This window comes from Lancefieldella sp., from assembly GCF_057237245.1.
In genome coordinates this window covers 1-57,671 of sequence record NZ_DBHHJM010000008.1, presented here as the reverse complement: position 1 = coordinate 57,671, position 57,671 = coordinate 1, and the positions used below count along the sequence as shown (strand labels likewise).

Genomic DNA, 57,671 nt, shown 5'->3' with positions numbered 1-57,671 from the left:
CAAGGGATAGAAATGACGTTTCCTCCTAAATTGACGGTAGTGGTGAGGATGCCCAGGTTGATATCAAGACCACCGGGGAACGCAATAATGGGCGTAATGCCCCAAATGTTAACTGCTGCCAGGCAAAATGCAACAGAAATGGTAATAAGTCCGGCCATCTTCTGAGATGCGGTGAGACCAAGGCTTCTTCCATGAGCAACAGACTCGACATCGTCCAGAAGACCAAGCGAGCCCGTAAGCAGCATAGCTGCCATAGCAAGAATGAGGTCGGTGTTCCACTGAGCAAGTGCAATACAGGTCAGCACAATGCTTACCAGCATAACAACGCCACCCATAGTAGGAGTACCCTGCTTGACCAGGTGCTGCTGAGGGCCGTCAGCACGAACCTGCTGACCTACTCCCTCTTTCTTCATCAGTTTGATAAAGAGTGGCATTAAGATCAACGTGATGATGCAGGAGACACCAAGCGCAACAAACACCTGGTATGTTGGGTAAATAGTCTGGAAAAACATTACTCAGTAACTCCTTTTACAAAAATATCAAGCTGGGCAGACCTCGATGCCTTGGCGAGAAGAACGTCTCCTTGCGCAAGTACTGGTCCGAGCACGGTAAGTGCTTCGTTGACATCGCTGAACTGTTCAATTTTATCTTCCGAAAATCCCATGACGCGTGCGGCTTCAACCATTTCACGCGCGGCTCCTGTGCCTACAAAGGCAACAAGGTCTGGGTTCTTAGCGGCAATATAGGAGCCCACATAACCGTGGAGGCGCTTCTCCTCTGGTCCAAGCTCGCCAATCTCTCCGATAAGAGCAATGCGGCGGCCTTCCGCTGGCATCTGCATCAAAACGTCAAGGGCTGCAGCTGTTGAGTTAGGACTTGCGTTGTAAGAATCGTCAATAATCTTGGCACCACAGGTTGCGTCAAGTACCGAAAGACGCATACGAGTGGCAGGCATCTGCTCAATAGCCTCTGCAGCAGTGTCAAGGTCAAGACCAAGCGTCTCTATAGCCTCAAGTGCCAAAAGAAGGTCGTCGACAACAACGCGCCCAGGTACCTCGAGGGTTACCGTGCGTGACCAGCCGGATGCAGCAACAATAGTGGCAGTTGGAAGGCCCTTCTCGTCAAGAGTGACCTGCTGAGCGCTCATGGCGTCAGCCTCAGTTGCGCCCACTGTCTTGCAAACAACATGAGCAGGGCGAGCAAACTCATCTGCAATGAACTTGGTGTAGTCCCCTGCCGAAGCCTGAATAAGCGTAGGTTCAATTGAGTCAAATGCACGCATGCCCGAGACAATCTCAGCCTTGGCGCGCGCAATGTTTTCTCTGCTGCCGAGAAGACCAATGTGGCTGGTACCAACGTTGGTAATGACCGCCACCGTTGGACGGGCAACCGAGGTGAGTCTGGTAATCTCGCCGGCATGATTCATGCCCAGCTCAAGCACAAGTACCTCGGTATCCTCTGGAGTAGAAAGTACCGTAAGTGGCAGGCCAATGAGGTTATTGTGGTTGCCAGCAGTAGCATGCACACGGCGGGTAGCGCCAATGCCACGACGAAGCATTTCTTTGGTAGTAGTTTTACCAACCGATCCAGTTACGCCCACAACCAGCCAGTTTGGATGGGCTTCTCGCCAAGCAGCGGCAAGAGCCAGCAAAAACGCCTCACAGTCATCATCAGCGGCTTCAAGAACGCTGACTCCTGTGGTGGCCAGGTTGTCGAGCAGATCGTCTGCAACAGGCTCAGATGCCACTACAACAGCAGCGCCCGCCTGGACAGCAGATAAGAGATAGGAGTTTCCATTGACCTTCTCGCCAGCGAAGGCCACAAAGAGCGAGCCTTCCTGGACCTCACGAGAGTCGATGACGGCTGAGCCCGCAACCTCGCGGGTTCCGCGGTGGAGCAGTCGTGCATTTGTAGCTGCGACTATCTGTTCAACCGAAAGCTTAACCATGAGCTCTCCTAGTTATTGATTGGTTGAATATTAAGGCGTGTAGCTGCGTCTTTTGCAAATTGCGAGAAGACCACAGCGGCAGATTGCGATGCAAGCTGGTGGGTATCGTTAAGTCCAACGTAAACCATCAGATCAGATTCTGAAGGGTTCACGATACCGCAGAAGGAGTCAACAAAACCGGAATTCTCGCCGTACGAGCCGGTTTCTTCCACAACCTGCTGGCCGGTACCTGTTTTACCAGCAACGGTATAGCCATAGATACCTGCGCGAACACCGGTGCCTTCTTTGACAACAGTAGTCATCATGTCAAGCTCGGCTGATGCTGTGGAAGCAGAAATAACGTCTTTAGTAGGCCAGGTAACCTCTTGGCCGCCCTTTGAAACCATAAAGTGTGGAGTCACCATAGTTCCCTTATTGGCAACAGCGGTGTACGCGCGAATAACCTGGATAAATGGAATTGCAAGGCCCTGACCAAACGCCATGTTTCCGCCAGTTGGGCCTTCGTATTCGTCCAGAGAGCGAACAATTCCTGTAGCCTCACCTGGGAAGTCAATGCCTGTGGCGTGTCCAATGCCAAACTTGTCAATTCCTGCCGCAAAGCGCTCATCACCTATGAGCTGCGTCTCAAGGAAGGCCATACCAACGTTAGAGGAACGCCTAAGCATCTCTCTTACGCTCATGTCCATGGCGCTGGTACGCCAATCGTCGTCGGTAACCTTGTTATCGCCAACTTTGAGCTCGGTTGGGATATTGAAGGTTGAATTTGGACCAAAGAGGTTGTCATCTATACCAATTGAGGTAGTAATTACCTTAAATACGGAGCCTGGCTCATAGATACTTGAGACAAGCTTGAGGTTGAGAGATTCGTAGTCAACGCCGTTATCGCTCTTAAAATCTGGCAGAGGGTATGAAGCTGCGGCATAAATCTCTCCGGTACGAGGATTCATAGCCATGATTGAGCCACCCTGCTGGGCCTCAAAGTCTTTTACTGCAGCAGTCAGCTGCTCTTCTGCCTTCTTCTGCAGCTCAATATCAATGGAAAGAACAATATCCTGGCCGTTTTGTGCCTCAGTGATGTTTGAAGTACCGCCCGCAATTGGCGTACCACCAGCGCCGGTCTCTACAATCATGTGACCGTTAGTGCCCGCAAGGATATCGTTGTAGTAATACTCCAGGCCAGAAGCGCCCTCATTATCAGCGTTTACAAAGCCTAGAATCTGAACGCCAACGTTGCCATATGGATAGACACGCTTGGTGTTGTTAACAAAATAGACGCCCTTGAGGCTCTTCTCGTCAAGTGCTTTTTCAATCTTGGAAGCGGTATCCGTATCAACGCGGCGACGCACGTAAACAAAGGTGGTGTCTTGCTGCAGGTCTCCAAGGTAGTCTGAAGGGCTTCCGCCTAAGAGCGAGGCAAAAACCTGAGCTACGGAGTTTGCGTCTTTAATCTCTGAAGGATTGGCGTAAATGTCTTTGCAGTCAACGCTCATGGCTAAGACATTGCCGTTGCGGTCGTAAATGGTGCCGCGGCGAGCGTGCAAGACAATATCGTTTGTGCGGTTATTCTCGGCGCCCTTTGCAAGATCTGCTGCCGTAAAGATTTGCAGCCAAGCAAGCCTAAGAACAACAATTGCCACCATAATGGCCATAGCAGCTGCTACGCGACGGAGCCTGCCTTCAGGGCCAACACCGTCCGAGCCACCGCTGCTACCACGATGACCACGAAAATGCACACGAGAGGCCTCGTCGTACGAGGCCTCAGGAGTTTTTCTGCGCGATGCGCGAGTATGTCGATTCTGCGTACTCACAACGTATATTTTACGCCTAAGCGTTGTCGCTTACATCTACAACAGGACGATTTGTCTCAAGAGTCATGCCGTAATTCTGAGTAGCAATACGCTCAATACGTGTAGTACTTGCAAGCAGGGAGCGAGAAACGCGCAGGGAATCGTTAGTTGCGGTTGTTGCGCGCATTTCATTTCTGATGACGTTGTTGGCCTGAAGAGTTGAAACCGTAGCGGTAGAGATACCAATACGGACAACACCAAGCGTCAAGAAGAGTGCTGCAGCAACAGCAATAAGCTTGACACGCTGGATGAACTGGCTGCTTACGCCACGGCGAGCATCAGCATCAAGGCCGCCACCAGAGACAACCTCAAAAGATGAGCGAGTGCTCTGTTCAGGAGCGTACTCATGCTCAAACTGAGTTGTGCGTGCTACAGCTTCTGATCCGTAACGTGCCATTAAACTTCAATCCCTTCAAAAACTTCTTCACAACAAGCAACAAGTGCTATGGGGTACTTCATTTCTCTGGGTCGCGTTTAACCGCTACCCTCATCAGGGCACTTCTCGCCCTTGGGTTGCGCTCAATCTCTTCTGGAGTAGCCACAAGAGGTTTGCGCGTAATCACGTCAACTATCGGCACTTGACCGCACATACAAACCGGAAGGTCTGGCGGGCAGATACAACCTTGACTCAGCTCGGAGAACACGTGCTTGACAATGCGATCTTCAAGCGAGTGGTACGAGATAACGCAAATCCTGCCTCCTGGATTAGCCCAGGCAATTGCACAGCGTAGTCCGCGCTCCAAAACCTCAAGCTCGTGGTTTACTTCAATACGAAGTGCTTGGAACGTCTTTCTGGCGGGATGTCCACCGTGACGACGCGCTGCTGCGGGAATTGCCGCCTTGATTACCTCAACAAGCTCAAGCGTCGTTTGGATGGGACGCTTTTCTCGCGTTTGTACAATGCGTCGTGCAATGCGTGAGGCAAATTTCTCGTCTCCGTAAATTCGAAGGATTCGGGCGAGGTCGGCTTCGTTGTAGGTGTTGATGACCTCTTGTGCAGTTGGAGTTTGTTTGCCCGGGTCCATTCGCATATCCAACGGGGCATCTTCGTGGTACGAAAAGCCTCGCTCTGGGATATCAAGCTGAGGAGAAGAAACACCAATGTCAAAGAGGAAACAGTCAACTCCGGGGACTTCTGCAGATACGAGAAGTTCATCGAGGTCGCCAAAGTTTCCCTTAAGCGGTAAAAACTCCGCGTTTGGTACTTCTTGCTTCAGGCGAGCAGCTGCTGCTTGATGAGCCATTGCGTCCTGGTCAATTCCAATGGAAAGACCATCTGGAGCAATCAGCTTTGCCATCTCTACGGTGTGACCCGCTCCTCCCAAGGTGCAGTCGCAAACAACTTCACCTGGCTTGGGATCCAGCTCGCGCAGCACTTCTGCAAGCATTACTGGTTGGTGCCGATATTCGACTTTCAAGTTACCGTCTTCTACCTTCACGATCTTCTCGCCTCACTAGGCGCCAAAGATGAGGTCCTCGAGCGTTGCAACGCGGTCATCTGCCGAGAAGAGGCTGTTCCACTTGTTGGTGTTCCAAATCTCAAAGTGGTCGCCGTTACCGACAATAGTGACGTCGCGGTCAAGCTGGAGCTTCTCCCTAGCCTGTGGATCGGACTCGTCAATCTTTCCCAGAGCAACGCGGCCGGCCGAGTCAATGTCGACGGTTGTTGCTGCTGCGTTCAGCATGCGAAGTGCTGTGACGTCGTCGCGGTTCCTTGGGTTGAGGTTCAGACTTGCAATCCAAGCCTCATACGCCTCAGGTGAGTAGCCGTAAAGCGCGTCCTGTCGACGGAGCAAGATGACAACATCGCCAAGCTGCTTGCGCTGAGCTGCAGGAAGAGTCACGCGAATCTTGGAGTCCAGCGAGCGCTGATACTGACCAGTAAGCATGTCTCCCCCTTTCACGTTGGCGCCCCTTGCCGCGCGGGCTGTGTTTGTGTTGTGTGTGCGCGGCAATGCTTGGGCATAGTCCGTCGATTGAACGTGAAATAAATATAACTCATTCCGACACTTACACACACTAGAAAACACTTTCCAACACCAAGTATTTTTCTTATGGTCTAGCTGGGGTTTAACAAAGATGAGAATTGATAGAGCAAGACCACAATATGTAGTGTTTAAAAAAATCCGAACTACAAAAGAACGGATTTTCTTAGCCTTAAGCTCGATTTATTAAATTTTTTATGTCGTAATAATTTTTGAGGAAATTGTGGTGAACTCGTGGCGAAAATCACACGTTGCTCTGACAAAGCCTTTGCTCTGCTTTTACGCAGTCACCACTTTGCCCCACACCTATCCCACGCTTGCTCCGCGATTGCGTCAAGCGCAAGTCAAGCGCAATTGAAGCGCGGGTCAAACGCGAGCCAAGCTAGCATCAAGCTCGTCTATTTGTCCGTACGAGCATGAGCTCTTGGGTGAGCCTCAAGATATACATCTCTAATGTGAGACCTATCTACGTGCGTATAGAGCTGTGTAGTTGAAATATCAACATGTCCCAAAAGCTCCTGCACCGAGCGAAGATCAGCGCCGCCTTCTAGCAGATGCGTGGCAAAACTGTGGCGCAGTGTGTGAGGGTGCAATCCCTCAATTCCCACTACCCTGCCGTAATTTGCCACCAATTTATGTACCGACTGGCGAGAAATGCGTCCGCCCCGAGCATTTACAAACACCTCAGATACTTGGCCGTGCTTTAGCAAGAGTGGACGAGCTTCATAAAGGTATGTTTTAAGTGCACGATGCGCAGAGCCTAATACAGGAACTACGCGCTCTTTAGAGCCCTTACCAAACACACGCAAGAGTTCATCTTCTAGAAAAACTCCACGTACCTCAAGATCGCAGAGCTCAGATACACGAAGCCCGCAGCCATACAATAACTCAAGTATCGCTCTATCACGAATACCTAAAGGCGAATTAGGAAACGGCTGATCAAGAAGCTCTTCTGCCTTCTCTTGAGAGATAACTTCGGGAAGCCTTTGAATTCTTGCTGCAGTAGGTAAATCTTCAGCTGGCGATGACTCACAAATTTGCTCGACAGTCATAAACTTGTGGAAGTTTCTAATAGCCGCAGTATGGCGTTCAACCGAAGCTGGAGCCATACCTAAATCTCTGAGAGAACCAATGTATTCTTCCACATCAGAGCGGGTTACCTGGTTGGGCAAAGTAATCTTTTTGCCACTCAACCAGAGTAGATAACCCTCTAAATCTCTGGTATAGGCATCAAGCGTATTTACAGAAAGACCTCGCTCAACAGCAACGTACGCTAAAAATTCTGTACGCGCCTGAGCGAGGTCCATAAGTGTTCTTCCCTATTAAAAATTCTGCTTAGAGAGACTGGTTTACATCATGACGGTCAACACCCTCATGATGAGCAATTGCTGCACGTGCAAACTCACGGAACAAAGGTGCAGGATGAGTTGGACGGCTCTTGAACTCTGGATGTGCCTGGCTTGCAACAAACCATGGGTGAACAGACTCTGGAAGCTCAATCATCTCTACAAGGCGATCGTCTGGAGAAACACCAGAAACTACCAGACCAGCCTCAACAAGTTGATTACGGAATACGTTGCTTACCTCATAGCGGTGACGATGACGCTCGTAAACCAAGTTGTTGCCATATGCCTCGTGTGCAAGAGTTCCCTCAACAACCTTGCAAGGATAAGAACCAAGGCGCATGGTACCGCCCTTGTCAGTAATATCCTCCTGATCAGGCATAAGATCGATGACAGGGTATGGAGTATCTGGACCAAACTCTGCTGAATTTGCACCCTCCATACCGCAGACGTCACGAGCAAACTCAGTAACAGCCATCTGCATACCAAGGCAAACACCAAGGTAAGGAATCTTGAGCTCACGAGCGCGACGAATAGCAACCATCTTGCCCTCTACGCCGCGAAGACCAAAGCCGCCAGGAACCAAAATGCCGTCCGCACCAGCAAGCTCCTGCTCTACGTCTTCTTCTGTCAGCTCTTCACCATTTACCAGGCGGATATCAACGTGCCTGCCATAGAAAATACCAGAGTGGTGAAGTGCCTCAATAACAGAAAGGTAAGCATCAGGCAGCTGCGTATACTTGCCGACAACATAAATTCTTGTTGTGTCTTCAAGCGCATTTGCCTTATGCATAGCGGTAGTAAATGCTTCCCAGCCGCCAAGATCACTTGGACGGACTTCAAGACCAAGGCGCTCAAGTACCTTCTTGTCAAATCCCTGTGCTGCCAGATGTGCTGGAACATCGTAAATTGAAGGCAGATCATTGTTCTCAAAAACGCAATCTGCATCAACGTCGCAGAAATTAGCGATTTTCTCGCGAATAGATTCATCCACAGAATGGCTAGAACGGCACACGATAAAGTCTGGCTGAATACCAAGGGAACGAAGCTCTTTTACGGAGTGCTGCGTAGGCTTAGTCTTGACCTCATGAGCAGCAGCAATATAAGGAACAAGGCTCACGTGAATAATAGCAACGTTGCTTGCGCCACGCTCTTTTCTAAACTGGCGAATTGCCTCAACAAAAGGCTGAGACTCAATATCACCAATAGTGCCACCAAGCTCTGTGATGACTACATCAGCATTAGTAACCTCTTCAATGCGAGCAAAACGAGCCTTAATTGCATCGGTTACATGAGGAATTACCTGAACTGTACCGCCAAGGAAGTCTCCAGCGCGCTCACGCTGAATCAAAGACTGATAAATGAGGCCAGTGGTGAAGTTAGACTCCCTGGTAAGATTCTCGTCAATAAAGCGCTCATAATGACCAAGGTCAAGGTCAGTCTCTTTACCGTCCTCAGTGACAAAAACCTCACCATGCTGGAAAGGACTCATAGTGCCTGGGTCAACATTGAGATATGGGTCAGCTTTTTGCATCATGACCTTATAGCCACGAGCCTTAAGAAGTCGGCCGAGAGATGCAGCAGTGATTCCTTTTCCAAGAGAAGAAACAACGCCACCTGTTACAAATATGTGCTTGGTCATGGATTACTCCCGTAGGTAAGATTAGCCAATTACATTTCTACGGGTCTTTATATTATTCCGCTTTAAGGCCCATAGTGTCGAGAAATTTAATCTCCAAACAAATACATTGTTATGTCCATGTAGTTCTGAAAAATCTAGCGGACTTCTGACAGCAGCTCATGTGCGTGAGCCAAAGAAGCCTCAGTTATAGAGCCTGAAAGCATGCGTGCAATCTCTTCTTCTCTCTGAGTACCAGAAACCTCTGTAAGAGAAGTTATAGGGAGCGCGTTATGTTCTTCTGTCTTTGAGACTACATACTGTTTAGAGGCCATAACAGCAACCTGTGGCAAGTGAGTTACCACAATCACCTGATGTGTTTTAGCAAGCTGCGCTAAAACCTCTGCAAGAGCAACGGCAGTAGCTCCACCAACGCCAGCGTCAACCTCATCAAATACAAGCGTATCGCAGACGTCAGACTCTCCTAGAACCACTTTACATGCGAGCATGACGCGAGAAACCTCACCACCAGAGGCAATTTTTCTAAGCGGACGAGCAGTCATCTGAGCTGAAGGCTTGTACATAAGCTCAATCTTTGTAGAACCAACTTTATTCCACTGCTCAAAAGGAAGATCTTCAAAGTTCAATTCAATCTGAGCTGAACCCATCTGCAGATGACTCATTTGCTTAGTAACAGCATCACAAAGTTTTGGAGCTGCAGCAACACGAACCTTTTTAAGTGCCTGAGCCTTTACGGTAAGAGTTTCTTTTGCTTTATCTACTTCTGCCTGTGCCTCACGGACAAGCTTTTCTGTGTCTCTTGTAACCTCAAGAAGGTTTTGAGCTACCTGGTATTTCTTAAATACATCTTTCATACCAGGGCCATACGTTCTCATAAGACCCTGAAGACGAGCCATACGACTTTGCATCTCTTCAAGTGCTTCTTCATCAAAATCGAGAGATCCAACATAGCTTCTGAGCTCTGAAGAAACATCCTCAATCTCTATAAGTGCGCTTGAAAGAGACTCTGCATAATTACCTAGCGTAGCATCAAACGTTGCAGCACTTTGAAGCATCTGAACTGCATCAGAGAGAGAATCAATAACGCCCTCATCTCCTGAGAGCAACTCATGTGTTCCTCCTGCAGCTTGAAGGAGAGCCTCTGCGTGTTCAAACCGAGGAAGTTGCTCTTCTAGGTCTTCTAACTCCCCTTCTTTAGGAGAGACCTCATCAATTCTTTGAACAAGAAATGCCGCTTCATCAATCTTTGCATTGCTAGACTGGCTTACTTCAATAACTCGTTGAAGTTCAGCGACTGCAGCATGGTAAGCATGAAGAGCTTCTACATACTCTGTCTGACAAGATTGAATATCTGATCCAATCCATGCATCCAACATGCTGACATGATTTTTTACATCAAGTAGTCTTTGATGTTCATGTTGACCACACAGATCAATTGATGTTCCAATACCTCCGGCCAGTTCTTTAACTGATGCCATGTGGCCATCAATCTCTACCCTGCCTCTACCATCAGCAGAGACTTTTCTAGAGACAACAATGCCCTCTTGATCTTCTGGTGAGGTAAAAAAGCGTGCCTCAACCCTAAGGGCGTCTGTTCCTTCTCTTACTGCAGAAGCATCCGCACGCTCTCCTACTAAGAGCTTAATGGAAGATAAAAGAGCGGTTTTACCAGCACCTGTCTCTCCTGTTAAAACAGTTAAACCTGAGGCGGGTGCAAGAGAAGCGTCTTCAATAAGTGCAACATTTTGCACACGAAGTTCATCAAGCATATATGACCTGCTTACTGACCAGTTTTACCGTAAAATACACGAGAAACTGAACGATAGAAACTATCAGCGCTTCTATCAAGCAGAATGATATCTCCTGGTCCACGGCTAATACGAGCTTTTGTAGCTACACCCTCCTCTGGATGTTTAATGTTTTGCCCGTCAGAGAAGAAGTGACATGTTGCTGGTCTATCTTTTGACATGGTAATTTCAACCACGTCAGAAGGAGAAGTAAGGAATGCACGAGCCAAAATAGTATGTGGTGCAATTGGCACGCAAACCATTCCCGAGAACTCTGGGGTAACAATGGGACCACCAGCGGCTAGTGCGTAGCCGGTGGATCCAGTTGCCGTACTAACAACAAAACCATCACCGCGAAGCTTATCAATATGGTTGCCTGATACAGAAACTGTAAACTCAACCATATCACCTGCTCCACCTCTGGAAACTGCAAAATCATTGAGCGAGAAGGTCTTCTCGACGTAAGTTTCTCCAGATGGAAGCTCATATTCTGTTTCTATTGCAAGTGTTGCTCTTCTAGATACGTGGAGCTCTCCAGCAAGAGCATCAGCTACCATCTCAATCATTTGATGAGGAGTTGCACTAGTTAAAAAGCCAAGGTGACCATAAGAGATGCCCAAAATTGGAATTTCAGAATACTCAACAATTTTGGCGGCCCTCAGAAGCGTTCCATCTCCACCAAGAGAAATAACAAGCTGGCAATCAGAACAATCTACAACTTTATCCGGGAACAGCTTTTTATCGTGTGCCCATTGAACATCACAGCCCTGCTCAAAGAGCCATTCTTCAAGTTCACGTGCACCAGAAACAGCAACTTCTCTTGAATAATTTGGAACAAGAAGCACCTTCACGCAAACCACTCTCCCGATTTTGCTTGATTGCACAACTGAAACAGTTAAAGCGTCTGATTCGATGTACTTAGTATACCTAAAAAACTACAAACAATACTACAAAATAGAACATTAGTTCTATTTCACTATTTCTACAGAATGACTCGATACCACTGAAGCAAGATCCAAATCATGCGAACCTGCCTCAAGCTGTCCAAACAGTAAATATTCCACGTTGCCCTTAGCACCGTGAATAGGACTTTCACACGCGCCCAAAGGACCCATATGAGCTTCCTTAAACGCATCGGAAACCTTTTGCAGCGTTTGCAGACGCACGGAGGCATCAGTCACAATACCGCCCTCACCTACTTCTTCCCTCTTAGCTTCAAACTGCGGTTTGACCAGCGTAACAAAGGCTCCTTCAGGAGCTAGAACATCTAAAACAGAAGGAAGAATTGACAAGATTGACGTAAACGATACGTCACACACAGCAACATCAAAAACGTGCGAGTAGCCCATTTCTGGCAGGGACGTAATATTTGTACGTTCGAGCAGTTCAACCCTGCTGTCGTTTCTGAGCGACCAATCAAACTGCGCATAGCCAACATCAACCGAGGTAACCGAAGCAGCTCCATTTTGAAGCAGGCAATCGGTAAAACCACCAGTTGAACAGCCAATATCTAAACATTTTTTCTGTTGAACCGTAAAATCAAAAACTTCAAAGGCACGCTCGAGCTTAAGTCCGCCTCGGCTCACATATGGAATAGCACCTTTTACGTGCAGAAACAATCCCTCAGGAACAAGCTCTCCTGCTGAAGTTAATCTTCTGTCGCTCGTAGAAACATCACCTGCAAGAATTGCGCGTAATGCAGCTTGAGTGTCCTTGAAAAATCCTTGCCTAACCAGCTCTTTATCGAGCCTTTGGCGAGAAATGCGTTGAGCCACTAGTGCTCATCGCTTTCTGAAACCGCGTCATCAGACGACGTTTCATCTGCAGCTGAAGCCTCAACCTGCTCAGAAGAAGCCTGCTCACCAGTGGTAGCTGCTGCGCCAGTTGCGTCAGCTGCATCCCCTGCTGCCTGAGCCTGAACCAGACGCTCTTCCTCTTCTGGCGTAAACTCTGAGGTGTCAACCATGTTGACAGCCTTGGAACCTAGAGCAATTGCCTCATCAAAGAGGTCAAGAGAATGCTCCAGTGAGACGTTCTTATCGCGAACTTGATCAACAATCGAGTCAAGCCTTGCGGTTATCTGGTCAAAGCTTTGATATTCAGACGTATCGATTTTTGCCATGGCTACTCTGCATCTTCCACAGAGCTTACTGGCTCTTCTTCAGAATTGTCCTGTTCAGCAGACTGCTTATGACACAGAGAATAAATGTCTTCTCCAGCCTCAATATCGTCAACAATACGGCCGAGAACACCGTTAATAAAACGAGGAGAATCGTCACCACAATAGGCGCGAGCAAGGTCAACTACCTCGTTAATAGCAACAGCAACGTCAACCTCTGGAACCTCCAGAATCTCGTAGAGAGAAATTCTTAGAAGATTGCGGTCAACAGAAGGCATGCGATCAATTGCCCAGTCTTTTGAGTAAGCAGCAATGATGTCATCAAGATCATCTCTGATGCCGTCTGCTCCAACTGCCAGTGACTGCGCATACTCGTCAAGAGGTCCCTCGGAGAGTGTATAGTCTCCGTCGAGGACCTCAAGAACGCTGCGATTAGTGGCTTCAGCCTGGAACAAAAGCTGTAGTGCTTGGCTACGGGCGCGGGTACGTCCAAAAAACTTAACGCTCAAGCCTACTCCTTAGGAAAAACAAGGCTGTCAATGTAAACATCAACGGAAGCAATACTGACGCCAATCTGCTCATTTACGGCAGTTGCAACAGCAAGTCTTACCTCAGAAGCAAGCTTTGTGAAAGGATAGCCGTAGAAAACGGTAAGGTGAACTCCAAGATGAAGCTGACCGTTCTCTACGCCTGCCTCTACAGCTTTCTCTGGTGCAAGACTTCTGCTGGTAAAGACATTAATAAGGTTGGATGCCAGGGTATCGTTTCCGCCAACGGAGGCAACACCTTCAACACTTCCAGCTGCGCCGGAGACAACCGTTGAAATTACATCTTTTGAGATGCCGATGCCTGCTATACGAAGCTCTGTTTCAGCCATGTCTACCCCCTAAAAAAGACAAACTGTCTTTGAAATAATTACTCAATACCTGTTGGGCGCTTATACACCCAAAGCATATGCATTAAACGCGAGAAACAAACTTGCCGTCGCGGGTGTCAACCTTAATGCGCTCACCCTGGTTCAGATACATTGGAACCTGAAGCGTTGCACCAGTCTCAATAGTTGCTGGCTTGGTGCCGCCCTGAACGGTGTCACCCTTGAAGCCTGGATCAGTCTCAGTGATCTCTGCCTCAATGAACATTGGAGGCTCAACACCAAGAAGCTCAGTGTCTGCATAGAGAAGCTGTGCGTTATCGTTCTCCTTGAACCAGACGCTCTTCTCGCCAATGAAATCAGCAGGAACAGCTACCTGATCGTAAGTCTCATTGTCCATGAAGTAGAAGGACTCACCGTCGTTGTAGAGATACTGCATCTCTTTGGTGAGCAGAAGAACGTTCTCAAACTTGGTGCCAGCGTTGCAGGTCTGATCAATAACGCGGCCAGAACGAAGGTCACGAATCTTATAGCGGACAAAAGCGCCGCCCTTACCTGGCTTTACGTGCTGGAACTCAACGATGGTGTAGTACTTATCGTTAATCTTAAGGCCAAGGCCGTTCTTAAAATCTGCGGTGCTGATAGTTGCCACGTCTAACTCTTTTCACTCGATAAAGTCGCGAGAAGAACGTGAATTTTCAAACTACCCGCGACACGTATATGCATGTTGGATTTTATCAGTTTCACGCCTTCCGTGCTGGCGGCTCTTGTGAAAATGCAAAATTTGCTTACTTCTTTTTAATAAAACTCTCTTTAATAAGGCGAGGAAGCTGTGGAATTGCCATAAGTCCGTGCTTAAAGACAAACCAGAAGTTTGGAGAACGCACGAGCTTCTCCTCCCCTATGTAGGTGCGAATTGCCCTTAGTGTTGCCTTGTTGTCCCGCGTAGAAAACGAGTAGTAACCATTGCTTTTAGTAAAGATAGCAAAGCGAGAAATGCTTTTGGTGCGTCCCATGACGGAAGCAGCCACATGATCAATCTGATCCCAAGGAATTTGAATGTAATCTTCGGGATTTTTCTGGTTGTAGAACTCAAAGGCCTTATTGCCAATAAGGATATCGCCATACGTAGCAAGCCCATGGAATGACGTTGCCTTTGCGGTGAAATCGACCGTACTGTTTTGAGACTGAGCCATACAATCCTTTCAAAAATGGGTCGCACCCATTATAGAGCGCGACCCATATTAGTGCGACTTTAAGTACTAGAACGTACTCTTACTCATTACATAAAGCCAAGGAGTCGACCAATAATACCAACGGCAAAGAGAGCCAGGATGATGGCAATTGGAGAAACCTTCTTCTTAAGCAGTGAGCAGCAAAGCAGTGTCAGACCAACAGCGGCAAGTCCAGGAATGAGCGAATCAAGGTTGGACTGAAGTGTAGTTACCTTGACTGGGTCAAGACCGTTTGGTCCAAGAGCAGCATAAAGCTTCAATGCTTGATAGATTCCATCTACTCCTGAAGGAAGAGTTGTCCAATCAATGTAGGCGCCTGCCTGCTGAGGAATAGTAGAGACAACTGGGGTAAATGAAATAGAAACCCAACGCTGTACCAGGGCACCAATGATAAACATACCAAGAATAGAAGCACCCTCAGTAATCTTGCCCAACATACCGCCAGAAAGATCGGAAGAAATTGAAGCGCCTGCCTTGTAGCCAAACTCCTGGGTGTACCACAGGAAGATAAGACGGATGACGTTCCACAGAACAAAGAAGAGAATGGGGCCAAGTGCAGAGCCACCAAGAGCAATAGATGCACCAAGTGCTCCAAGGATTGGTCGAACAGTAAACCAGAAGACTGGGTCACCAACACCGGCCAGAGGGCCCATCATACCAACCTTAACGCCCTGAATTGCAACGTCATCAATAGGCTCACCGTTAGCGCGGCCCTCCTCCAGTGCAAGGGTTACGCCCATGACTGGTGCAGAAACGTAAGGGTGAGTATTGTAGAACTCAAGGTGACGCTTAAGAGCGGCTACCTGATCTTCTTTGTTTGGATAAAGCTTCTTGATGGCTGGAATCATTGAGAACGCCCAACCACCGTTCTGCATACGCTCGTAGTTCCAAGAACCCTGAAGGAACTGGTGACGAAGAGCAACAGACATACGGTCTTTCTTAGAAAGCTGAATCTTATTCTCCATTGTTATCACACTCCTTCAGAATTAGTAGTTATCAATGATGTCGCCGAGTGGATCGCCCGATCCACCGCCTGAGCCGCCGCCCTGCTTAGCAAGGTCTTTAAGACCAATGTAGAGAATAGCAAGGCAAACGCCAATAACACCAAGAGCAATAAGGGTGAGCTGGTTAATAGCAGCAAAGACAAAGCCAAGTGCAAAGAATGGCCAAACCTCACGAGTAGCCATCATGTTGATAACCATTGCATAACCAACAGCAGCAACCATGCCGCCGCCAACCGCCATACCGCCAGTGAGCCACTTAGGCATTGCGTTCAGAGCGTCAGTAACAATAGCTGGGTCAATGAAGCAAAGAGCAGCTGCAGGAACAGCAATACGAGCACCCTGCATGAAGATAGCTACAATGTGCCAACGCTCGATTGCAGCAAAATCGCCCTTCTCGGCAGCTGCGTCCATAGCATGGACAATACCAGTTGCAATGGTACGAGCAATCATGGTGAGGAACAGACCTGCTACGGACAAAGGAATTGCAAGTGCAATAGAGGTGTTAATAGCAGCGGTGGTGTCAGTGTCTCCGCCGTTAAGTGCCAAAACCATAATGATTGCAGATGCGACAGATGCCAAAGCTGCATCTGGAGCAACTGCAGCTCCGATGTTTGCCCAACCAAGAGCAATCATCTGAAGAGAACCGCCGAGGATAATTCCCTCAGCAGGGTGACCAGTCACAAGGCCAATCAGTGAGCAAGCAACCAGGGGCTGGTGGAACTCCCACTGGTCAAGAATACCTTCCATGCCAGCGAGAAGAGCAACAATTACGACAAGCAGTATTGTGATAGGTGTCATTTCTACCTCCTTCTAGTTACTTACGGGCGCCAAGCTCGGACTTAGCTTTTTTAAGCATTGCCTCAAAGTTCTCTGCGCTGTCTGCAGGAACCTTACGAACATCAAACGTTGTACCGCACTCGCGGATGGCCTCAAGGGTCTTTACGTCGTCCTCATCCATAGCAACTGCGTTGGTAACAACAACTTTGCCAACAGAGTGAGCCATAGAACCAAGGTTTGCTTCCTTGATTTCTACGCCACCCTCAATTGCGCGAAGCATATCTTGAGGAGTCTCAAACAGAAGCATTGCCTTGGTATTGCCAAAACGAGTGTCGTGAGCAATCTCAATAATCTTCTTAATAGGAACAACGTGGACATGTACTCCTGGAGGAGCTGCCTGAACAATCATGGTCTTGCGGAGCTCATCTTGAGCAACACCATCAGAGCAGACAATAATGCGATCTGGCTTGGTCATCTTTGTCCACGTAGTTGCAACCTGACCATGCAGAAGACGGGTATCAATACGAGCAAGAACAATCTTAAGCTTGCCATCACCAATAACAGTACCCGCAGGAATTGCACCCTGAGGTGCTGCTGGAGCAGCAGGAACATCAGTAGGTGTTGCCTCTTGTGGCTCAAGCTCTTCTGGCTTAATCTTTACGCCCATACGAGCTTCAGAGTAAATCTCTTTTGCTACCTCAGCTGCGGTATCTACACCAAGACGAGAGCCATAAGCTGCAATAAGCATTGGGAGGTTAAGGCCAGTAACAGCAACCCAATCCTCTTTACCCTCTTCCTCAAGAACGCGAGAAATCTGGTTAAAGGGGGTGCCACCCCATAGGTCAACCAAGAACAAGACATGCTCTTGATCTTCAAGCGTGGCAATTGCGTCGAGAATCTTCTGATGCAGGTCATCTGGGCCCATATCAGGAGTAAGCGTTACAGCTACAACGCCTTCCTGTGGTCCAAAAATCATGCCGCCAGAATCTTTGATGCCCTCGGCAAATTTGCCATGGCTGGCTAGAACGATACTAACCACTTCTACCTCCTTCTTTTCTACCTAATAAAACAAATGAAACTGTAAACATAACAATGAAAATAACATTTACTTTTCTGATTTTATTACATATATCTGAAGCGTGTCTTCACTAACCTAACTCTTTTTAGATTTTTTAGGTTGTATAAGCCAATTTTAGGACGAGAAGATCTTCTCGCCCTAAAGGTAAACAAAAAAATGCGGCCAGAAACATAAAGCTTCTGACCGCAAAAATTCTGTATATCGCGTCTAGTTAGCAGCCAACAGACACAAGATCGTGTGTGGACTGAGTAAAGACGTCATAGCCGTCCTCGGTAACAACACCAAAGTCCTCAAGGCGGATACCAAACTTACCAGGCAGGTAAATGCCAGGCTCATCGGTAACAACAGAACCTGCTGCAATTACCTTGTTCCAACGAGGATTGAAGAATGGACGCTCGTGAATCTCAACACCAACGCCATGGCCAAGGCCGTGACCAAAGTACTCACCGTAGCCAGCCTCAGAGATAACCTTAACTGCAAGGTTATGAATATCAGAACCAGTTACACCTGCATGAATAGCTGCTGCGCAAGTTTCGTTTGCCTTGCGGACAACGTCAAAGACATGCTGCTGCTCCTCAGAAGGTGCGCCAACAACAACAGTACGGGTCATATCTGAGTGGTAATCCAGGTAACCTGCGCCATAGTCCATAACAATCATGTCACCTGTCTGAACTACGCGCTCACCTGGCTGTGCGTGAGGATTAGCACCATTAGGACCAGAAGCAATGATGGAATCAAAGGACAGGGCATCTGCGCCGTTGGAGAGCATGTAGTTCTCAAGCTCTGCGCGGATCTGCTGCTCAGTGAGGCCTGGCTTAATGTACTCGCAGATGTGGAGGAACGCCTTGTCAGTAATTGACTGAGCATGCTTCATAAGCTCAATCTCTGCTGGGTCTTTAACAATACGCAGCTCAGCAATATCACCATGCATGCGTGGAAGCAAAGCAGCAACAGAACGATCACGCAATGCCTGCTCAAGGCCATCAAAGAACGCAAGATCAACGGTGTCCTCAATAGCAACTACGCGAGCACGAGCGTCAGCAATATGTGCAGCAACCCACTCGGTAGGAGTAGTGACTTCCTGGTCAAACTTCCATGGAGAATCAGCACCAAGGCGCTCCAGGAATGTGTTGTAGTAACGAGAGTCAGTGTGCATGAAGAGCTCATCCTGCGTAATAAATGCAGTATGTGCCTGCTCAAAGTCAAAGACACGCTCAGCGTCAGTCAACCAACGAAGATCTGGGTTGTGACGTAGAACAACAGCGTCATAACCCCTCTGAGCCATTACCTCGCGAAAGCGCACAACGCGCTTTGCTGCTGCCTGTAAATCTGCCATTTCAAATCCCTTCTCGAGATGTTTACAACAAAGAGTTGCACCTTGTGGAGTCGCTTCAGCAAACAGGCTCCTTACTGCAAGATGCAGCGCTTTAATGCGAAGCGTGAGCCTCACACCAAGCGCGAGCATGTTCGGCGAGAAGTTCCTCGTCGACCGATGCTAATCTTACCCTTCCAATAGACATTGGAATCGGCAACATAAAACGATTAGTAGAACGGAAACATTCCTGTTTGAGAGCTTCGATAAGCTGCTCAGAAGTGATGTCACAGGTGACAAAGCCAATATTCAAGCGCTCAAGAATCTCGTCTTGGGCAAGCATATCGTCAAAAGAAAGCGCCTCTTTAGCCACCGCAATTCTTGCCGAAAAACGCAGTGCGTCTGCATAAAGTGCAGAAAGAGGCTGATCAGCTGGGATGAGCGGGCGAAGTGCCTCCACAAAAACCCAACCGTAAGGAACAGACTGCTGAATAGCAATAGCGGAAGAATCAGAGAGGCGGCCACGGGTCTTAGTAGACTCTGCCAGCTGTTCTGCAACTATATCGGCAACTCCAGAGGAGAGGTTATCTGCTCTATCCCAAATGCGGCCAAACTCCGCCTCGTTATCAGACATAGCCGTTGCAACCATACATACCTGGGCAACCTTAGCGTTGTCATCGCAAAGGTCCATAACCTCAAGATCTGCAAAGCAGAAACGAGCGCAAGGCTTTGTAGTAACAAGGCGCTGATACTCAGCATCTGTATCAAGTGCACGAGGAGTAATAGACGAGACAATAACTGCTGCTAAATCAAGTGGAACAGTAGCAAGGGAAACTCCCCCACACCACTTGTTTGCCACGTGGTTAGCAAGAGAAATGACGCCCTCGTGGCCCACGGCAACTACTAAATCATCAGCTGTCAGGTGCATTTCTGCCAGAGCAGACAATACCTGTGCCTCAGTTGCCACGGTAGTTGCTGCCTTGCCATCTTCTACATCTACACGTGTGACGAGAAAACCAATGGTAGTGAGGTCTCTACGCAGAAGCTCAGCAAGGTCTTCATCTGCCTGATTGCTGACAAGAAAAGCACAGCGATGAGGTCTTCCCACTGCGGTTCTGAGCTCAGTACCAAAGTTTGAAAGAACGCCTGCACCAGAACGAAGTGCAATAGAGCCACCAGGAATAGAAACCCACTGTTTAATCTGAACAGGTGGCAATTCCTCTTCAAGCTCAGCCTGGACATTGTCACTCATAGAAGACCTCTTTCCCAAAGCAGCTTGCCAGAATCAATGGCTACCTGCTCAAACGTTTTCTCACGAATATCAATAGTAATATCAGCAGCGGCCTCATAACGTGGACGCAGACGTCTATAGAGCTGAGTAGCGTTTTCAAAGCTTCCCAAATCAGGACGCCTATCCGTGCGCTGAATTTGACGAAGCGAGTCAGAAAGATCGCCGTCGAGAAACACAATGACTCCCATCTCACGCATAAGCGCAAGATTGACGTCCTTCTCGACAATTCCACCGCCACAGCTTACGAGCAGTGACTTCTTAGACTTAAGCGTGTGCAAAACCTCAGTTTCTGCCTGCCTAAAAAGCTCTTCACCGTCATCTTCGTAGATTTCTGCCAGTGATTTACCTGCTATACGCTCTGCTAGGCGATCGGTGTCAACATAACGGCGGTGAAACAGCTCGCCCAAATTACGCGCGAGTGTAGACTTTCCGGCACCCAGAAAGCCTACAAAAAAGATATGATCACAGCCCTCATGTACAACGTATCTTGAATCGCGAAGCTCCATACTCCTCCAGCCTTTCAAGATGATTCTATCATCGAGTTGGAGCAAGTAAACTAAAGCCGTCTTGTTATGACGTAAAAGTTACATTTTTTAAAATGCGGCGCTCGACGTGACGAATGATATTGGTGTACCAAAGATCCTCATTGGACTGCGGCTTTACCAAAATAGTTGAAACACCAGCCAAATTACCTGCAATAACATCAGTAAAAATCTGGTCTCCCACCATCACGGTTTGCTCTTTAGTTGCCGAGAAACGCTTCATAGCAGCAGTTAGCGCGCGAGGAAGCGGCTTGCATGCAAAGCCCTCTCCTTCAATTCCCAGCTCGTGAGCGCTACGCTGGACCTCATTGAGGTGAATGTTATTTGAGATGAGGCAGAGCGTTAATCCAGCCGCATGAGCCTTCTCAAACCAGGCAGAAACCTCTGGCGGCACCATCTTGGTGTCTCGGGGCACACAGGTATTATCGCGATCTAGGAGCACAAGTTTAATCCCCTGCTGAACCAAATCCTCTATTGAGATGTATTCAACAGCAGAAACGTATTGTGTTGCTTTGGTCAAACTCATGCCACACCAACTATTGCTTGCTTGCGGCTTCACGCTCGCGTGCATTTTCAATAGCCTGCTGATGCTGCTCATACGTCTCTGAGAAGACGTGCTCATCCGATGTAATCCAGAAGTAGTAATAATTGGTTGCTGCTGGATCCATAGCCGCCTTAATAGAGGCATAACCTGGGGAGCAAATAGGTGTAGGAGTCAAACCCTTAAACGCATAGGTGTTATATGGGTCGCTTGTCATCGAGCTGAGGTCTTCTGCAGTAGCTTCCCTACCCAGGGAATAAGCAAGGGTAGCGTCACTTTGCAGATACATATCATCGTACAGACGGTTGTAGAAGACAGATGCAACCTTAGGACGGTCATCATCAGTCAGGGCTTCTCGCTCAATAATCGATGCCATGATAATGATTTGCTCGTTAGTAAGATTCAAGTTGTAACGCTTATTAAGCGTAATGCGAGCAGCGTCCAGGTTAAGATCAGCTGTCTCTGTCTTAAACTGATCAAGCATGGCACGGATGACCGTATCGGCAGTTACATTGCTTTCTGTAAAGGTATAGGTCTTGGGGAACAAGTAGCCCTCAAGAGAATCATTAGCATCTACCGCACCTGCAAGGAACGGATAGTCAGCAACATAATTGGATGCTTTTGCCTGATTCAAGAAATCATCGCGAGAAATACCAAAGTAGTCCTGAACCAAATCCGCAACCTGAGAAACGGTATAACCTTCTGGTACGACAAAGCCACTGCCAGGAGCATTAGGGCCAGAAATAAGCAGATGAACGATGTCTGCTGGCTTGGTACCAGTGGTAATAACATAAATACCACTCTTGATTTTCTGCTCAGCATCCTGACGCTTTACCTGGTTTAAGAACTCGCTCTTAGTAGCAATAATTTTGTTCTCAAAAAGAATCTTTGCCACTTCCTGCGCACCAGCACCATCTGGAATAGTAATGGTAACTTGCTGACCTGCGGTAATTTCTTGCGTATCGGAATTAGCACGAGAAAGCTCTGGAAGCGCTACTTTCCATACAAAGATACCAAGGGCCGCAACCATGATAAAAGCGATAAGTGCCGCAAAAATGCGAGAGCGCTTTGAAGCCTTCTTATCTCTATGCTTTACCTGCTTGTTCTTTGCCATATGAGTGACTTGAGCGCTTCTTGAAGAAAGCTTGCCACCGGAAAGTGCAGGCAGCGATCCTGTAGCCTCAACAGATGCCTGCGTGATCTGTTCCTGCTGAGCCTGCTCTTCCTGAGCCTGTCCTTCTGGTACAGGAGAAGAAAAATGTGCGCCTTGACGACGCGGAGAAGAACCATTGGATAGGGTGGGCATTTAGTCTCCCTTATTCATCTGTGCATCAAGCCATGATTGCAAAAAGAGCGAAGCTGCAACCATGTCAACTTTTCCACGCATGGCTTTTTCAGATAAACCTTGCGCTCGAAGAATCTTCTTTGCTTCCGCAGAAGAAAGTCTTTCGTCAGTAAATTCTAATGGAAGTTGGCAGTTCTTCGCAATTTGCTCAGCTTGAGCGGTAATTTTTTGGGCCTGTGGTCCATCTTCGCCGGCGAGCGTCTTAGGACGACCGCATAAAAGCAGCTCCGGCTCCCAATCTTCAAGCACAGCTTTAAACGTACGTGCATGTGAGAGCACCTCTTGCGCAGGTAGCACGCAAACAGGTGACGCAATAGCACCATCGGGGTCACTTACAGCAACCCCGATGCGAACTTCACCAATATCTAAGGCTAAAACGCGCAAACGTTACGCACCAAGCTTTGTTTTTGCAGCCTCAAGCGCAGCGTCAATTCCTGCAGCATTTGAGCCACCTGCCTGCGCCATTGCTGGCTTTCCGCCACCACGGCCACCAACAAGCTCTGCAATCTCTTTGACAATGTCTCCTGCCGAGAAGCCCGCTGCAACTGCAGAATCAGTGGCACCTGCAAGCAGGGAAACCTTTCCGTCAGCGGTTGCGGATGCGATGACGCAAGCAACAGGCTGGCCGTCAGATGCATCGCGGATGCCATCCCATGCGGAACGGAGCTCTTTACCAGAAAGGCCCTCGAGCTTAGCAATTACGCAGCTATAGCCATTAAGCTGGACAGCAGACTTAAGTGCTTCTGCTACCTGGTTGCTGCCTGCTCCCGTAAGAGCAGCCTCAAGCTTATGGTTTGCAGTGCGAAGGTCCTGCTGCAGCTGCTCAACACGGTCTGCAACAGCGGAAGGACGGACCTTCAGAGCTGCAGCAACCTCATCAAGCTGAGCCAGGCGCTCATCAACGTACTCAATAGCGCCCATAGAGGTTACAGCCTCAATACGCCTTGAGTTAGAACCAACGGAGCTCTCAGAGATAATCTTGAAGAGGCCAAGATCTGCTGTGTTGCGTGCGTGAGTACCACCGCAGAGCTCACGAGAGAATGGAGTGTCTTCTGCACCAGCAGAGATAACGCGTACGACATCACCGTACTTCTCGCCAAAGAGTGCAACAGCACCAGCGGCCTTTGCATCCTCAATGCTCATAATCTGGGTAACAACAGGCTTAGCGGCAAAAATCTCTGCGTTTACCATGCCCTCAATGCGATCAAGCTCATCTTTGGTAAGAGCCTCAAAGTGTGTAAAGTCAAAGCGCATACGATCTGGAGCAACAAGAGAACCAGCCTGGTTCACGTGGTCGCCCAGAACCTTCTTGAGCGCTGCATCAAGCAGGTGAGTTGCGGTGTGGTTGCGACGAATGAGCTCACGACGACCAGCGTCAATGGTTGCGGTGACAGAGTCACCAACAGAGACGGTGCCCTCCTCTACCACGCCAACGTGGGACTCAAGTCCGCCGTCGCGGTGCTTGGTATCAGTGACGTGAACGTAGAGACCAGGAGCTGTCAGCTTGCCAGTGTCCCCTACCTGGCCGCCCATCTCTGCATAGAAAGGCGTACGGTCAAGTACAACCTCAACCTCAGAGCCAGCAGAAGCGGACTCAACCTCCTGTCCGTCCTGAACAAGAGCAACAACACGAACGCCGGAGAGCTCATTGTTGTCGTAGCCGTCAAAGACGGTCTCATCAAGGCGGTCAGAGAGTGCAACCCAAATGCTCTGAGCATTACCCCAGGCATCACGGTTGGCAGACTTACGAGCACGCTCACGCTGCTCAGTCATTGCAGCATCAAAGGCGTCCATGTCAACAACGTGACCTGCATTTGCAGCAATCTCACGAGTAAGATCAATAGGGAATCCGTAGGTATCGTGCAGAAGGAATGCAACCTCACCAGAAAGCTGTGCGCCATCCTCTAGCTGCTCAAGCTCTGCAGTGAGCTTGGACTCACCTGCGTCGAGTGTAGCGCCAAAGCGCTCCTCTTCTGCGGTCAGAATGCCGTCGATAAGAGCGCTCTTCTCGACAAGCTCTGGATATTCTGCGCCAAGCAGAACAGCAACCTCATGTGCGTACTCTGCCATGAAGGTGCCCTGGATGCCCAGTAAGCGGCCGTGGTAGACAGCGCGACGGAGCAGGCGGCGAAGAATGTAGCTTCTACCCTCGTTACCAGGGAGAATGCCGTCACCAATCATAAAGGTAACTGCACGAGAGTGGTCTGCAAGGATACGCAGGCTGCGGTCAATCTCATCAGTTGAGTGATACTTCTTACCAGAGAGTTTCTCGCCCAAAGAGATGAGGGTACGCATGATGTCACCCTCGTAATTGGTGCCCTCATGCTGCATGATAGCTGCGATACGCTCAAGGCCCATGCCGGTATCGATGTTGCGGTGAGGAAGCTCAGGTAGAGAACCATCTTCCTGGCGATCAAATTGAGTAAAGACGAGGTTCCAGAACTCAAGGTAACGGTCACCGTCGTCTCCAGGAGCCTCTCCCTCAAACTCAGGACCCTGGTCAAAGTAAATCTCAGAGCAAGGACCACAAGGACCAGTTGGACCAGCTGCCCAGAAGTTGTCTTCCTCGCCCAGACGGGTGATGTGATCTTCTGCTACACCAAGAGACTTCCAGATCTCAATTGCCTCATCGTCGTCAGTAAAAACAGTAAAGTACAGGCGATCAAGAGGCAGGCCAAGGTGCTCTGGAGAAGAAATAAACTCCATTGCCCAGGTGCATGCATCGCGCTTGGTGTAACCACCAAAGGAGAAGTTACCCAGCATCTCAAAGAATGAGAGATGGCGAGAGTCGCCAATGTTGTCAATATCGTTAGTGCGAAGGCACTTCTGGCAGGAAGTTGCGCCAATCTCCTTCATAGTCTTGATGCCCTGGTAATACTCCTTGAACTGGTTCATGCCAGCATTAGCAAGAAGCAGCGAAGGATCAGAAGGCACCAGAGATGAAGAAGGATAGCGCTTGCAACCCTTGCTCTCAAAGAAGCTTAGGAAGTCATCACGAATCTCTGCTGTTGTCATTGTTTTATAGTCAGCCATAAAGTACTTCTCCGTATTCAAATAACTACTCTTTTGTACTGTCTGAGTCTACCGCATCTGACGATGGTTTATCTGGTTCCTTAGTAACTTCTTGAGTATTCCTAAAAAGTAACTGAGAAAAATCATGTCCAAGAATCTTGGGCGCGGGAGCTGAAGACTTGCTGCGCACATGAGCTGTAGTGTCTTGATCAACAAGACGCGACTCCTCAAAGAACTTCGGATCGTCCAGAGCGTCATATTCTGGAAGGATGGCGCCTGTCTCATCCACATACTGGGTAGAGTTAAAAAGCGCGCCATTTGGCGAGACGATCTGTCTGCCCGAATACTTCTCAAAGAAGTACACAAAGATGCCCCTCAGTGCTGCTGTCAAAGGTATGGCAAGAATAGTTCCAACTACTCCGCCAAGAGCGCTGCCAATGACAATACCAACGAGCGAAAGACCCGGGTGAACTTTAACGCTCGTTGCCATAACCAAAGGTGAAAGCACGTTATCAACAACGTTTTGTGCAACCATCAAGATAACGATAGTCCATACGGTCATGACAGGGTCTACCAAGATGCTCAAAATAAGAGCAATACCTGCCGAGAAAACCGGTCCAACTACAGGAATAATATGGAAGATTCCTGTAACCATGCCAATAAGAGCGGCATAAGGGTTGCCTAAAATCAGACACCCAAAGTACACAAGAATGCCATTAATCGCAGAGGTAATGATAGTGCCTCGCATATATCCACTGGTAGATCTACTTAAGATTGCAAGAATAAGTCTGAACTCATTCTCTTTTTGAGGACCAGCAATAATAGCCAACTCACGGACAATAACTGGATAATCTTTAGCCAACCAATAGGCAAGCACTAGGCCTAAGAAGAAGACCATGAGTTGGTTTGCCATAGAAGAGATGTTGCCTAAAGCAGATGTGGAAAGCCAACTCAAAATACCAGAAGCAACTGATATTCCAATACTTGATGCCTGTTCAATTGCAAGTTCTACGGTCTGTCTAACAGCAGGGTTACTTTGAGTGTCAAAGTTCTGCCAAAACTCCCTTGCCATTGCTCCTATCTGACTTGCATACGAAGGAGCGTTTCTGAGTAGCGTAGTAAGCTCAAATACCAATGGCTGCGCAATCAAAATCAAAAATCCTACCAGCACAATGAGCGTAAGAACAAGCGCGATAAGAGCGGAAATGCCACGAGGCACTCCCCTGTCTTCAAGCCAATTGGTAACAGGGCTACAGACAAACGCAACAATTGCGCCAATGGCGAGCAGCTCAACAGCCTGTCCCAGGATGCCAAGAACATACAGTGCAAGTGCAAACAATGCAGCCAGACCAATAACTGTCCACACCATTAAGCCACGTTGTTTCCATTTTTGAGCTGAATCAAAGAAGTTTTGATGCTTTTGATCCATTAACGGTTCACGCTTTCTGGGTCAATCTTTTCTTGGATACGCTTTAAGGTGCGACGAAGCAGCCTTGAAACCTGTACCTGAGAGATATTAAGTTTCTCCGCAATCTCTACCTGAGTAAGACCTTCAACAAAACGCATACGAATAATCTCTTGCTCTCGTGGCGAGAAGTCTCTAATGGCCTCTTCAAGAACAATGCGGTCATCAGAACCAGCAAGATCCTCATCTTCGGTCACATACTGATCAATGATTGAAGGAGTCTCGTCGCCATCAGCGCCAGAGCCGCCTCCCTCAAGAGGAACAGAGCTATAAGCGCTAGAAGACTCCATAGCCTCAAGAACCTCTTCAACGTTAGTATCAAGACGCTGGGCGATCTCTTCAATTGAAGGGCTTCTTTGCAGCTCTTTAGTCAAATCATCAGTGACCTGATTAATCTTGGAAGAAAGCTCCTGCAAACGACGAGGAACACGTACTGACCAGCCTTTATCGCGGAAGTGACGCTTGATTTCTCCCATGATGGTTGGCGTTGCATATGTTGTAAATTCAAGACCACGATCAGGCTCAAACCTATCAATTGCCTTGATAAGTCCAATGGTTCCCACCTGAATCAAATCATCAAGGGGTTCTCCACGGTTTTTAAACTTGGAGGCCAAAAAGCGCACGAGGTTTAAGTGACTCACAATAAGCTGGTCTCTTACCTCAGGGTCTTTTGTTTCTTTATATTGGGCAAAGAGCTTGCGTGTTCTATCTTTATCCCAGGCTGGGGTACCTTTAGAAGCACGACGAGCAGCTCTTCTTGCGGCTTTCTGCTCTTCTGCAGATGCCTGTACTGCCTCGTTTGCTTCAGGTTTAGGCATGTGCACCGCCAGAAATCTTTACAAGATGAAGCGTGTAACCGTCATCGCTAAGCGCAAACTCATCACAAATAGCGGAAAGCAATAGTTCTACAAGCTCAAGTGGCTGAGAATTATCTGTCTCAGACTCAACTGGATCCTCATCACCCAAGTCAAAATCAATAGCCATAGTATTGTCTTCGAGGGTAAACGTAATATCTACAGAGTCTTTCTGAGTGCCGCAAGCAAAGACAAATCCTTCTTCTGCGGCCATTTTGACATCTTCAAGCTCATCAACGTTCATCTTGCACAAAACAGCAAGATTAGCAGCCATCATTCTGACGGAGCGAGCAAATGTTGGATCTGCAGGAGCGGAAAGCTCAACAATTTTTTGTGTCATTACAATCTACTCCTCAGTCTTCTGAGAAGACTCAGAACCGTACTCAATATAGAACTGCTCAGTGCGAGCTGGTTTAGAATGCTTTGTCTTGTCCTGAGAAAGTAAAGGAAGCTCCTCAAGATACTCCTGAGCGCGCTGCGCACTCTGCTGTGCGGAAGCAGTCGCACCGCTCAGGCGAGCCTGAGCTACCTCAGCAAGCTTAGAGGGATTCAAAGATCCGCCAAGACCAGTTCCTAGCTTTGAAACAGACTCAACAACGCCTGTTACCGCATCGCTTGCAGCCTTGCTGACAGTTGCAGTTACGGCTGATGCTGCACCAGAAACGGTTGCCACATCACCAAGAACTACGTTGAGGCTCTCAAGAGAGGTATTAGCGTTCTCTGCAGCCTCATCAACCTTCTGCATGAGTGCAGGTAGCTGCTTAATGGTTGGATCAAGCTCATCAACCATGCCATCAATCTTTGAAATAACAGGTTGAATCTGCTCAATAGTGTTGTTAGCTGAGAGTGTAATCTCAGTAATTGACCTTCTTGTTGTTCTTAGGGTCAGAGCAACCTCGACAATGGCCCAAACACCAACTACGGCTAAGACTACAAGAGCAATCTGTAGGTAATCCATCTATGCCATCCCTCAAAGCTAACGGTTACAGTTCTTTCTATTCTACCCGAGGAGCGTCCTCTTAATGCTCCCACTTAGGTAATTCAAAATCCTAGACTTCCTCGTGACGATCACGCTCTGTAGCTGCAATTCTCCACGCTTCCCAACCTCTTGGAGATGGCGAGAAGAACGCACCACGTTCAAGTCCTTCTGGAAGATAACGCTGTTCAATCCATCCCCCAGGATAATTGTGAGGATAGAGGTAATTGCCATACTCTTCAGAACCAGGGCGCGTGCGATCCCTTAAGTAACTTGGAACTTCTCGCCTTGGACCTGTTCTTACCTCATGGAGGGCGGCATCAATACCTGCTTCTGCAGCATTAGATTTTGGAGCAAGCGCCATATAAATAACTGCTTGCGCAAGGTTAATTCTGCACTCAGGATATCCAATGACCTCGGCTGACCTAAATGCTGCATGTGCAATGAGCAGCGCCTGTGGATCTGCGTTGCCAATATCTTCTGAGGCCAAAATCATAATGCGTCGAGCAATAAATTTAGGGTCCTCACCTGCATCGATCATGCGCGCAAGCCAATAGAGCGCGGCATCTGGGTCTGAGCCTCGCATAGACTTAATAAACGCAGAGATAATGTCATAGTGCATATCTCCTGCTTTATCGTAGGGAAGTCCGCGGCGAGGATTTGCCTCAAGAACGTTTTGCTTGGTAATAACAAGCGGCTCAGATGCCTTACTATCAGCAGATTCTGGAACGTCAACCATCTGAGAAGCGAGCTCAAGAGAAGTTAGGGCTGCGCGACCATCTCCGCCTGCAAGCGTCACAATCTCTTTACGAGCATCTTCATCCAGAACAAATGCGCCTGCTAGACCATCTTCTGACTCAAGTGCTCGCTGAATGAGCTCATCGATTGCCTCATCTGACAATGCATGCAGCTCCACTACACGTGAACGAGAAATCAGAGCGCTGTTAACCTCAAAGTAGGGGTTTTCTGTAGTAGCCCCAATAAGTACAACTATTCTGTCTTCTACTGCATGAAGCAAGGCATCTTGCTGAGAGCGCGTAAAACGATGAATCTCATCAATGAACAAAATAGTTCTTCTACCTGCAGTTAAAAGCCTTGATTCTGCGGCCTCAATCTCTCTACGAAGATCTTTAACAGTTCCCGTAATTGCAGATACTTCTACAAATTCTGCGTGTGTTGTATGTGCAATAATGCGTGCAAGTGTGGTCTTACCAGTGCCTGCTGGACCATACAGCAGGACGGACGAGAGCGTATCGTGCTCAATAGCCTTGCGGAGCCAAGAGCCTTGGCCAACCGCATCTTCCTGACCCACATATCCATCAAGCGTAGTAGGACGCATGCGGGCAGCAAGTGGTGCATTAGCTTTTTTAGCGGCACGTTCCATGCCAGAAAATAAAGTATCCATGCAGCTATTTTACCCCGTCTCAAACATAAAAGCTTGGCGAGAAGCGCGCTCAACACAAATGCTCTTTACATGCCCGTTTGCCACACCGTGACTGAGTGGTAAGTCTTACGCACGTACCCCTTCTGCAAAGTAGCTTCTCTTTGGAAAGAGCTCCTGAGCTTCTGGGAAAAGTGCTTCACAGGTTGCCACAAAGTAGTCATCGGTCATTGCGGAAATAAAATCAACAACAGTACGATGCACATCACTCTTCCAGTCATAGGTGTGGCCGTACCTAGAAAGGTGCCTACTCACGGGCTCAATATGATGCTTAAAGATTGCAAGGCTCTGATCACCAGATTTAAGCGAAGATAATTCGTACTCATACAACTTCTCAAACAGGTGCTTAATGTCTTCAGAAAAATCACCATTGGCCTCTGATGCGCCATAAATCTTCTGGTAATTCTCGCGCTTTGCTCGTTTCATCTCTTTAAATGCCTCTTCAGAAAGAGAAATCTGAGGTTTACCAAAGCTGTTCTGAACAATATCTGCAACAAAAGCAGAGGTAGCCCATGCGTTATAGGCGCCACCAAGGCCATCATCAAACGTTTCTTCTGTTGCAGCGCCAGCACGAAGCGCATCCTGTCTATCTTTTCCAACATACGCAATAATGTCAGAGATGCGCATGACGCAACCTTCAAGCGTCATAGGACGCAGGTGTGCAATAGCTTGAGGACCTCTCTCCCAGCAATCTTCTACCACCTTATCAAACTCATCAAAAGTTGAAAGATCACTCATTTGAAATATCTGCTGTTCAAACTCGCCGTTGTGGCAAATTACTCCATCAAGTGTCTGCAAAGAAAGGTTTCTTGCATAGAGGCCGTCAAGCACGCGCACGCTCTGTACGTTGTGGAAAAACCAACGTCCCGTTTGCTCGTGATAAATATCATTGAGGAAATACTCCCCTGCATGACCAAAAGGAGTATGTCCCACGTCATGACCAAAAGCTATTGCTTCGATCAAATCAAGATTGAGACCAAGAGCACGTCCAATATCTTTAGCAACCCTACAAACAAGCTGCTCATGAAGGCCGCGACGCGTAATGTCATCATGCGCTCGGAACGAGAAGACCTGTGTTTTGCCGTTTAGTCTGTTATACGCGGGAGTGTGCATGATTTTCTCGACATCTCGCATGAAAGCCGGACGTAAAAGCGATGCCTGATCATGGGTGGAATCTCGGCGAATGATGTCTTCATTTTTGCACGCGTAAGGACTTAAGGTTCCCTTGGCTATTTGCTCAGCCACAAGGGCCTGAGTTTCTTCTGAAAGTTGTCCGGTCATATGAGGTGCAAAAGGATTAGTGATGTTCATGTGTATCCTCTCTAGATGTTTTTCACCTCTAGTGTAGAAGTTTCACCGGACAAAAACTCGTGTTGAATTTTGAGAGAGCTTCTAGGAAGGCTTGACGTCTAAAAAAGACTATCCTGAGGTGGTTGTTTTAAGGCCTCAAGCAGGTTTTTTGCCAAAAGTGCAGCTCCCTTAGAATTTGGATGCACATCATCGGCAAAATATTTTTTCTCCTGAGGTAACAGTTTTTCTCCAGAAATACACTGCAAACCAAACTTACCGGCAACCTCTTCAATAATTTGAGGAACCTCAGCATAACAAGAATAAGGGTGTGTGGGATACGCTTCGTCAAAATAAGGCGTAGGTGTCAGAACCACCACGCGCGTATCTGCATACATCTGAGAAATCTGCCAGAGCGAATTTTGAATATCGTACGTTACCTGCGACTTTGAGCATTTTTCATATCGATAATTTGCTCCAAGCGCAACAACCACTAAAGAGGCATCTTCAATAAACGTATACGAGCCAGGCTGATAAACTTGTCCACCAATTCCCTGGTTAACCACCTCAAGCTTCATTCGTTTAGCAAGACAGCGTGGCCAAGTTTTGTCTGGGCGCTCCACAACAAAACCCTGCACAATGGAATCGCCAAACACCACCAGTTTTTTCTTAGGCTCATCGGGCGAGAAAAACGTGCCACTGCCACGAAGGTTTTTAACGGAAGCACTCTGCAAACAAGGCAAATAAACACTCACGTGATGCGTGTCATTAAAACCTGGAAGTCTAGCAAGGTCATCTTCAGAGGTTTCTGTTTCTAGATGAATAGAAAGTGTATGTTCACCCGCATCATCCAGCGAGAAGTTCTTGTAAGGTTTGCCATCAACTGTCACAAATACAGAGCTGAGCTTTTTAAAATACGTGGCTTTAAGTAGCTGTAAAACAGACGAGGATCCCTTAGGAAGTTCATCAATTTTTAGATCAAGAACCACTTCTGAGCTGTCCGTGGTAAAAGCAACTTGAATATCTGAAGTGCACGTTGCCATCTGTTTAAAAAGACCGGGGTGCCAAGAAGAGCAGGAGCCAATGACTCTAAGTTGATTGGAAGAGAAACGCAGCGGATGGACCCATCCGTGAGCAAGCTTTTCAGACCACGGCGCACCAAGTAAAAACTTAGATGCTGGAGAACTAATGATCCACTCTCCCACTTCCATAGGCACCTCCAATCACAAGTTAAATTACTATAGTTATATACTACGAGGTTAATAGACAGTATTACAATCTTTAGCAACAAATAAACTGCTCTTGTTGTCCATAGGGAGGCAACAGATATGTTTGGCGAGAAGATATTTAATTTTTCAGAACCGATTTCTAGAAAAACATTTCGCACGGTATTGCTTATTAGTTTTCTTGTCTATCAGGGCGCGCGACTACTGTGGAAACAGGGAATTATTCCGCCATTACTGTTTTTTCTAGTATCAATTCTGCTCGAGATTGTTAATTGCTATCTCATTTTTAGAAGTGAGCTTAAAAAACGCTCAAAGATTTCACTTTTAGTTTTTCTTGCCTTTGTTCTCGTATTTGAGATTAGTCATGTTATTTATTTTATGTAACTAAAAACCCTCTTCTGCCTGCACAGAAGAGGGTTTTTCATATGCATTATATAAGGCTTACTTAATTACTCAGTAGCAGCTACGTCTTCTGAAGCCTGTACCTCACCGGCATCATTTTTCTTAGCCAGCTTCTTATCAAGCCAACCGGTAAATGCTGGTGCAACTAGCGCGGTAATAACTACCGCAGCTGCAAGCTGAGCGTTTGCGTTTGCAACAACCTGAGCTGTGTAGGTTGGATCAACACTAGCAACCGCAGCAGGAGTGGTTGTTGCGGTGCCTGCAATAGTTGCACTTGCAAGACTTGCCTTACCAGAACCACCAAGAAGACGCTCAACAAGCATGGTAAGAATACCGGTAATGATGCACAGAACTGCCAAAAGAATACCTGATGGACCACCAATAATAAGATTCTCAACACTCATGCCGCAGCCAAGGGCAAAACCAACAACAGCAATGCAAGGGTTAATACCAGGAACCAAAAGCCCCCTAATAAAAGGACTGAGATTGCCAAGAACAACGCCAAGAACAAGAGGAAGCAGTGTACCGATAAGTGCGGTAGGAGAAATTGCTGCAACGCCCGCTGCGCCTAGAGCAATCATGGTAACTGCAGGACCTGCAACAAGAGACAGAACAGCAGCAGCACCCTGCTCATCAGGAGTTCCATACTCAGCAGTAATACCAATGTACAGAGCAACATTACAGAAGGTGATGCCGCCAATAATAGAAAGCGCATTAAGACCAAAGAAGTTATCGTTCATGAATTTGGCAACAAAGAGACCAAAGGCAATAGCAATAGCAAGTTTTGGAATAAGAATGGTCAGGCCAGTCTTCAGAACCTTTGGAACCGTCTTCAGGTCAATGGAAGCGCCGACAAACAGCAGAACAATGCCAACAATAGCAGGAGCACCCTTAGCAACAGCTGTGGTAAAACTACCAATTTCTAGAACCTGAGGGAAAAAAGAGTGAAGCAGTAGGCCCACAGAAAGTGGATAAAGCATAATATCGCCAGGGAACCTGGGGACGCCAATCTTACGAGTTGTCTTTTGCTGTTCAGCTGCCATTATCAGCTCCTTTGCCCTGGTGGTCAAAAAATAGTTGACCTACTTTATCAGCACAAAGAAACATTTTTGAAAAGCGCTGTACAAATTAACAATTTAGCTACAAACGCGAGAAGACCTTACAAGCTGCAAGGTCTTCTCGCGAAATGGGCGTATATGAGTGTTGAGGACGACGCGGCGCGTAAAACTGAGGGCTATAACTTAGATTTTGCCGCCCTCGACGACAATGTTGTTTGGATCTACCTCGTCGCCGTAAATTGGAGCAAGGGTCTCTTCATAATCCTTGTGGAAGAAGTTCTCCTCTGCAAGAGGGCCGGTAATCTCGTTGTTGATAAACTCCAACAGCGAGGAATTGCCCTTGTGAACCGCGGCAGCGATAGTATCGGAGTCGCCCAGGTCATCAATGCCAACAACAAAGCCAGGGTTAGACTTAATCCATGCAAGTACCTCGGTATTATCGGTTGAGAAAGCATCACCGCGGCCGTCGAGCAGTGCGTTATACGCATCAGCATAGCTATCAAATTTGACCAGCTCAACCTTTGGTGCGTTCTTAGCAAACCAAACCTCAGCTGTGGTTCCCTTAGAAACAATAAGCTTCTTTCCATCAAGCTGAGAAACATCAGTAATTGGTGCAGAAGCGGGGGAAACAACGCCCAGCTTGATCTTCATGTATGGCAGGGAGAAATCAACCTTTTCTTTACGGTCATCAGTTACCGTAAAGTTTGCCAACATGATATCTGCCTTATTGGACTGCAAGAAAGGTACGCGGTTCTGTCCGTCAGTGGCAATGTAGTTGATCTTGACGCCCATATCCTTTGCAAGGCGCTCTGCAAAAACAATGTCGTAACCAGCGTAATTACCGTTTGCATCAACGTAACCAAAAGGAGCTTTATCACTGAAGACACCGATATTTACTGTGCCTGCCTTCTTGATGTCATCAAGAGTTCTAAACTTTGAGTCTGTATCAGAAGATCCACCCTGAGCTCCGTCGGAATCCTTTTTCTTGCAAGCAGCCAAAAGAGCTGCAGCAGAAAGTGCGCTTGCACCAAGGAAAGCACGGCGAGAAAGAGAAGTGGAAGTATTTTCAAAGAAATTCATTTTAAATCCTAACAAATTGCATCTATTACTACATCATCTACGTACAAAAACATGTTGTTTACTTATGCACACGTTCAAATTCAAAGGTGCGCAAAAACTCTTGTGCCCTTTCTGTTTTAGGTGCCGAGAAAAACTCTTGTGCATCGGACGACTCTTCTACGATGTGTCCCTGATCAATCAAGATGACTCGATCAGCAACTGCTTGAGCAAAGCGCATCTCGTGAGTTACCACCAGCATGGTCATTCCTTGCTCTGCTAGTTCCATAACTACCTGCAAAACCTCGTGAACCATCTCGGGGTCAAGAGCTGCAGTGATTTCGTCCAGCAAAAGAACTTCAGGGTTAGTCATAAGAGCACGAACAATTGCCACGCGCTGCTTTTGGCCGCCAGAAAGTGCTGATGGATAGGAGTCTTTCTTCTCCCACAGTCCCACACGACGCAGCAGTTCTTCTGCCTGTGCCAAAACCTCATCCTCTGAGCGCTTCTGCACTACCAGAGGGGCCAGGGTTACGTTTTTCAAAACCGTCATGTTAGGGAACAAATCATAGCTTTGAAAAACCATTCCAATGCCTGCTGCAGCGCTTTCCCTCTTCTGACCAGAAATAACCTGATCGTGGAGAAGCACTTCTCCCCCTTGGATATCTTCCAAGCCAACAATGGCGCGAAGTAGCGTAGACTTACCGCAACCGGAAGGTCCCAACACCACAACTACCTCACCTTTATTGATGGAGAGCGAGATCTTATCAAGCACGGGTTTCTCGCTTGAGGGATATACCTTAGTGAGGTCCTTAACTGCTAAAACGGTGTTACTCATGTGAGGCGCTCCTCTCAAGCCTGCGTGAAAGATACGAAAGTGGGAAGCAGGCGGCAAAATACAGGAAGAAAATAGCTCCATAGATCCAAAGTGCTCCGTCGGTTGGGAACTTGAAGCGATAAAAATCAGCAATCTGGCTACCAACTCTGAGCAGCTCAACCACACTAATCAAATTACAAAGCGCCGTTGTCTTAATCATGCGCGTAATCAGATTGATGGCTGGGGGCAAAAGACGCCTAAAGGCCTGAGGCAGGATGACCTTAAAGAACGTCTGCTGGCGAGAAAGGCCAAGCACAAACGCGCCGTCATACTGAGATGCTGGAATTGACTCCAACGCTCCTCTTACCAGGTCACCAAGCTCGGCAGCTCCCCAGAAGGTAAAGACCACAATTGATGCCTCAATACCATCAAAGTTGACATCGAACCATTCAGAAGTGCCAAAGTACACCACAAAGAGCAGCACCAGCTGAGGCATAACACGAACAATCTCAAGGTAAACACGAAGAATTGCGCGAACAACCTTGTTGTTGGATGTCATAAAAAATCCAACGAGAATACCAAGAGGAATAGAAAGTGCCACAGAGATAAGGCCAATGTGCACCGTTGTTGCAAGACCTCCAAGAAGGCGCGTTATTACTCCTTCCTGCAGCAAAATGTTATCGACGGGCATAGTCAAGCCTCCTCTCTAGCCAGCTGCCAAGCAAAGAAATAGGAACAAGGATAATCAAATAGGCAATTACCAGCATAAAGAGGGCTTCTGTAGTGTCGTACTGCATGCCAATAATGTCCTTGGTTACGTACATCAAATCTGCAAGGGCAATGCCGGAAACAACGGAAGATTCCTTGATCAAGAAAATGACGTTAGCAACAAGGCCTGGAATTGCTACAGAAAGTGCCTGTGGAAGAATAACGTGCTGGAGCGCTTGCATCTTGGAGAGACCCAGAACCTGTGCAGATTCAAACTGAATGGCTGCAACTGATTCAAAGCCTGCGCGAAACACCTCTGCCATATAGGAACCGCCAAGAAATGTTAGACCCACAACAGCAGCTACCTCTGCGTCCATTTTGAGACCAACTTTAGTCAGACCAAAGTAGATAAGAAACAACTGAATAAGCAGGGGTGTTCCTCTGGAAAGCTCAACGTAGAGAGCATTGAGCTGGCTTAAAACAGGAATTTTTGACAGCGAAATCTGAGCACTTATCAAACCAACGATAAGCGAGAAGATAACTCCAAAGAAAGAGATGGTAAGCGTTATTTTTGCAGCTTCTGCATACAGTGGGAGATGTTCCCCTATGAAGCTCCAGTCCATGCGAATAAATCCTCTCGGGATGTGTGAATACTCACACAAGAGTTACAAAATAGCTTTACGCCCGAGTCTATACCAGGAAAATTTTGCTCAGCGACAATTACACCCTGGTCGTATGTGACCCGGGCACCAGACACATCGCGGTGCATGCACAAAGTGCAGTGTATGTCGTAGCCATAATTCGCATGCGTATAATCCTAGCCGCAACTAGGATATTGTCAACTCACAATTAGTAAATTTTTTGATAATGGAAAATTCTTCCACTAAATCATCAACTGACATACGTGCATTAGCAGGACTTGTAGAGGGCAGTTGACGTGCGGGAATACCAGTTTGTTGCTCGGTATAACGCTTATAAAATTTTGTTGCCGTTCCACCAAGCGTAAAAATGGCACAGATTGATGAATCTTGAATAAGAGCACCAATGTTATGCGGAACCGGATTTGCAATAGAAGCGTCACTTGCACCCTTAATGTCACAAGCCTTAAGCACGTCACAAAGGGCAAGATGATGTCTTTTACAGAAGTCAATCTTTTCAGGTATGGACTTGAGGGGTTTCTCGCCATAGAGCGCAGCAACTACGCGCCAGAATCTATTCTGAGGGTTGCCAAAGTAAAAGCCAATTTCTCGGGACTTGGGACTAGGCATGGATCCCAAAAGCAACACGCGAGAATCAGGGGAAATGATGGGGTCGAGCGTGTTTTCTACATGCGTAAGCGCGGTTTTGACAGCATCGCCAGCAGGCTGCGTCGTCTTTGCAGCCACGATTACTCGCCTTCTTGCAGTGGCTCAACAAACTCTTGTAGATCATCAAGACGCAGTACGGTTACCTGACCGTAGCCGGCTCCACCCGTAGTACCGGTATCAATTCCCCACTTGTCGCCATCTGACTGAACCCACTGTGCCAGACCGTCCTCAGTTGTAGCGCTTCGATTCAAGTTTTTTGCACCAAAGCTTGCTAACAAAGGCGTGGGTGTATGGCCGCAAATTACAATAGGATATGCTGCTTCTGACGTGCGGAAATCCGTAGGATATTGCCAAAACTCTTCACGAATCCACAAAAGATCGTTTTCAGACTGCTTGCTTAAATACTGCTCCAAAGAAGCCTTATCCCAGGCGGTTGGCAAGGGAACGCCATTAGACTTTACGCCCGCATGTACCAGAACAAAATCTCTGCCTTGGACCTCAACGGTGGCGTACAAAGGAAGCGCCTGCAACCAGTCAATCAGCTCACTATATTCTTCTTCAGAAAGCGCCTTGAGCTCAGCAAGCGTTGCGTCTCCCCCGTTAATCTGCCACATAAACTGAGCTTCAATATCGGCTTCTGGGTCCAACGCTTGCAGCGCAAGCTGCTCATGATTGCCCATCAAAACCGTACAGTTAGGAAGTTCGCGAATTGTCTTAATAGTGGCAAGCGAGCTAGGACCACGGTCAATCATATCGCCAAGACAATAGAACACGTCTGACTCAGTTAGATTAATACGCTCTAGAGCACGCCTAAGCGGCTCCACATGACCGTGAATATCAGAAAAAACGTACGTTGCCACAAAAACCTATTCTGTCGAACCTTCATCTGTAAGCGTCTGACCATCAAAGTTCAGATTTTGCGTAAGCTCTTTTGCAGTATCAAGATTAAAGTCTGGCGAGAAGAAAACGTCAAGTGCATACGGCACATTTGCCAGCGCATGGTCATACAAATCCCAGAAACTATCTTTGCGTACCTCTCCCGTAAAAGGATCAGTCCACTCATTTCCTGCTCTGTTATCAAAATCAGAATCAGAAGATTCCCTTGCCCCGTGAGAGAGCGCCTCAATCAAAGGGAACCTATTTGAGCCAAAAGTGCGCTCAAGATGACCCAGTAGCTTTCTCTTCTTGCCTGTTGGTGAATATGCAAGGTGCTGAATAATCCTAAAATCAACGGCAGCTGACGAGAAAATCCTGGTATCGGTAGGTTTTTCATACGTCCATAGCAACGCAAAGAAAAACACTCTATCCAAAACGTAGAGCGTATGCAGTGACGCTCTTAAAACCTCACTATACGGCCTATACGTAGCTACCGTTTTGCCAAGATGAGCGTAAAGAATTGCTTCATCAAGGTCCTTCTCGATTTCTGCGTGTACTTGATTTTTAGCAGATTCATCCAAGCCCTCTACACCCTGAGAGGTAAGCATATTCTGCCAATAATAAACAAAAGGATGAGCAGCGGAATCAAGCATATAGTGGCAGAGGAATCCCGCAATATAGGAGCGAGCAACCGCAACGTCTTTAAGTGGCAGAGGCGCAATTGCATCTCGCATAGAAAGAAGAAGTTCGGGCGTTTTTTCTTTATGCATGATCGACGCATATTTAGCGTAGCGATGCAGCAGCGGGTCTGCTGCTAAATAAAACAGTGGATCTGGACCTTGATTACCCAGGAGAAAAGCTTCTCGCTCCTCCATTGTGGAGAAACCAAGTTTGCCTGCAGCTATATCAAAGGCATCTTTGCCAAAGAAGTCATGAGTCAAAATTGCGGGCATGTCCATTCCTTTCAGTTTGCTACCGTCCATTTTACCCAGCAATGGCACAGTGCGTTAGAGAGAATATAAAACAGCATGTAGTCACTATTGTGAACACAAAACCTCTAAGCTCCCTTCAGCTACCGCCTACCGAATAATGAGGCTTACCCCCTGTAGCAATACTTAAATATTTGATATCTTTAAACATACTTGGGGGAGATATTTTCTGTCTGAGCCATCTAGCTTGTATTGCGACTACAAGCTGGGAAAGTAAGGATCTAAGGAGTGAGGCATTCCTTACGGCACAGTAAAGAAAAACCTGCAAAGACAGAGAATATCTAATTGAGGGGAGCAATCATGGCATGCTGCTATGAGAAGCTTATCTCTGCAGATAATAAGAGTCTCTGCAGAGTCAAAACATCACATTCTTCTGGCATGAAGAAGCGTGAGTAACATGAACACGGCAAGAAAAATTAAACTCTATAGGATGCTTACGGCCCTTGCCTATGGCGACGCCTATGGCATGCCAACAGAGATGATGTCACCACACCAAATTGATTTTGCATTTCCTGATGGAGTTCAAAGTCTTTCAAATCCACCTAAAAATGACTTTTTTGGAAGACCTTTTACCGCAGGTCAGACTACAGATGACACAGCAAATGCAATCATTTTGACTAAAAACATCATTGATAACCAGGGAGTTTTTAACCAATCCCGCTACTTTGATGCACTAGAAAATTATGTGGCAACAGAGCCAAACGCTGCCCAGGTAGTTGGCCCTTCTACAAGAGCTGCACTAGCCAATCGACTTTCTGGTCACTCACTTAAAACGTGCGGACGCCTTGGTACCACTAACGGATGTGCCATGAAATGTGCGCCGATGGCTTCAATTGTGAGCTGGAAAGACAAACATGCGCTCATTAACAGCGTTACTGAACTTGCGCTTCCCACTCATGGAACCAACGTAGCTATCATGGGCGCATCAATGATTGTTGCCGCCATAAGCAGAGGTCTTTCTGAAAACTCGTTTACGGTAGAGGACGCTCTTGAAACTGCGTTAAGCTACGGACACCGAGCACTCTACACAAAAATTGGTACACAAATGCCTATGCCTAGCATGTACCAAAAATGCATCATGGCGCTGGAGTTTTGCGAGGGTGCCAAAAACCTTGAAGCTCCCCTAGCAGCATCAAGAGACATCTACGACTACTGCGGCTGTGGTTATGAAACTATAGAGACAATACCTGCAGTTCTTGCGGTAGTTAAGCTCTCTCAAGGAAAAGTCTCTAAAGCAGCGAGAATAGCTGCAGAGATGGGTGGAGACACGGATACCATTGGATCTATTGCTTGCGCTATTTGCTCTCAGATTCACTACGACGTTTTGCCTGATGAAGTACGTCTGCTTGAGCGCGTCAATGGATACCAGTTTGAAAAACTTGCAAACGATTTGGAAAACGCCACTTCCCTACCGTATGATGTAGCTATCTAGTTTGCGCTCTTTGCGCCATAGCATACGTTTCTTGTAGGAGGCGCCATGAGCTCCTGTGCTCTTATCGATTTGCATGTCCACCTTGATGGATCAATCCCACTTCCTGCCGCAGCTCAACTTGCAGCAGAAGCGGGGCTTGATTTGTCTTTGGCTGAGCTTCAAGAAAAGATGCAAGTCCCAGATCATTGCCAGGATCTTAACCAGTATCTTGCTACATTTGAGCTGCCGCTCAAGCTTATGCAGTCAGCACAGAGCATTCGTACGGTTGCAAAGGCATTTCATGAGCAGCTTGACGCAGAGGGCATTCTCTACGCTGAACCCCGCTTTGCACCAGGAAGTCTTACTGCAGGAGGTCTTTCTCAGCAAGAAGTTATTGAGGCTGCTCTTGCTGGTAGAGCTGACTTCTATGCAGAGCATCCACAGTCAGCGCTCCACACGGCATACATTATTTGTGCTATGCGTGGCACAGGTGAAGAGCTTAAGCACAAAAATGAAGAGTCAATTGATCTGGCTGCAGCGTACCTTGGGAATGGCGTTGTAGCTGCAGACTTAGCAGGAGCAGAAGCACTCTTTGCCACAGAGAATTTCTCGTCACTTTTTACTGAAGCACAAAGAAAAGACGTTCCTTTTACTATCCACGCGGGAGAAGCAGCTGGCCCAGAAAGCATCAAGGCTGCACTTCGACTTGGCGCACAACGCATTGGCCACGGTGTTCGCTCTTTGGAGGACGCAGGCGTTATCCAGGACCTCAAGGCTGCAAATGTTGCGCTTGAGATTTGCCCTACCAGCAACCTTCAAACGCGCATCTTTGAGTCAATAGAGCGCTTCCCTCTTGAGCAACTGCTTGACGCTGGCCTTATGGTCACTATCAACACGGACAACATGACTGTCTCCAACACTACCCTCTTGCGCGAGTTTGAGCTTTTGCAGCAGCACTGCGGTCTAGACAAAAATACCGCACGTGAGCTAGCTGAAAATGCTGCACGTGCGGTATTTAGTGATTCTAGCGAGAAGGACCGTCTACTTGCCTACCTTAGGCAATAGTAGCCTCATATCCTGCCTGAACAACAGCGTCAACCAATGCGCTATCAGCAACATCAGAAGACAGCTCAACTACAGCGCTCTTCTCGTCAAGCGAAACGGTTGCCTTAGAGACACCCTCGACAGCCTCAAGAGCCTGTGTGACGTGTGCAACACAGTGCTGGCAAGACATGCCCTCTACGTTTAGTTTCTTCTCCATATAAGATTCCTCCTTCTGTGACGCGGATGCGTCGTTTGTGGACTTAGGTTGAACGTCAATGACTGGTTTTGTGTCATGAGCGTTTTGACGAGTTGCAGAGCTTGTATTCTTTGGCTTCCAGGTGCGCAGACGCAGTGCATTGCATACAACAAAGACTGACGAGAAGCCCATGGCGGCTGCACCAATCATTGGGTTCAGCGAAATACCAAATGGATACAACAGGCCCATAGCAACAGGGATACAAATAGTGTTATAGAACAATGCCCAGAACAGGTTCTCTTTGATGTTGGTCATAGTGGCTCGAGAGAGCTCAATTGAGGTGGCAACGTCGGCTGGATCAGACTTCATCAAGACAATGTCAGCAGACTCAATAGCAACATCGGTACCTGCACCAATGGCAATACCCACGTTTGCTCGAGCGAGTGCTGGAGCGTCGTTGATGCCATCGCCTACCATGACAACGTTTTCTCCAGCGTCCTGGAACTGCCTAATGTAGGACTCTTTTTGGCTAGGCAAGACGTCAGAGATAACCTGATCAACGCCAAGCTCCTTACCAATAACGTTTGCTGTTGTTGCCTGGTCACCGGTAAGCATGACAGACTTGATGCCCATAGCACGAAGGCGAGCAATGGTGGACGCACTGGTCTGCTTAACCTTATCGGCCACAGCAATGACACCAAGAAGCTTACCCTCAAGTGCAAAGTACAGCGGTGTCTTTGCCTGTTCAGCTAGCTGCTGAGCCTGGGAAGTCAGCTCTTGTGTGCTGATACCCTCCTGCTCCATAAGACGAGCGTTTCCTGCTACAAGGCGTTTTTCGCCAACCGTTGCTATGAGGCCACCACCAGCAACCTGTGAGAACTCCTGTACATCAAGAGAGCTGCCTGCAGACTCTCCTAGCTTCTCTTGAGCGTACGTAACAACTGCCTGCGCAAGTGGATGCTCGCTCTTTTGCTCAAGCGCATATGCATACTCGAGTAGTTGGTGCTCGGAAGTTCCACCTGCACAAAGTACGTCAGTTACGCTCGGCTTGCCCTCAGTGAGTGTTCCGGTCTTATCAAGAACAACCACGGTTGCTCGGACCGCACCCTCAAGCGCCTCAGCGGACTTAACCAAGATGCCATTTGAAGCGCCCAGGCCGGTGCCCACCATAATGGCGGTAGGTGTTGCAAGGCCAAGTGCACAAGGGCAGGAAATAACCAGAACAGCAACAGCGTGTGAGAGAGCAACCGCAAAGTCACCAGGAGCTACAAAGACAAACCATGCTGCAAACGTTACCAGAGCAATTCCAATAACAACGGGTACAAAGATGCCAGCAATGCTGTCAGCAAGACGCTCAATAGGTGCTTTGGAGCTTGTTGCCTCATCAACCAGGCGAATGATGCCTGCAAGGGTAGTGTCATCGCCAACAGCGGTAGCGCGCATCTTAAACCAGCCGCCGGTAGACATCGTTGCGCCTGTCACGGAATCGCCAACGGTCTTACTTACAGGAACGGGCTCTCCGGTAATAGCGGACTCATCGACAGATCCTTCTCCTTCGATGAGCTGGCCATCAACAGGAATCGACTGACCTGCCCTTACCACAAGAACGTCTCCCACCATAACGGTCTCTGCAGGAACTTCCTGCTCAATACCGTCTTTGACGAGAATAGCCGTCTTTGGAGCAAGGTTCATAAGTGCGCTAATTGCGCCTGTGGTATGACCCTTTGTGCGCGCCTCAAAGAACTTGCCCAGGGAAATCAGAGCAAGAATCACACCTGCGGTCTCAAAGTACATGCCGTGCATTGCTTGGTGAGCTGCAGCAATATCTCCTGCAATAAAAGCATTTGCCATCTGGTACAGGCTAACAACACTGTAAGCAAACGACGCTGCTGAACCCAGCGCAATGAGCGAATCCATATTAGGCGAGCCATGCAAAAACGCGCGGAATCCGCCAATAAAATAGTGACGACAAATAAAGAGAATAGGAATGCAAAGCAAAAGCTCAGTAAGAGCCAAGTTCATCATGCCATTCATTCCAGAAACAGCAGGTGGAACAGGTGCTCCTATCATCTCACCCATGGCAAGATAAAGCAGTGGAATGGCAAACGCCATTGAGGAAATAAACTCGACTCTCTTCTGCTTTACCGCCTTTTCTGAAGCATTGGTAGCATCTGCCTTAGTAGCTGCAGCAGAATCTTTTTTGTCGCTACGAGGTGTTGCCTCATAGCCTGCTTTATGTACTGCGTCAGAAATCTGCTTAAGGGTGTCTGGGTTACCGTCATAATCAACTTCCATAGAATTTTTAAGCAGATTAACACGTGCCTCAGAGACACCAGAAACAGAGTTTGCCGCCTTCTCTACGTGCGCAGAACAACTTGCGCATGTCATTCCTTGTACATCAAAAACTTTCTGATCCATAACGCCACCTTACATAAATCGCTTAAAGAGGTCCATGACCTCATCAATAACTTCTGTGTCACCCGACTGGATACGATCAACTACGCAAGACTCCAGGTGATCCTGCATTACTTCTCTTGAGATGGCCTTAACCGCCGATTCAACTGCTGCAAGCTGGATAAGAACATCTCCGCAGTAACGATCCTCATCAATCATTGTTTTAATGCCATTAAGCTGGCCAATTGCACGGTTAATACGACGAGAAACCCCGCTTTTAAGTTCGCTTGAGCGAGGGGTTACCTTGTGATCACAATGACAGCATGTCTTTTGTGATTGGCCGTTTTTCTGAGCCATCTCTCCTCCTTTCCATACCCTAAGGGGGTATTAGTTTCTGTAAACAGTATACCCCCATAAGGTATTTTTATGCAAGAAAAAAACAGCGACCAAAGCCGCCGTTTTTATCTACCCATGATTCCCATAAAACTTCCTTCAAATACCCTTATGGTTTATTAATATCCGAAGGAAATTACCCCTTATGGGTATCTTTATACAGTATTTACAAATGCATTCCCTCTATTTGACCAGTAATTCTCTGTCTGTTGTTGCAAAAAGAGATGAAAGCAAGTGTTATCAATATCCATAGAAGTTCTAAGAACAACGCATAACCACACAATAGAAACGCATCACTTGTATTAAAACTCAAAAATAATCCGACACTTTCAACAATCCATGAAATCGGAATGCACTTGCAGATAGAAATCAAAGGGTTTGGAAATAAATAAAGTGGTATAACAGCTCCAGAAAGTATGGGGATACTTATTGATAATAAGTTTAGTACAGCAAATCCATCAGTTAACAATAAACCAATTACTGAAGAAAATACTCCAAATATAGCGCCACCAAGAGAAGCAAGAATAAGGGATATGCATAAAGGAACAAGTAGGGTCAGAACATCAGCTGCTGCAATATAAAGAACAATAACTGAGGTTACAAGAGAACTCATAAAACAAATAACAGTAATTGTTATGTATCTAATTAAAAAGAATACCATTGCACGGTTTTGAGAAATCAAATACATAAAAATTGTTTTAGCAAATCGATCTTGAACAATAATATTGGCCGAACATTGCATTGCAGAAAGCCATGACGATAAAGTTAAAATTCCTACAAGCAGTGACATACTTGAGGCAGAAAGCTGCATACCAAACAGAATAAAGTATAGATATGAAAAAATAGGTTCAATAAAAAATTGAATGCAAAAAGCTAAAATAGAGCCGTAGCTGGATAAAGAAGTCAATGATATACAAATTGCAGGATAGATATATGAAGTAATTTTTTTCATAATTATGAACAATCTCCATCCTTGCGAAGATTTGAAAATGCTAATTGAATTAGAAACCGTCCTAAACAAACATATGCAATCGAAAAAATTAAACAAACAACCGAATACAAGAAAAAATCTTGCACAGTAGCTGAGGTAATTAACTTTACTGCTGGAGTCAAAGGATGTAAGTATGCGATTATACGCATTGGTAATGGAAAGTTTTCTATTGGTAAAACTATACCAGACCCTATCCATATACCAGTTAGAATAAGGCTTTCAAATGATGAGGCATTTTTTGTTAAAACATATAAAGAAGACAAAACCAAAGATGAAGAGGCGCATGCAACCGTTGAAAAAAATAGTGCCAATATCTCATTTATAGAAAGAATAATAGGAACACCAAAAAATAAGCTAAGAAGAATAGAGCACGGTACTCCAAGAACTAAACCTAATGTAGTTGCAGAAAAGATAATTGGATAAAAAATATTAGCAATTCCCTTCGGACTTATAAACAAATAATCCAAAGTTCCCTGATAACGCTGATATCCAATAATACCTGTTGAGAGAATTGTAGAAGCCCATATAGTTGCGATAGATGAATAAACCCAAAATGAATGATTACTAGACCCCTGAATCATTGAAAAAATCTTAAACAAAGAGAAGCTAAAACATGATCCAAGAACACTTATTAAAAAGAATGGAGTCGTTAAAAACATACTCGTATGAAAGCGTAACATCTGCAATTCTGAGCGCATATCAAAAATTGAATTAACACTATCTTTCATTATCTTTTCCCATTACAGCAAGGTACACCTCTTCGAGTGAAGCACGTCTTTCATTGACTTTCTTCCAACCAAAATCATCAACACATAAATCAAAAACCATTTTCTTATTTCCCGACACATCCACATAAATTGAATCAAACTTCTCAAGAACTTCAACTGACGCAATTCCAGAACATTCCTTTAGAATTTTAATTTTAGATTCATCAAGACAATCAGTTATAAACGTGTATACGCCCTCTATTTTTACTTTCTGCCTTAACTCCTCTAGGCTGCCCAGAAAAATACACTTTCCTTTTTTGAGAACAAGCACGCGATCAGCTAATAATTCAACCTCTCTCATGCTATGAGACGTAAGTAAAATACCACTAGGGATATGACGTAACTCAGCGATAAGCCGCCTGACGTCTGCCGCATTATTTGGATCTAAACCAGATGTTGGCTCATCAAGAAGAATTAAACTATGAGCTGAAATTAAAGCTCTTGCAAGATGAAGCCTTTGTCTCATTCCCCTAGAAAAAGTTGATACATTTTGATTTGAAAATTCAACTAAATGTACTTGTTGAAGGGCATTTTTAATTCTTGATTCTTGCTCATCAAAAGGGACACCACTCACTTGCGCAAAATATCTTAAGTTATTAATAGCAGTAGCATGAAGATAAAACCCATTTTCTCCACCAAGAACTAAAGAAATATTCTTACAAGCCTTGCGAGGACATTTAAGAACGTCTACACCACATGCTTCTACTTCTCCACAATCTGGGAGTAAAAGCGATGAAGCAATTTTTACTAAAGTAGTCTTTCCAGCGCCATTCGGTCCGAGTACACAAACTATTTCCCCTAAATGAACAGAAAACGACACATTATCTAAAACTATACGTTTCCCTTCTTTCATCCTGTATGATCTACTTACTTTTTTTACACTCAGAGGAAGTAAATTATCATGGTCAAGATTTGATTCCCGCTGGATCATTTTTCATCTCCTCTCGGGCCGTACTAAATATATATTCTTCTTTAATGTATCTTGAACAACTTATCAATTATCGAAAAAATTACTTACTTCTCATCCTCGTCTTCATCATTTACCACGCCACTAATCCCCAACGTTTTCTGAGCCTCATCGAGATTTTCTAATGCGGTAACAGTTCTCAATTTTCTACTCATAACATTTGTTCTTGTAGTCAAAATGGTATCCAGTGCTTTTTCTGCTTTTTGAACTTGTGATCGAGCCTTTTCTAGCTGAGCTTGATACGTCTCAAACTCTGTCTTAACCGCAGAGAGTACCTTTTGAATTTCGTCGGCATGCTTCTGAATAGCAACAGATTGAAATCCCATTTGAAGACTGTTAAGGAGTGCTGCCATAGTGGAAGGTCCACACACATTAACGCGATACTCTCTCTGTAGCTGCTCAAGAAGACCCGTCTGACTGACTACCTCTGCATAAAGTCCCTCAAAAGGAAGGAACAAAATAGCAAAGTTAGTTGTCTCTGGTGGGGCAATATACTTTGTAGAGATATCTTTTGCCTCTGCCTTAATTCGAGTCTCTAGACCCTTTTTAGCAGCAGCAATCGCCTCCTCATTACCTGCATTGATTGCATCCACTAAATGCTCGTACGTATCTCCTGGGAACTTAGAATCAATAGGAAGCCAAACGGTCTCCCCTGACTCTCCAGGCAACTTAACAGCAAACTCAACACGCTCAGTAGAACCAGAAACAGTAGCAACATTTTCTTCATATTGCTCTGGAGAAAGAATGTCTCTTAGAATTGCGCCAAGCTGAATTTCTCCAACAATTCCGCGAGTCTTAACGCCGGAAAGAACTTTCTTTAAGTCTCCAACACCCTCTGCAAGGCCACGCATTTCTCCCAAGCCTTGATGAACTTGCTCAAGTTGCGTAGATACACGCTGAAACGATTGAGTCATACGCTCATCAAGCGTCTTCTGGAGTTTCTCGTCAACAGTCTGACGCATAAGCTCAAGCTTTGCCTCGTTCTCTTTACGCATATCACCAAGCTGCTTATCAACAGTCTCTCTAACCTTACCAAGCTGCTCAGTTGAAGCCTGGGAAGTTGCTTTCATGTTGTCATCCACACGACGCTGAAAAGCATCAAAGCGAGCATCAAGCTGAGCAATACGCTGATCAGTCTGCTTCGTCTGATTTTGCAAAGTTGAGGTGAGCTTTTGATCAACTACCTCTCTTACCTTCTCAAGCTTTGTATCCATAAGCTCTTGCATTTTTGCCATGTTATCCGTAACACGACGATCCAACTCTTGGGAGCTTCTTATAAGCTCTGCAGATGATGTTTGACTTTGCTCTTGCAGCGTCTTTACTTGCGAAAGCTTAGAGGAAAGTGTGACAAGGCTCACGATAAGCACAATGACAACTACAGCCAAAACTAACAGCACAAGCAAATCCACAAGACTCCCCTAACTCATAGCAGAACAAACAAACGCAAACACAGCAAACGCAATCTGAGTGTTAACCAAAAATCCCGTAGATTACCTGAGCAATGCTGTTAGTAACGCTCTCTACGAAATTCACAAATGGATTATCGGAATCAACGTCTTTATCTCCATAAGGATTAGTGAAGTAATCCCAAAATTCTTCCCAATAGTTTTGCTGACGATAATACCTATAGGAATCACCATCATCTTCAGTACGATCCTGCTTATCATCAGTATCGTTGTTTGTTTCGTTCTTGCTGTTCTTTTCTTTCTCTTTCTTAGTAGAAAGCGTCTCATCAGAACCAAGCGTGACGTTGATAGTAAGGCGGTCTTCTCCACGCATGATTTCTACAGGAACGGTCTCTCCAATCTTGTGAGAGCGAACGGCAATAATAGCTGCATCAGCAGAAACTACGCGCTCTCCACCAATAGAGACAATAACATCACCCTTTTTAATACCAGCACCCTCTGCAGGACTATCATCAAGAAGGCCTGCTACATACGCACCGTAATCTACCGAGAGATCATTGCGCTTTGCAACTCGAGGAGTAACGGTCTGCATAGAAAGACCAATATAGGCATGCTTAACTTGCTGGCCAGAAAGAATCTGATTTGCAATATCAATGGCATAGTTAGAAGGAATTGCAAAACCAATACCCGCAAATGACTTGGTATCTGACGAGAACAACGTACAAATACCCACAAGCTGACCATTAGAGTCAACCAGAGCGCCGCCAGAATTACCTGGGTTAATAGCTGCATCAACCTGGATGAGGTTTGCATAAATAGTGGTTTCTCCACCCTCTGTCTCAAGCATATCTCCACGAGAAAGAGCAGACACGATACCTGCAGAAACAGAGTGATCAAGACCAAATGGGCTACCAACGCTCATAACCCAACTACCAGGAGCTAAGTTATCGGAATTACCAATCTCAATTGGAGTTAGGCTATCTCCCTTAAGGTCAGCATGAAGAACAGCAAGGTCAGAGGTTGGATCTGTTCCTACGACAGTGCACTCATACTCTTTATCATTAACGGAGATAGAGAACGTATCCATACCCTCAATGACGTGGTAATTGGTAAGAATGTCTCCATTTGTGTTCAATACAACGCCAGAACCGGTTGAGCCTGATGAATCACTGGTAGCCTTAACGGACACAACCGAAGGCAAAACCTTAGAAGCTACCGTTTCTGCCGTCTTAGTATCAGTTGGTTCTGCAGCAGGACGAGACGTCGCTGCTTGAGAAATAGTTGCCTGACCAGATACTGCAGGAAGCTTAGAAATTCCCTCTCCCAAAGCAATGGCAGGAACACAAGCAACGGCAAAAGCAATTGCACAAGCTGTTCTTTTTACACTTGAGCTTTTGAACATAGACATAAATCCAGCCTGCTTAACTGACGAAAAACGCTTATTTACAGTGGAATCTGTGGTTAAGCCATGTGCTTGGTTCTCCATAGACATCCTCCTTAACATCACTTTGATGCAAACAACTAACGCACATAATTCTGCGCTAAACATCAATTTTTCAATATGAGTATTCTACCCGTTATACCGGACAAAAATTCGTTTCTCATTATGAGAAAGACGTGCGAGAGTCCTGCTCGTAAGAAAGAAGTATGCAGATCCCATTAAATACAGTTTGTACCTGCGATTATGCTCTAAACAGATAGCCTACTCCACGCACTGTCTCAAGATGAGCAGCTGCCTGAGGACCAATCTTAGAGCGAACACGCCTTACGTGAACGTCAACTGTTCTGGTACCGCCGCAATACTCAAAGCCCCAAACACGCTGCAAAAGCGCTTCACGCGAGTATGCGCGAGATGGATGAGTTGCCAAGAACGATAGCAGCAGATACTCCATATACGTAAGATCAACTGGAGATTCGTCAATGTAAACCTGATACGTTGCCAGGTTAATCTTTATATTGTCAACAATAACCAAGTCTCTAGAAGTGCTCTCGGTGCCTGGCCACAAAAGTAGTGAGCACCTCAGGCTAAACTCCTGAATAGTTGCTGTAGACAAAATAAAATCGCTCTTACCCTGAACAGGTAGAACAAATTTAGAAAGATTATCAAGGTCAGCCACAAACAAGCGAGCAATTCCGCCGTTTTGCGCAGAATAATTCTCAACGGTGCTAATGACATCTTGAGAAAGGTCTTTTTGATCAAGAATAATCAGGTCAAAAGTATGACCAGAAGCCGCAGCCTGTGAAAATGAAGCAGCACTTGCAAGAGCAATGGAAACATCAATGACATGCGAAAGTTCACGCATACGTTCATGTAAGCGTGTCGTTGCAGATACAAGAAGAATATTCTTGTGATGCATCGATTCCCCCTTGAATAAGCTTAATCTTATCAAGCATACCACAAGCTGCGAATAAAGAGCAGATATACCTCATTATCTGCATTTAGGGCGAGAAGATTTTCTCGCCCTAAATTATTTTTTACGGTATGCGCATTAATTATAAAAAGTATAGGTTTTATGCAATTGCACCAATAAATTCCGCTGTTCGTGGGTTCTGTGGATTGTTGAAAATAACATCAGGGGTTCCCTGCTCAACGACAACTCCTCCTTCCATGAAGACCACACGATCTGCCACGTCTTTTGCAAAGCCCATCTCGTGCGTTACCACAATCATGGTCATACCAGAGTTCTTTGCCAAATCACGCATTACATCCAAAACGCCACGGACAAGCTCGGGATCAAGCGCTGAGGTTGGCTCGTCAAAAAGAAGTACGTTTGGATGCATTGCCACAGCGCGTGCAATAGCCACTCGTTGCTGCTGTCCACCGGAAAGTGCGCCAGGCTTAAAGTCTGCTCTATCAGCAAGACCAACAGCCTCAAGCTGCTTTAGAGCCTCCGCCTCTGCCTCTTCTTTTGACTTTCCAAGAACCTTAATCTGACCAATCATTACGTTTTCTTTGACGGTCAAATGACCAAACAGATTGAACTGCTGAAAAACCATTCCCACGTCTCTACGAAGGGCATTAACCTCGGCTTCATTGGTGCACGTAATCTCTTGGTCTTCGATAAGAATATGGCCTGCCGAAGGAGTCTCAAGCAGATTGATACAACGCAGCATGGTGGACTTACCGGAGCCCGAAGGACCAAGTACAACCACTACTTCACCTGGCCAGACAGTAAGATTTACGTCATTCAAAACATGCGTGGTACCAAATGACTTGTTAAGGTGTTCAATACGAACAATAGGATGCTCGCCCGCTTCAAAAGCGTGGTTAGTAAGAGGTTTATCGCGCTTGTATGCTTCTTGTGCAGCAACTTCGGCATCCAAGGCAGGATGTTCTGTGTTTGATTTCTTTTTAAAAGAAAAGAACGACATTAGTTTTCCTCCTTGGAAAGAGCTTGGGTCTTACTTACTGCGACACTTGCGGTTTTGCCTGTTTCTGACTGCTCCATGCGTTTCTCGATACTGCCAACTACCTTAATAAGTGGCAGCGTAATTGCCAAATAGAACAGAGCTGCTGTCATGTATGGCGTCATGTTTCCCGTTGAGGTAGTGAGGTTTTTAGCAAACATCATCAGCTCCATAACACCTACAGAAGAAAGCAGCGAGGTATCTTTGTAGGACGTAATAAAGTCGCTGGTAAGAGGTGGGATAACTCGGCGGATAGTTTGAGGAATGATAATAAACGTCATGGTCTGGAAACGATTCATACCAAGAGAGCTTGCTGCCTCATACTGACCCTGCGGGATTGATTGAATGCCCGCGCGGAAAATCTCTGAAAGATACGCAGAAGAGTTAATAGCAACCACAATAAAGCCAAGCAGATTGGTGTCCAGATTGATATTTAACATAGGAAGACCAAAGAACAGAATATAAATCTGCAGGAAAAATGGGGTTCCACGCAACAAATTGATATATACCACCGCAAGTGCACGCAGGAGCGGATTCTTGGAAATCTTTAGCAGAGCAAAGCCCATTCCCAGCACAATGGCCACAGGATAGGCGCAAATTACAATTGCAAGACAAACCAGCCATCCAGGAAAAAGCATCACAACTGAAGAGACAATCAGTTGAGGCTTTAAGAACATGCTCAAAAAGTGGTTGGAATTCCACGCTTCAACCCAAGGCTGAGCATCAAGCCAATTCACTAGAGCCTGAACAGGTGTGTTAGGAATAATGGTGATTTCGGGAGAAGAAGCAAGCTTTTGAGTCCCTTGCTCAGTGGTATATGTTCCCTTAACAGTGTACGAACCGCCGTTAGCAGGAAACTTCATGCCGGAAATCTCTACACGAATAAGCTTTTGAGCGTCCACGGGTGTTGCAAAAGAGATCACAACCTGCGTTCCCTGGACGCTTGCAGTTGCCTCGATCTTCTCGCGCGTAAGACCTGAAAGAACGGTCACCTTAGTGGTTGCATTCTGCAAATCAGAGCCCTCGGGAAGCTGCAACGTCAGCTGAGAGACCTGCTCGTCTTCAACTGTTCCCTCCCAGGTCAAACGGGTCTCTTTGCCGCCAATAACACCGTTGCCTTCCGTCTGGTTTGACTTGACCGTTGCTTTATTTGTAGTAAGAGCAAACGCGCTCTGAGCAGAAAATGCGCTTAGGGACATAAAGAACAATCCGCTCAAAAGCAATGTGGCGAGAAGTACTACAAGCAGTGAGGAGCACGCGCGAATATGTAAGCACTTTGACTCAGCCGAATCATGAGCCAGACTCTGAGGCGCAGATTCAGCATTGAAACTCGCAGATGACATGCACAAGAACAGTTGCTGTCCTGACATAGTTTTGTGCAAAAGTGCAATCACGTGATACTCCTTTAGAGCTTGAGGTGCCTAAACGCTGATACTAAAAACAGAGCAGTGCTTGAAGCCAAATCTGACTTCAAGCACTTTTTTGTTGAGCTGGTAAAACTAGATGTTAGAGCCAAACCATTTGGTCTTGAGAGCAGTCATGGTTCCGTCCTTCTCCATGTCAGCAAGCACCTTGTTGATAGCCTCGGTCAATGCAGGATTGTCCTTGGAAACAGCAATGCCATACTGCTCACCTGTTGGAATCTCTTTTGCAATAGTCAGATCAGAGTGTGAAGTGCTAATCAGATTGGAAGCAACGGGCAGGTCAATGACCATTGCGTCATACAGACCGGTCTGGACTCCTGCCATTGCTGCAGCAACATCGTCTACAGAAACAATAGTTGCGTTTGGAAGGTTCTCCTTGGCCCAGTCCTCGCCAGAGGTGCCTGTCTGAACAACAACCTTCTTAGAAGCGTCGTTGAGCGACTGCTCGGTCTCGGTGCTGCCAGACTTAACAACCAGGGACTGATTGGAGTCGAGATAAGAAGTAGTGAAGTCTACCTCCTGAGAGCGCTCGTCAGTGATGGTAATACCTGCGATAGCAACGTCTGCTTTGCCACCCTGCTTAATAGTTGGAACAAGAGTGTCAAACTTCTGGTTTGGCAGGTACGTGACCTCGAGGTTGAGCCTCTTTGCAATCTCGGTAATAAGATCAACGTCAAAACCAACAGGAGTAATTGAGTTGCCCTCAAAGTACTCAAATGGTTGGAAACCAAGCTCTGCAACAACAGTCAGATGACCCTTAGTTACCAGCGTATAGCCAGACTCTGACTGTGATGTGGCGCTTGACTGAGCATTTTCTTGCTTAGAAGGCGAACAAGCCATAAGGCCCATAAGTGCACATGCCATAGAAACAACTGCGACGCCCTTTAGGGCGGCTTTCTTAACTGTAGTTACAAATGAAGATTTCATATCTGCCTCTTCCTGAATAAATCTGAGCTGAAATTCATTGGAATGAATTATAGGAAGCAAATATGAAAAATCTACTTATAATTTTTATCGTATTTCTCATCTTTATTGCATAAAAATGGCGAGAAGAAATATATCTTTGCATAAATGACTATTATTTAGTCATTCTATCCAATAAAGACCAGGTAAAAGTAATTTTTTCAGTTCATAAAACGGTAACAATTTGAAAAAGAAAGCAGAAATCTTCGCGCGTAACAAGGGTTTCTCGTCAAAAACCCTGCTCTGAATAAATCAAAGCAGGGTTCAAAGAAACATATAAATGCAACCGGAATAGTCGCTTAGCAACCTGCGTAGTATTTCTGGGTATCCCAGTCAGTAACCGCCAGGCAATACTCACGCCACTCCTCTGCCTTGCGCTCGCACAGGTACGAGAAGATGTGCTCACCAAGAACATCTTTAAGAAGCTCAGACTGCTTGAAGCGCTCAAGTGCCTCTCCAAGATTAGTGGGGAGCTTCTCGCCATAATCGGCAGGATTTCCGCCTACAAACTCTTCAGGAAGCAAGAGGCCTTCTTCAATACCCTTAAGTCCAGCCATAAGCGTGACAGCATTAGCCAAATAAGGATTTGCGGTTGGATCAGGAATACGCAGCTCGGCACGGGTGGCAACATGCTTTCCTGGCTTATGCGTAGGAATACGAACCATAGCAGAACGGTTTTTACGACCCCAGGTTGCATAGGCAGGAATAGCATCACGGTCAAAGCGCTTATAGGAATTAACCGTTGGGTTAGTAATAAGCATGTACTCGGGAGCGTACTTAATAAGACCTGCAATGTAGTGTTGAGCAAGCTCAGAAAGGTGGGCCTCGCTCTCAGTCTTTGGAGCCCAGAACAGAGACTCGCCATCGTGGTCAAGAAGTGACTGATTCAAAAGCATGGCTGAGCCAGGAACTCCCTGAAGAGGCTTTGGCATAAACGAAGCAAACACACCGTGAAGTGTTGCAATATGTCTGATAACCAGACGAGCAGTAACAATGTTATCCGCGCAAGTTAGTGCTTCTGCATAACGGAGCTCAACGCCGTTTTGAGCAGGGCCAGCTGCATGGAAAGAATACTGAACAGGAATAGAAAGATTCTCAAGTGCACGAGACGTGGAGTATCGAAGACTATGGCTGAGATCAGCAGAATTCAAATCAAGATATCCAGCCTGATCAATAGGCTTTGGCTCAGAGCCACTCACAAAATAAAAATACTCAAGCTTAGGACCAACATTTGCGACATAGCCAAGGTCTTCTGCCTTGATAAAAGCATTTCTCAGTACAAGGCGTGGATCGCCTGTAAAAGCCTCACGTCGAGGAGTCTGAATATCGCAGAATACGTTTGCAACTACCCCATCATCTGTCTTCCATGGAAGAATCTGGAACGTGTCTGCGTCAGGGAATGCGAGAAGATCGGACTGCTCCTGGGAAGCAAAGCCGTCAACGTTGGAGCCGTCAAAACCAATGCCCTCAACAAAAGCCTCTTCTAGCTCCTCGGGGGAAATGGAGAGAGCCTTTAATCCGCCGAGTACATCGGTAAAACAAAGACGCAGGTAGCGGACGTCTCGCTCCTCTACCGTGCGAAGAATATAATCAATTTTCTTATCCGTACTCATACGGTCCTCCCGGGTCAGAAAACTGGAATCGTAACTACCATGACACATTCTTGTTACGGCTATGTTTCCACTTCCCTGAAACCGGGCGAATGGTAAAAATTGTTAATGAAATTGTGACAATTGACCTATTGAGCGTCAAAAGCCTTATCGACATCAGAAATCATTTTCTGAGCAACACCGCAGTGACCATCTCCATCATGATGAGTGCCACAGCTACTGGATGAAGAGCATCCAGAACAAGAGCCCTTTTTTGCACTCTTAAGTTGAGAGCGGACACAAAGAGCAACAAGAGCAATGACGATAAGGACAACCAAAATATCAATTGGACTCATACAGATACTCCTCAATTTGTTAACTACGGCATACTATACCCTCATTGCATGTTTACATACGCTGAATCATAAATTATTTGCAGAATCTAAATTCTTACCAAAACAATTGAGAACTGCGCTCTAATTCAAAGTGAACTGCCCCCCATTTCTTATGTCCAAGTTTTGGGACGCAGTTCATATGCGGGTGATTATGATTCTGCAGCGTGTTAGCGTCGGCTTTTAGG

Annotated in this window: 56 protein-coding genes (1 of these 56 running past the window's edge); 2 read left to right on the top strand and 54 right to left on the bottom strand. The window is 46.6% G+C overall.

The genetic code is table 11. The annotated features are described in order from the left end of the window. From mraY to ACO5GU_RS06255, 41 genes are all read right to left on the bottom strand, one after another. A protein-coding gene (mraY, locus tag ACO5GU_RS06455; protein ID WP_484930474.1) for a phospho-N-acetylmuramoyl-pentapeptide-transferase crosses the window boundary here: on the bottom strand, positions 1 to 512 show its beginning. 520 nt of this gene lie to the left of the window's left edge; 512 of the gene's 1,032 nt are visible here — the first part of the coding sequence; it begins with the start codon at positions 510 to 512; its stop codon lies beyond the left edge, outside the window. Next, the gene (locus ACO5GU_RS06450; protein ID WP_484930472.1) at positions 512 to 1,948 is read right to left on the bottom strand and encodes a UDP-N-acetylmuramoyl-tripeptide--D-alanyl-D-alanine ligase; all 1,437 of its coding nucleotides are present in this window, start codon (positions 1,946 to 1,948) and stop codon (positions 512 to 514) included. The genes mraY and ACO5GU_RS06450 overlap by 1 nt, the downstream gene beginning before the upstream one ends. 8 nt (positions 1,949 to 1,956) lie before the next feature. Beyond that, entirely contained in the window at positions 1,957 to 3,681 is a 1,725-nt protein-coding gene (locus ACO5GU_RS06445) for a peptidoglycan D,D-transpeptidase FtsI family protein (protein ID WP_484930470.1), read from the bottom strand. A gap of 91 nt (positions 3,682 to 3,772) precedes the next feature. Then, positions 3,773 to 4,192 (bottom strand): FtsB/FtsL family cell division protein, encoded by a 420-nt coding sequence (locus ACO5GU_RS06440; protein ID WP_484930468.1) that lies wholly within the window; start codon positions 4,190 to 4,192, stop codon positions 3,773 to 3,775. A 58-nt stretch (positions 4,193 to 4,250) separates the two neighbouring features. Continuing rightward, positions 4,251 to 5,234, bottom strand: a complete 984-nt coding sequence (rsmH, locus tag ACO5GU_RS06435; RefSeq protein WP_084054952.1) for a 16S rRNA (cytosine(1402)-N(4))-methyltransferase RsmH — start codon at positions 5,232 to 5,234, stop codon at positions 4,251 to 4,253. Positions 5,235 to 5,249: 15 nt separating this feature from the next. Then, positions 5,250 to 5,699, bottom strand: coding sequence for a division/cell wall cluster transcriptional repressor MraZ (locus ACO5GU_RS06430; RefSeq protein WP_313994272.1), 450 nt, complete (start codon positions 5,697 to 5,699; stop codon positions 5,250 to 5,252). Positions 5,700 to 6,178: 479 nt separating this feature from the next. Next, positions 6,179 to 7,087 carry a site-specific tyrosine recombinase XerD gene (gene xerD / locus ACO5GU_RS06425; RefSeq protein WP_484930465.1) on the bottom strand — a complete coding sequence of 303 codons (909 nt, stop codon included), beginning with the start codon at positions 7,085 to 7,087 and terminating at the stop codon, positions 6,179 to 6,181. 28 nt (positions 7,088 to 7,115) lie between these two features. Then, entirely contained in the window at positions 7,116 to 8,765 is a 1,650-nt protein-coding gene (gene pyrG / locus ACO5GU_RS06420) for a CTP synthase (protein WP_484857254.1), read from the bottom strand. Positions 8,766 to 8,899: 134 nt separating this feature from the next. Continuing rightward, positions 8,900 to 10,531, bottom strand: a complete 1,632-nt coding sequence (locus ACO5GU_RS06415) for a DNA repair protein RecN (RefSeq protein ID WP_484861245.1) — start codon at positions 10,529 to 10,531, stop codon at positions 8,900 to 8,902. Positions 10,532 to 10,542: 11 nt separating this feature from the next. Beyond that, positions 10,543 to 11,400, bottom strand: a complete 858-nt coding sequence (locus ACO5GU_RS06410; protein ID WP_035431814.1) for an NAD(+)/NADH kinase — start codon at positions 11,398 to 11,400, stop codon at positions 10,543 to 10,545. Positions 11,401 to 11,517: 117 nt separating this feature from the next. Continuing rightward, positions 11,518 to 12,324, bottom strand: a complete 807-nt coding sequence (locus ACO5GU_RS06405) for a TlyA family RNA methyltransferase (RefSeq protein ID WP_484894352.1) — start codon at positions 12,322 to 12,324, stop codon at positions 11,518 to 11,520. Continuing rightward, positions 12,324 to 12,671, bottom strand: a complete 348-nt coding sequence (locus tag ACO5GU_RS06400; protein WP_484930463.1) for an exodeoxyribonuclease VII small subunit — start codon at positions 12,669 to 12,671, stop codon at positions 12,324 to 12,326. The genes ACO5GU_RS06405 and ACO5GU_RS06400 overlap by 1 nt, the downstream gene beginning before the upstream one ends. A 2-nt stretch (positions 12,672 to 12,673) precedes the next feature. Further along, a complete protein-coding gene (nusB, locus tag ACO5GU_RS06395; protein ID WP_484848592.1) occupies positions 12,674 to 13,177 on the bottom strand; it encodes a transcription antitermination factor NusB in 504 nt (167 codons plus the stop codon). A 2-nt stretch (positions 13,178 to 13,179) separates the two neighbouring features. Further along, positions 13,180 to 13,545 (bottom strand): Asp23/Gls24 family envelope stress response protein, encoded by a 366-nt coding sequence (locus ACO5GU_RS06390; RefSeq protein WP_035428027.1) that lies wholly within the window; start codon positions 13,543 to 13,545, stop codon positions 13,180 to 13,182. An 82-nt stretch (positions 13,546 to 13,627) separates the two neighbouring features. Further along, entirely contained in the window at positions 13,628 to 14,191 is a 564-nt protein-coding gene (gene efp, locus ACO5GU_RS06385; RefSeq protein WP_012808557.1) for an elongation factor P, read from the bottom strand. A 136-nt stretch (positions 14,192 to 14,327) separates the two neighbouring features. Continuing rightward, positions 14,328 to 14,735 carry a DUF956 family protein gene (locus ACO5GU_RS06380; protein ID WP_484930461.1) on the bottom strand — a complete coding sequence of 136 codons (408 nt, stop codon included), beginning with the start codon at positions 14,733 to 14,735 and terminating at the stop codon, positions 14,328 to 14,330. 86 nt (positions 14,736 to 14,821) lie between these two features. Beyond that, positions 14,822 to 15,739 carry a PTS system mannose/fructose/sorbose family transporter subunit IID gene (locus tag ACO5GU_RS06375; RefSeq protein ID WP_035428022.1) on the bottom strand — a complete coding sequence of 306 codons (918 nt, stop codon included), beginning with the start codon at positions 15,737 to 15,739 and terminating at the stop codon, positions 14,822 to 14,824. 21 nt (positions 15,740 to 15,760) lie between these two features. Next, positions 15,761 to 16,576 (bottom strand): PTS mannose/fructose/sorbose transporter subunit IIC, encoded by an 816-nt coding sequence (locus ACO5GU_RS06370; RefSeq protein WP_035428020.1) that lies wholly within the window; start codon positions 16,574 to 16,576, stop codon positions 15,761 to 15,763. Positions 16,577 to 16,592: 16 nt separating this feature from the next. Beyond that, the gene (locus ACO5GU_RS06365; RefSeq protein ID WP_313994303.1) at positions 16,593 to 17,594 is read right to left on the bottom strand and encodes a PTS sugar transporter subunit IIB; all 1,002 of its coding nucleotides are present in this window, start codon (positions 17,592 to 17,594) and stop codon (positions 16,593 to 16,595) included. 250 nt (positions 17,595 to 17,844) lie between these two features. Continuing rightward, a complete protein-coding gene (locus ACO5GU_RS06360) occupies positions 17,845 to 18,969 on the bottom strand; it encodes a M24 family metallopeptidase (RefSeq protein WP_484930459.1) in 1,125 nt (374 codons plus the stop codon). Positions 18,970 to 19,060: 91 nt separating this feature from the next. Beyond that, positions 19,061 to 20,197, bottom strand: coding sequence for a 3-dehydroquinate synthase (locus ACO5GU_RS06355; protein WP_484930457.1), 1,137 nt, complete (start codon positions 20,195 to 20,197; stop codon positions 19,061 to 19,063). Beyond that, positions 20,194 to 20,742, bottom strand: coding sequence for a shikimate kinase (locus ACO5GU_RS06350; protein WP_035431826.1), 549 nt, complete (start codon positions 20,740 to 20,742; stop codon positions 20,194 to 20,196). Before ACO5GU_RS06350 ends, ACO5GU_RS06355 begins: the two co-directional genes overlap by 4 nt. 64 nt (positions 20,743 to 20,806) lie before the next feature. Then, complete coding sequence (locus tag ACO5GU_RS06345; protein WP_484819192.1) at positions 20,807 to 21,304, bottom strand: YqeG family HAD IIIA-type phosphatase; 498 nt, start codon at positions 21,302 to 21,304, stop codon at positions 20,807 to 20,809. Positions 21,305 to 21,314: 10 nt separating this feature from the next. Further along, positions 21,315 to 22,625, bottom strand: a complete 1,311-nt coding sequence (gene mltG / locus ACO5GU_RS06340; protein WP_484930456.1) for an endolytic transglycosylase MltG — start codon at positions 22,623 to 22,625, stop codon at positions 21,315 to 21,317. Beyond that, a complete protein-coding gene (ruvX, locus tag ACO5GU_RS06335; RefSeq protein ID WP_035431832.1) occupies positions 22,626 to 23,048 on the bottom strand; it encodes a Holliday junction resolvase RuvX in 423 nt (140 codons plus the stop codon). Between the two features lie 3 nt (positions 23,049 to 23,051). After that, complete coding sequence (alaS, locus tag ACO5GU_RS06330; protein WP_484930455.1) at positions 23,052 to 25,697, bottom strand: alanine--tRNA ligase; 2,646 nt, start codon at positions 25,695 to 25,697, stop codon at positions 23,052 to 23,054. 25 nt (positions 25,698 to 25,722) lie between these two features. Continuing rightward, positions 25,723 to 27,105 (bottom strand): AI-2E family transporter, encoded by a 1,383-nt coding sequence (locus ACO5GU_RS06325; protein WP_484930454.1) that lies wholly within the window; start codon positions 27,103 to 27,105, stop codon positions 25,723 to 25,725. Further along, a complete protein-coding gene (locus ACO5GU_RS06320; protein WP_035431837.1) occupies positions 27,105 to 27,959 on the bottom strand; it encodes a SigB/SigF/SigG family RNA polymerase sigma factor in 855 nt (284 codons plus the stop codon). Before ACO5GU_RS06320 ends, ACO5GU_RS06325 begins: the two co-directional genes overlap by 1 nt. Further along, positions 27,952 to 28,335, bottom strand: coding sequence for an ATP-binding protein (locus ACO5GU_RS06315; protein ID WP_484870061.1), 384 nt, complete (start codon positions 28,333 to 28,335; stop codon positions 27,952 to 27,954). The genes ACO5GU_RS06320 and ACO5GU_RS06315 overlap by 8 nt, the downstream gene beginning before the upstream one ends. A 6-nt stretch (positions 28,336 to 28,341) precedes the next feature. Beyond that, positions 28,342 to 28,953, bottom strand: coding sequence for a hypothetical protein (locus tag ACO5GU_RS06310; protein WP_484810715.1), 612 nt, complete (start codon positions 28,951 to 28,953; stop codon positions 28,342 to 28,344). A 91-nt stretch (positions 28,954 to 29,044) separates the two neighbouring features. After that, positions 29,045 to 30,376, bottom strand: coding sequence for a replication-associated recombination protein A (locus ACO5GU_RS06305; protein WP_484930453.1), 1,332 nt, complete (start codon positions 30,374 to 30,376; stop codon positions 29,045 to 29,047). 105 nt (positions 30,377 to 30,481) lie between these two features. Further along, the gene (locus ACO5GU_RS06300; RefSeq protein ID WP_484930452.1) at positions 30,482 to 31,723 is read right to left on the bottom strand and encodes a deoxyguanosinetriphosphate triphosphohydrolase family protein; all 1,242 of its coding nucleotides are present in this window, start codon (positions 31,721 to 31,723) and stop codon (positions 30,482 to 30,484) included. A gap of 98 nt (positions 31,724 to 31,821) precedes the next feature. Then, positions 31,822 to 32,910 carry an SGNH/GDSL hydrolase family protein gene (locus tag ACO5GU_RS06295; protein ID WP_484901360.1) on the bottom strand — a complete coding sequence of 363 codons (1,089 nt, stop codon included), beginning with the start codon at positions 32,908 to 32,910 and terminating at the stop codon, positions 31,822 to 31,824. A 464-nt stretch (positions 32,911 to 33,374) separates the two neighbouring features. Then, the gene (locus tag ACO5GU_RS06290; RefSeq protein WP_484930451.1) at positions 33,375 to 34,370 is read right to left on the bottom strand and encodes a 2-keto-3-deoxygluconate permease; all 996 of its coding nucleotides are present in this window, start codon (positions 34,368 to 34,370) and stop codon (positions 33,375 to 33,377) included. 198 nt (positions 34,371 to 34,568) lie between these two features. Beyond that, positions 34,569 to 35,465: a cysteine ABC transporter substrate-binding protein gene (locus tag ACO5GU_RS06285; RefSeq protein WP_484930450.1), complete on the bottom strand. Its 897-nt coding sequence runs from the start codon at positions 35,463 to 35,465 to the stop codon at positions 34,569 to 34,571. A 58-nt stretch (positions 35,466 to 35,523) separates the two neighbouring features. Continuing rightward, entirely contained in the window at positions 35,524 to 36,279 is a 756-nt protein-coding gene (locus tag ACO5GU_RS06280) for an amino acid ABC transporter ATP-binding protein (protein WP_484922891.1), read from the bottom strand. Beyond that, positions 36,272 to 36,949, bottom strand: a complete 678-nt coding sequence (locus ACO5GU_RS06275; protein WP_484930449.1) for an amino acid ABC transporter permease — start codon at positions 36,947 to 36,949, stop codon at positions 36,272 to 36,274. Before ACO5GU_RS06275 ends, ACO5GU_RS06280 begins: the two co-directional genes overlap by 8 nt. After that, positions 36,936 to 37,589 (bottom strand): amino acid ABC transporter permease, encoded by a 654-nt coding sequence (locus tag ACO5GU_RS06270; protein WP_484930448.1) that lies wholly within the window; start codon positions 37,587 to 37,589, stop codon positions 36,936 to 36,938. Before ACO5GU_RS06270 ends, ACO5GU_RS06275 begins: the two co-directional genes overlap by 14 nt. 204 nt (positions 37,590 to 37,793) lie before the next feature. After that, on the bottom strand, positions 37,794 to 38,351 hold the full coding sequence (locus ACO5GU_RS06265; protein WP_484930447.1) for a DNA-deoxyinosine glycosylase: 558 nt from the start codon (positions 38,349 to 38,351) through the stop codon (positions 37,794 to 37,796). 2 nt (positions 38,352 to 38,353) lie between these two features. After that, positions 38,354 to 39,133, bottom strand: a complete 780-nt coding sequence (locus tag ACO5GU_RS06260; protein ID WP_484930446.1) for a metallophosphoesterase family protein — start codon at positions 39,131 to 39,133, stop codon at positions 38,354 to 38,356. 6 nt (positions 39,134 to 39,139) lie between these two features. Then, entirely contained in the window at positions 39,140 to 40,102 is a 963-nt protein-coding gene (locus tag ACO5GU_RS06255) for a zinc dependent phospholipase C family protein (RefSeq protein WP_484930445.1), read from the bottom strand. Positions 40,103 to 40,535: 433 nt separating this feature from the next. On the opposite strand from ACO5GU_RS06255, the gene ACO5GU_RS06250 reads away from it, so the two are divergent. Then, positions 40,536 to 41,570 carry an ADP-ribosylglycohydrolase family protein gene (locus ACO5GU_RS06250; protein ID WP_484813785.1) on the top strand — a complete coding sequence of 345 codons (1,035 nt, stop codon included), beginning with the start codon at positions 40,536 to 40,538 and terminating at the stop codon, positions 41,568 to 41,570. A gap of 45 nt (positions 41,571 to 41,615) precedes the next feature. Continuing rightward, a complete protein-coding gene (gene add, locus ACO5GU_RS06245) occupies positions 41,616 to 42,614 on the top strand; it encodes an adenosine deaminase (RefSeq protein WP_484930444.1) in 999 nt (332 codons plus the stop codon). On the opposite strand, the gene ACO5GU_RS06240 is transcribed toward add, so the two are convergent. The 13 genes from ACO5GU_RS06240 to ACO5GU_RS06180 form a co-directional block, all read right to left on the bottom strand. Continuing rightward, entirely contained in the window at positions 42,604 to 45,207 is a 2,604-nt protein-coding gene (locus tag ACO5GU_RS06240; RefSeq protein ID WP_484930443.1) for a heavy metal translocating P-type ATPase, read from the bottom strand. The genes add and ACO5GU_RS06240 overlap by 11 nt on opposite strands. Before the next feature lie 9 nt (positions 45,208 to 45,216). Further along, positions 45,217 to 45,540 carry a metal-sensing transcriptional repressor gene (locus ACO5GU_RS06235; RefSeq protein WP_484873099.1) on the bottom strand — a complete coding sequence of 108 codons (324 nt, stop codon included), beginning with the start codon at positions 45,538 to 45,540 and terminating at the stop codon, positions 45,217 to 45,219. A gap of 202 nt (positions 45,541 to 45,742) precedes the next feature. Next, entirely contained in the window at positions 45,743 to 46,528 is a 786-nt protein-coding gene (locus tag ACO5GU_RS06230; RefSeq protein WP_484800698.1) for a hypothetical protein, read from the bottom strand. 2 nt (positions 46,529 to 46,530) lie between these two features. After that, positions 46,531 to 47,295: a hypothetical protein gene (locus tag ACO5GU_RS06225; protein ID WP_156924073.1), complete on the bottom strand. Its 765-nt coding sequence runs from the start codon at positions 47,293 to 47,295 to the stop codon at positions 46,531 to 46,533. Beyond that, complete coding sequence (locus tag ACO5GU_RS06220; RefSeq protein ID WP_484821632.1) at positions 47,285 to 48,265, bottom strand: ABC transporter ATP-binding protein; 981 nt, start codon at positions 48,263 to 48,265, stop codon at positions 47,285 to 47,287. The genes ACO5GU_RS06225 and ACO5GU_RS06220 overlap by 11 nt, the downstream gene beginning before the upstream one ends. A gap of 83 nt (positions 48,266 to 48,348) precedes the next feature. Further along, the gene (locus tag ACO5GU_RS06215; RefSeq protein WP_484810733.1) at positions 48,349 to 49,710 is read right to left on the bottom strand and encodes a DNA recombination protein RmuC; all 1,362 of its coding nucleotides are present in this window, start codon (positions 49,708 to 49,710) and stop codon (positions 48,349 to 48,351) included. A gap of 61 nt (positions 49,711 to 49,771) precedes the next feature. After that, positions 49,772 to 51,193: a S1C family serine protease gene (locus ACO5GU_RS06210; RefSeq protein WP_484810734.1), complete on the bottom strand. Its 1,422-nt coding sequence runs from the start codon at positions 51,191 to 51,193 to the stop codon at positions 49,772 to 49,774. 196 nt (positions 51,194 to 51,389) lie between these two features. Further along, entirely contained in the window at positions 51,390 to 52,064 is a 675-nt protein-coding gene (locus tag ACO5GU_RS06205) for a winged helix-turn-helix domain-containing protein (RefSeq protein ID WP_484803440.1), read from the bottom strand. A gap of 154 nt (positions 52,065 to 52,218) precedes the next feature. After that, positions 52,219 to 53,079, bottom strand: coding sequence for an amino acid ABC transporter ATP-binding protein (locus ACO5GU_RS06200; protein ID WP_484930442.1), 861 nt, complete (start codon positions 53,077 to 53,079; stop codon positions 52,219 to 52,221). Continuing rightward, positions 53,079 to 54,509, bottom strand: a complete 1,431-nt coding sequence (locus ACO5GU_RS06195) for an ABC transporter permease subunit (RefSeq protein ID WP_484930441.1) — start codon at positions 54,507 to 54,509, stop codon at positions 53,079 to 53,081. The genes ACO5GU_RS06200 and ACO5GU_RS06195 overlap by 1 nt, the downstream gene beginning before the upstream one ends. 105 nt (positions 54,510 to 54,614) lie before the next feature. Then, on the bottom strand, positions 54,615 to 55,466 hold the full coding sequence (locus ACO5GU_RS06190) for an ABC transporter substrate-binding protein (RefSeq protein WP_484899304.1): 852 nt from the start codon (positions 55,464 to 55,466) through the stop codon (positions 54,615 to 54,617). A gap of 335 nt (positions 55,467 to 55,801) precedes the next feature. After that, a complete protein-coding gene (locus tag ACO5GU_RS06185; RefSeq protein ID WP_484930440.1) occupies positions 55,802 to 57,115 on the bottom strand; it encodes a glutamine synthetase family protein in 1,314 nt (437 codons plus the stop codon). A gap of 125 nt (positions 57,116 to 57,240) precedes the next feature. Then, complete coding sequence (locus tag ACO5GU_RS06180) at positions 57,241 to 57,447, bottom strand: FeoB-associated Cys-rich membrane protein (RefSeq protein ID WP_313994404.1); 207 nt, start codon at positions 57,445 to 57,447, stop codon at positions 57,241 to 57,243. Between the last annotated feature and the right edge of the window lie 224 nt (positions 57,448 to 57,671).

What these genes read in the sequence shown, in the direction of transcription:
- ACO5GU_RS06450 (WP_484930472.1), bottom strand. Translation starts at nt 1,948, where the DNA reads ATGGTTAAGCTTTCGGTTGAACAGATAGTCGCAGCTACAAATGCACGA.
- ACO5GU_RS06440 (WP_484930468.1), bottom strand. Translation starts at nt 4,192, where the DNA reads ATGGCACGTTACGGATCAGAAGCTGTAGCACGCACAACTCAGTTTGAG.
- xerD (WP_484930465.1), bottom strand. Translation starts at nt 7,087, where the DNA reads ATGGACCTCGCTCAGGCGCGTACAGAATTTTTAGCGTACGTTGCTGTT.
- pyrG (WP_484857254.1), bottom strand. Translation starts at nt 8,765, where the DNA reads ATGACCAAGCACATATTTGTAACAGGTGGCGTTGTTTCTTCTCTTGGA.
- ACO5GU_RS06415 (WP_484861245.1), bottom strand. Translation starts at nt 10,531, where the DNA reads ATGCTTGATGAACTTCGTGTGCAAAATGTTGCACTTATTGAAGACGCT.
- ACO5GU_RS06400 (WP_484930463.1), bottom strand. Translation starts at nt 12,671, where the DNA reads ATGGCAAAAATCGATACGTCTGAATATCAAAGCTTTGACCAGATAACC.
- ACO5GU_RS06390 (WP_035428027.1), bottom strand. Translation starts at nt 13,545, where the DNA reads ATGGCTGAAACAGAGCTTCGTATAGCAGGCATCGGCATCTCAAAAGAT.
- ACO5GU_RS06380 (WP_484930461.1), bottom strand. Translation starts at nt 14,735, where the DNA reads ATGGCTCAGTCTCAAAACAGTACGGTCGATTTCACCGCAAAGGCAACG.
- ACO5GU_RS06375 (WP_035428022.1), bottom strand. Translation starts at nt 15,739, where the DNA reads ATGGAGAATAAGATTCAGCTTTCTAAGAAAGACCGTATGTCTGTTGCT.
- ACO5GU_RS06370 (WP_035428020.1), bottom strand. Translation starts at nt 16,576, where the DNA reads ATGACACCTATCACAATACTGCTTGTCGTAATTGTTGCTCTTCTCGCT.
- ACO5GU_RS06360 (WP_484930459.1), bottom strand. Translation starts at nt 18,969, where the DNA reads ATGGCAGATTTACAGGCAGCAGCAAAGCGCGTTGTGCGCTTTCGCGAG.
- ACO5GU_RS06355 (WP_484930457.1), bottom strand. Translation starts at nt 20,197, where the DNA reads ATGAGTGACAATGTCCAGGCTGAGCTTGAAGAGGAATTGCCACCTGTT.
- ACO5GU_RS06350 (WP_035431826.1), bottom strand. Translation starts at nt 20,742, where the DNA reads ATGGAGCTTCGCGATTCAAGATACGTTGTACATGAGGGCTGTGATCAT.
- ACO5GU_RS06345 (WP_484819192.1), bottom strand. Translation starts at nt 21,304, where the DNA reads ATGAGTTTGACCAAAGCAACACAATACGTTTCTGCTGTTGAATACATC.
- mltG (WP_484930456.1), bottom strand. Translation starts at nt 22,625, where the DNA reads ATGCCCACCCTATCCAATGGTTCTTCTCCGCGTCGTCAAGGCGCACAT.
- alaS (WP_484930455.1), bottom strand. Translation starts at nt 25,697, where the DNA reads ATGGCTGACTATAAAACAATGACAACAGCAGAGATTCGTGATGACTTC.
- ACO5GU_RS06325 (WP_484930454.1), bottom strand. Translation starts at nt 27,105, where the DNA reads ATGGATCAAAAGCATCAAAACTTCTTTGATTCAGCTCAAAAATGGAAA.
- ACO5GU_RS06320 (WP_035431837.1), bottom strand. Translation starts at nt 27,959, where the DNA reads ATGCCTAAACCTGAAGCAAACGAGGCAGTACAGGCATCTGCAGAAGAG.
- ACO5GU_RS06315 (WP_484870061.1), bottom strand. Translation starts at nt 28,335, where the DNA reads ATGACACAAAAAATTGTTGAGCTTTCCGCTCCTGCAGATCCAACATTT.
- ACO5GU_RS06310 (WP_484810715.1), bottom strand. Translation starts at nt 28,953, where the DNA reads ATGGATTACCTACAGATTGCTCTTGTAGTCTTAGCCGTAGTTGGTGTT.
- ACO5GU_RS06305 (WP_484930453.1), bottom strand. Translation starts at nt 30,376, where the DNA reads ATGGATACTTTATTTTCTGGCATGGAACGTGCCGCTAAAAAAGCTAAT.
- ACO5GU_RS06300 (WP_484930452.1), bottom strand. Translation starts at nt 31,723, where the DNA reads ATGAACATCACTAATCCTTTTGCACCTCATATGACCGGACAACTTTCA.
- ACO5GU_RS06295 (WP_484901360.1), bottom strand. Translation starts at nt 32,910, where the DNA reads ATGGAAGTGGGAGAGTGGATCATTAGTTCTCCAGCATCTAAGTTTTTA.
- ACO5GU_RS06290 (WP_484930451.1), bottom strand. Translation starts at nt 34,370, where the DNA reads ATGGCAGCTGAACAGCAAAAGACAACTCGTAAGATTGGCGTCCCCAGG.
- ACO5GU_RS06285 (WP_484930450.1), bottom strand. Translation starts at nt 35,465, where the DNA reads ATGAATTTCTTTGAAAATACTTCCACTTCTCTTTCTCGCCGTGCTTTC.
- ACO5GU_RS06280 (WP_484922891.1), bottom strand. Translation starts at nt 36,279, where the DNA reads ATGAGTAACACCGTTTTAGCAGTTAAGGACCTCACTAAGGTATATCCC.
- ACO5GU_RS06275 (WP_484930449.1), bottom strand. Translation starts at nt 36,949, where the DNA reads ATGCCCGTCGATAACATTTTGCTGCAGGAAGGAGTAATAACGCGCCTT.
- ACO5GU_RS06270 (WP_484930448.1), bottom strand. Translation starts at nt 37,589, where the DNA reads ATGGACTGGAGCTTCATAGGGGAACATCTCCCACTGTATGCAGAAGCT.
- ACO5GU_RS06255 (WP_484930445.1), bottom strand. Translation starts at nt 40,102, where the DNA reads ATGCCCGCAATTTTGACTCATGACTTCTTTGGCAAAGATGCCTTTGAT.
- ACO5GU_RS06250 (WP_484813785.1), top strand. Translation starts at nt 40,536, where the DNA reads ATGAACACGGCAAGAAAAATTAAACTCTATAGGATGCTTACGGCCCTT.
- add (WP_484930444.1), top strand. Translation starts at nt 41,616, where the DNA reads ATGAGCTCCTGTGCTCTTATCGATTTGCATGTCCACCTTGATGGATCA.
- ACO5GU_RS06240 (WP_484930443.1), bottom strand. Translation starts at nt 45,207, where the DNA reads ATGGATCAGAAAGTTTTTGATGTACAAGGAATGACATGCGCAAGTTGT.
- ACO5GU_RS06235 (WP_484873099.1), bottom strand. Translation starts at nt 45,540, where the DNA reads ATGGCTCAGAAAAACGGCCAATCACAAAAGACATGCTGTCATTGTGAT.
- ACO5GU_RS06230 (WP_484800698.1), bottom strand. Translation starts at nt 46,528, where the DNA reads ATGAAAAAAATTACTTCATATATCTATCCTGCAATTTGTATATCATTG.
- ACO5GU_RS06225 (WP_156924073.1), bottom strand. Translation starts at nt 47,295, where the DNA reads ATGAAAGATAGTGTTAATTCAATTTTTGATATGCGCTCAGAATTGCAG.
- ACO5GU_RS06220 (WP_484821632.1), bottom strand. Translation starts at nt 48,265, where the DNA reads ATGATCCAGCGGGAATCAAATCTTGACCATGATAATTTACTTCCTCTG.
- ACO5GU_RS06210 (WP_484810734.1), bottom strand. Translation starts at nt 51,193, where the DNA reads ATGGAGAACCAAGCACATGGCTTAACCACAGATTCCACTGTAAATAAG.
- ACO5GU_RS06205 (WP_484803440.1), bottom strand. Translation starts at nt 52,064, where the DNA reads ATGCATCACAAGAATATTCTTCTTGTATCTGCAACGACACGCTTACAT.
- ACO5GU_RS06200 (WP_484930442.1), bottom strand. Translation starts at nt 53,079, where the DNA reads ATGTCGTTCTTTTCTTTTAAAAAGAAATCAAACACAGAACATCCTGCC.
- ACO5GU_RS06190 (WP_484899304.1), bottom strand. Translation starts at nt 55,466, where the DNA reads ATGAAATCTTCATTTGTAACTACAGTTAAGAAAGCCGCCCTAAAGGGC.
- ACO5GU_RS06185 (WP_484930440.1), bottom strand. Translation starts at nt 57,115, where the DNA reads ATGAGTACGGATAAGAAAATTGATTATATTCTTCGCACGGTAGAGGAG.
- ACO5GU_RS06180 (WP_313994404.1), bottom strand. Translation starts at nt 57,447, where the DNA reads ATGAGTCCAATTGATATTTTGGTTGTCCTTATCGTCATTGCTCTTGTT.